This window comes from Adlercreutzia sp. ZJ138, from assembly GCF_011038935.1.
Classification (GTDB): Bacteria; Actinomycetota; Coriobacteriia; order Coriobacteriales; family Eggerthellaceae; genus ZJ141.
In genome coordinates, this window is record NZ_JAAKEA010000016.1 from 1 (window position 1) to 57,671 (window position 57,671).

At 55.6% G+C, this 57,671-nt stretch carries 46 protein-coding genes, 1 tRNA gene, 1 rRNA gene and 1 riboswitch (1 of these 49 running past the window's edge); of the genes, 28 read left to right on the plus strand and 20 right to left on the minus strand.

The features are described from left to right. A 5S ribosomal RNA gene (gene rrf / locus G7Y43_RS07385) occupies positions 1-110 on the plus strand; the annotation flags it as partial. A gap of 464 nt (positions 111-574) precedes the next feature. Then, positions 575-2,644, plus strand: a complete 2,070-nt coding sequence (locus tag G7Y43_RS07390) for a translation factor GTPase family protein (protein WP_165045703.1) — start codon at positions 575-577, stop codon at positions 2,642-2,644. Between the two features lie 101 nt (positions 2,645-2,745). On the opposite strand, the gene G7Y43_RS07395 is transcribed toward G7Y43_RS07390, so the two are convergent. The 4 genes from G7Y43_RS07395 to G7Y43_RS07410 form a co-directional block, all read right to left on the minus strand. After that, the gene (locus tag G7Y43_RS07395; RefSeq protein ID WP_165045610.1) at positions 2,746-3,792 is read right to left on the minus strand and encodes a leucine-rich repeat domain-containing protein; all 1,047 of its coding nucleotides are present in this window, start codon (positions 3,790-3,792) and stop codon (positions 2,746-2,748) included. A gap of 31 nt (positions 3,793-3,823) precedes the next feature. Further along, entirely contained in the window at positions 3,824-5,308 is a 1,485-nt protein-coding gene (locus G7Y43_RS07400; protein WP_165045612.1) for a VWA-like domain-containing protein, read from the minus strand. A gap of 13 nt (positions 5,309-5,321) precedes the next feature. After that, entirely contained in the window at positions 5,322-6,824 is a 1,503-nt protein-coding gene (locus G7Y43_RS07405; protein WP_165045614.1) for an ATP-binding protein, read from the minus strand. Between the two features lie 186 nt (positions 6,825-7,010). Continuing rightward, entirely contained in the window at positions 7,011-9,395 is a 2,385-nt protein-coding gene (locus G7Y43_RS07410; RefSeq protein WP_165045616.1) for a VaFE repeat-containing surface-anchored protein, read from the minus strand. A 486-nt stretch (positions 9,396-9,881) separates the two neighbouring features. Here G7Y43_RS07410 and glmS point away from each other — a divergent pair, with 486 nt between their 5' ends. The 12 genes from glmS (at position 9,882) to G7Y43_RS07470 (ending at position 27,227) form a co-directional block, all read left to right on the plus strand. Then, positions 9,882-11,705, plus strand: coding sequence for a glutamine--fructose-6-phosphate transaminase (isomerizing) (gene glmS / locus G7Y43_RS07415; protein WP_165045618.1), 1,824 nt, complete (start codon positions 9,882-9,884; stop codon positions 11,703-11,705). 10 nt (positions 11,706-11,715) lie between these two features. Next, positions 11,716-12,318 (plus strand): holo-ACP synthase, encoded by a 603-nt coding sequence (gene acpS, locus G7Y43_RS07420; RefSeq protein WP_165045620.1) that lies wholly within the window; start codon positions 11,716-11,718, stop codon positions 12,316-12,318. 12 nt (positions 12,319-12,330) lie between these two features. Continuing rightward, a complete protein-coding gene (locus G7Y43_RS07425; RefSeq protein WP_165045622.1) occupies positions 12,331-13,314 on the plus strand; it encodes an ADP/ATP-dependent (S)-NAD(P)H-hydrate dehydratase in 984 nt (327 codons plus the stop codon). A 90-nt stretch (positions 13,315-13,404) separates the two neighbouring features. Then, positions 13,405-15,540: an NAD-dependent DNA ligase LigA gene (ligA, locus tag G7Y43_RS07430; protein WP_165045624.1), complete on the plus strand. Its 2,136-nt coding sequence runs from the start codon at positions 13,405-13,407 to the stop codon at positions 15,538-15,540. Between the two features lie 228 nt (positions 15,541-15,768). Continuing rightward, the gene (locus G7Y43_RS07435; protein ID WP_165045626.1) at positions 15,769-17,424 is read left to right on the plus strand and encodes an ABC transporter substrate-binding protein; all 1,656 of its coding nucleotides are present in this window, start codon (positions 15,769-15,771) and stop codon (positions 17,422-17,424) included. A gap of 8 nt (positions 17,425-17,432) precedes the next feature. After that, entirely contained in the window at positions 17,433-18,413 is a 981-nt protein-coding gene (locus G7Y43_RS07440; protein ID WP_165045628.1) for an ABC transporter permease, read from the plus strand. Continuing rightward, a complete protein-coding gene (locus tag G7Y43_RS07445) occupies positions 18,410-19,354 on the plus strand; it encodes an ABC transporter permease (RefSeq protein WP_165045630.1) in 945 nt (314 codons plus the stop codon). Before G7Y43_RS07440 ends, G7Y43_RS07445 begins: the two co-directional genes overlap by 4 nt. 12 nt (positions 19,355-19,366) lie before the next feature. Next, the gene (locus G7Y43_RS07450; protein WP_241158195.1) at positions 19,367-20,509 is read left to right on the plus strand and encodes an ABC transporter ATP-binding protein; all 1,143 of its coding nucleotides are present in this window, start codon (positions 19,367-19,369) and stop codon (positions 20,507-20,509) included. Next, on the plus strand, positions 20,502-21,095 hold the full coding sequence (locus G7Y43_RS07455) for an ABC transporter ATP-binding protein (RefSeq protein WP_165045632.1): 594 nt from the start codon (positions 20,502-20,504) through the stop codon (positions 21,093-21,095). Before G7Y43_RS07450 ends, G7Y43_RS07455 begins: the two co-directional genes overlap by 8 nt. Positions 21,096-21,649: 554 nt before the next feature. After that, complete coding sequence (locus G7Y43_RS07460; RefSeq protein WP_165045634.1) at positions 21,650-23,806, plus strand: diguanylate cyclase; 2,157 nt, start codon at positions 21,650-21,652, stop codon at positions 23,804-23,806. Between the two features lie 35 nt (positions 23,807-23,841). Beyond that, positions 23,842-24,210 (plus strand): Hpt domain-containing protein, encoded by a 369-nt coding sequence (locus G7Y43_RS07465; protein WP_165045636.1) that lies wholly within the window; start codon positions 23,842-23,844, stop codon positions 24,208-24,210. A gap of 56 nt (positions 24,211-24,266) precedes the next feature. After that, positions 24,267-27,227 carry a hybrid sensor histidine kinase/response regulator gene (locus G7Y43_RS07470; protein ID WP_165045638.1) on the plus strand — a complete coding sequence of 987 codons (2,961 nt, stop codon included), beginning with the start codon at positions 24,267-24,269 and terminating at the stop codon, positions 27,225-27,227. Between the two features lie 117 nt (positions 27,228-27,344). Here G7Y43_RS07470 and G7Y43_RS07475 read toward each other — a convergent pair whose 3' ends face one another. The 8 genes from G7Y43_RS07475 to G7Y43_RS07510 all read right to left on the minus strand — a co-directional run bounded on the left by G7Y43_RS07475 (position 27,345) and on the right by G7Y43_RS07510 (position 33,587). Continuing rightward, the gene (locus G7Y43_RS07475) at positions 27,345-28,418 is read right to left on the minus strand and encodes a type IV pilus twitching motility protein PilT (protein WP_165045640.1); all 1,074 of its coding nucleotides are present in this window, start codon (positions 28,416-28,418) and stop codon (positions 27,345-27,347) included. An 8-nt stretch (positions 28,419-28,426) separates the two neighbouring features. Next, on the minus strand, positions 28,427-28,945 hold the full coding sequence (locus G7Y43_RS07480; RefSeq protein ID WP_241158196.1) for a S4A5 electrogenic sodium bicarbonate cotransporter 4: 519 nt from the start codon (positions 28,943-28,945) through the stop codon (positions 28,427-28,429). Next, positions 28,945-29,454 (minus strand): hypothetical protein, encoded by a 510-nt coding sequence (locus G7Y43_RS07485; RefSeq protein WP_165045642.1) that lies wholly within the window; start codon positions 29,452-29,454, stop codon positions 28,945-28,947. Before G7Y43_RS07485 ends, G7Y43_RS07480 begins: the two co-directional genes overlap by 1 nt. Position 29,455: 1 nt before the next feature. After that, positions 29,456-29,953 carry a DUF4860 domain-containing protein gene (locus tag G7Y43_RS07490; protein WP_165045644.1) on the minus strand — a complete coding sequence of 166 codons (498 nt, stop codon included), beginning with the start codon at positions 29,951-29,953 and terminating at the stop codon, positions 29,456-29,458. Next, complete coding sequence (locus G7Y43_RS07495; RefSeq protein ID WP_165045646.1) at positions 29,950-30,276, minus strand: hypothetical protein; 327 nt, start codon at positions 30,274-30,276, stop codon at positions 29,950-29,952. The genes G7Y43_RS07490 and G7Y43_RS07495 overlap by 4 nt, the downstream gene beginning before the upstream one ends. Before the next feature lie 3 nt (positions 30,277-30,279). Beyond that, entirely contained in the window at positions 30,280-31,368 is a 1,089-nt protein-coding gene (locus G7Y43_RS07500) for a type II secretion system F family protein (protein ID WP_165045648.1), read from the minus strand. 65 nt (positions 31,369-31,433) lie between these two features. Next, positions 31,434-32,360, minus strand: a complete 927-nt coding sequence (locus G7Y43_RS07505) for a transglutaminase-like domain-containing protein (protein ID WP_241158197.1) — start codon at positions 32,358-32,360, stop codon at positions 31,434-31,436. A 471-nt stretch (positions 32,361-32,831) separates the two neighbouring features. After that, the gene (locus tag G7Y43_RS07510) at positions 32,832-33,587 is read right to left on the minus strand and encodes an SDR family NAD(P)-dependent oxidoreductase (RefSeq protein WP_165045650.1); all 756 of its coding nucleotides are present in this window, start codon (positions 33,585-33,587) and stop codon (positions 32,832-32,834) included. 344 nt (positions 33,588-33,931) lie between these two features. On the opposite strand from G7Y43_RS07510, the gene G7Y43_RS07515 reads away from it, so the two are divergent. From G7Y43_RS07515 to G7Y43_RS07535, 5 genes are all read left to right on the plus strand, one after another. After that, a tRNA-Pro gene (locus tag G7Y43_RS07515) sits at positions 33,932-34,008 on the plus strand. Positions 34,009-34,124: 116 nt separating this feature from the next. Continuing rightward, complete coding sequence (gene tatA, locus G7Y43_RS07520; RefSeq protein ID WP_165045651.1) at positions 34,125-34,376, plus strand: twin-arginine translocase TatA/TatE family subunit; 252 nt, start codon at positions 34,125-34,127, stop codon at positions 34,374-34,376. A gap of 198 nt (positions 34,377-34,574) precedes the next feature. Next, positions 34,575-35,045, plus strand: coding sequence for a transcription elongation factor GreA (gene greA, locus G7Y43_RS07525; RefSeq protein ID WP_165045711.1), 471 nt, complete (start codon positions 34,575-34,577; stop codon positions 35,043-35,045). 214 nt (positions 35,046-35,259) lie between these two features. Beyond that, positions 35,260-36,777 (plus strand): lysine--tRNA ligase, encoded by a 1,518-nt coding sequence (gene lysS, locus G7Y43_RS07530; protein WP_165045653.1) that lies wholly within the window; start codon positions 35,260-35,262, stop codon positions 36,775-36,777. Positions 36,778-37,020: 243 nt separating this feature from the next. After that, positions 37,021-37,572, plus strand: a complete 552-nt coding sequence (locus tag G7Y43_RS07535; protein WP_165045655.1) for an HdeD family acid-resistance protein — start codon at positions 37,021-37,023, stop codon at positions 37,570-37,572. A gap of 48 nt (positions 37,573-37,620) precedes the next feature. On the opposite strand, the gene G7Y43_RS07540 is transcribed toward G7Y43_RS07535, so the two are convergent. Together G7Y43_RS07540 and G7Y43_RS07545 are read right to left on the minus strand one after the other, a co-directional pair. Next, positions 37,621-38,847 carry a cation:proton antiporter gene (locus G7Y43_RS07540; protein WP_165045657.1) on the minus strand — a complete coding sequence of 409 codons (1,227 nt, stop codon included), beginning with the start codon at positions 38,845-38,847 and terminating at the stop codon, positions 37,621-37,623. Between the two features lie 229 nt (positions 38,848-39,076). After that, entirely contained in the window at positions 39,077-40,621 is a 1,545-nt protein-coding gene (locus G7Y43_RS07545; RefSeq protein ID WP_165045659.1) for a Na+/H+ antiporter NhaC family protein, read from the minus strand. A gap of 60 nt (positions 40,622-40,681) precedes the next feature. Further along, positions 40,682-40,857, minus strand: a riboswitch (Lysine riboswitch). An 11-nt stretch (positions 40,858-40,868) separates the two neighbouring features. On the opposite strand from G7Y43_RS07545, the gene G7Y43_RS10730 reads away from it, so the two are divergent. The 6 genes from G7Y43_RS10730 to cysS all read left to right on the plus strand — a co-directional run bounded on the left by G7Y43_RS10730 (position 40,869) and on the right by cysS (position 47,588). Further along, positions 40,869-40,997, plus strand: a complete 129-nt coding sequence (locus tag G7Y43_RS10730; protein WP_255464354.1) for a hypothetical protein — start codon at positions 40,869-40,871, stop codon at positions 40,995-40,997. 173 nt (positions 40,998-41,170) lie between these two features. Continuing rightward, positions 41,171-43,738: an ATP-dependent Clp protease ATP-binding subunit gene (locus G7Y43_RS07550; protein WP_165045661.1), complete on the plus strand. Its 2,568-nt coding sequence runs from the start codon at positions 41,171-41,173 to the stop codon at positions 43,736-43,738. Between the two features lie 87 nt (positions 43,739-43,825). Further along, on the plus strand, positions 43,826-44,674 hold the full coding sequence (ispD, locus tag G7Y43_RS07555; RefSeq protein WP_165045663.1) for a 2-C-methyl-D-erythritol 4-phosphate cytidylyltransferase: 849 nt from the start codon (positions 43,826-43,828) through the stop codon (positions 44,672-44,674). Between the two features lie 58 nt (positions 44,675-44,732). Then, positions 44,733-45,245 (plus strand): 2-C-methyl-D-erythritol 2,4-cyclodiphosphate synthase, encoded by a 513-nt coding sequence (ispF, locus tag G7Y43_RS07560; protein WP_165045665.1) that lies wholly within the window; start codon positions 44,733-44,735, stop codon positions 45,243-45,245. Positions 45,246-45,340: 95 nt separating this feature from the next. Further along, complete coding sequence (gene cysE / locus G7Y43_RS07565; protein WP_165045667.1) at positions 45,341-46,054, plus strand: serine O-acetyltransferase; 714 nt, start codon at positions 45,341-45,343, stop codon at positions 46,052-46,054. A 4-nt stretch (positions 46,055-46,058) separates the two neighbouring features. Further along, complete coding sequence (gene cysS / locus G7Y43_RS07570) at positions 46,059-47,588, plus strand: cysteine--tRNA ligase (protein ID WP_165045669.1); 1,530 nt, start codon at positions 46,059-46,061, stop codon at positions 47,586-47,588. 166 nt (positions 47,589-47,754) lie between these two features. Here the strand turns inward: cysS and G7Y43_RS07575 are convergent, their stop codons facing one another. Both G7Y43_RS07575 and G7Y43_RS07580 read right to left on the minus strand, forming a co-directional pair. Further along, complete coding sequence (locus G7Y43_RS07575; protein ID WP_165045671.1) at positions 47,755-51,318, minus strand: PAS domain-containing hybrid sensor histidine kinase/response regulator; 3,564 nt, start codon at positions 51,316-51,318, stop codon at positions 47,755-47,757. A gap of 61 nt (positions 51,319-51,379) precedes the next feature. Continuing rightward, entirely contained in the window at positions 51,380-51,760 is a 381-nt protein-coding gene (locus tag G7Y43_RS07580) for a hypothetical protein (RefSeq protein WP_165045673.1), read from the minus strand. 65 nt (positions 51,761-51,825) lie between these two features. Between G7Y43_RS07580 and G7Y43_RS07585 the strand changes: the two genes are divergently transcribed. Continuing rightward, a complete protein-coding gene (locus G7Y43_RS07585; RefSeq protein WP_165045675.1) occupies positions 51,826-52,119 on the plus strand; it encodes a type II toxin-antitoxin system RelB/DinJ family antitoxin in 294 nt (97 codons plus the stop codon). Between the two features lie 167 nt (positions 52,120-52,286). On the opposite strand, the gene G7Y43_RS07590 is transcribed toward G7Y43_RS07585, so the two are convergent. The 3 genes from G7Y43_RS07590 to G7Y43_RS07600 all read right to left on the minus strand — a co-directional run bounded on the left by G7Y43_RS07590 (position 52,287) and on the right by G7Y43_RS07600 (position 53,265). After that, complete coding sequence (locus G7Y43_RS07590; RefSeq protein WP_165045677.1) at positions 52,287-52,580, minus strand: Txe/YoeB family addiction module toxin; 294 nt, start codon at positions 52,578-52,580, stop codon at positions 52,287-52,289. Between the two features lie 2 nt (positions 52,581-52,582). After that, positions 52,583-52,834: a type II toxin-antitoxin system Phd/YefM family antitoxin gene (locus G7Y43_RS07595; protein ID WP_165045679.1), complete on the minus strand. Its 252-nt coding sequence runs from the start codon at positions 52,832-52,834 to the stop codon at positions 52,583-52,585. Between the two features lie 155 nt (positions 52,835-52,989). Continuing rightward, entirely contained in the window at positions 52,990-53,265 is a 276-nt protein-coding gene (locus tag G7Y43_RS07600) for a hypothetical protein (RefSeq protein WP_165045681.1), read from the minus strand. Between the two features lie 217 nt (positions 53,266-53,482). On the opposite strand from G7Y43_RS07600, the gene G7Y43_RS07605 reads away from it, so the two are divergent. Together G7Y43_RS07605 and G7Y43_RS07610 are read left to right on the plus strand one after the other, a co-directional pair. After that, positions 53,483-56,314 (plus strand): EAL domain-containing protein, encoded by a 2,832-nt coding sequence (locus tag G7Y43_RS07605; protein WP_165045683.1) that lies wholly within the window; start codon positions 53,483-53,485, stop codon positions 56,312-56,314. Beyond that, entirely contained in the window at positions 56,295-57,602 is a 1,308-nt protein-coding gene (locus G7Y43_RS07610; RefSeq protein WP_241158198.1) for a U32 family peptidase, read from the plus strand. Before G7Y43_RS07605 ends, G7Y43_RS07610 begins: the two co-directional genes overlap by 20 nt. 12 nt (positions 57,603-57,614) lie before the next feature. Here G7Y43_RS07610 and mobB read toward each other — a convergent pair whose 3' ends face one another. Then, positions 57,615-57,671: the end of a molybdopterin-guanine dinucleotide biosynthesis protein B gene (gene mobB / locus G7Y43_RS07615; RefSeq protein ID WP_165045685.1), read on the minus strand. Its footprint extends 1,251 nt past the window's final position; the window shows 57 of its 1,308 coding nt (coding positions 1,252-1,308); its start codon lies beyond the right edge, outside the window; it ends in the stop codon at positions 57,615-57,617.

The following is a 57,671-nucleotide window of genomic DNA, read 5'->3' on the forward strand; positions in this document are numbered from 1 at the left end:
GGCCATGGAGGCGGGGACACACCCGATACCGTTCCGAACTCGGTAGTTAAGCCCGCCATCGCCGAAAGTACTGCGGGGCAAGCCCGTGGGAGGATAGGGTGCCGCGCTCGCGGGGGGCACATGTGTGTTTAGTGTCACATGTGTGTTTGGCCCCTTTATCCCACAACAACAAACAAGGCCCCGTATCGTGCGGGGCCTTTTGCTTGCTTGGATGTGCGTGGCGGGGCTTGGATGGAGACTCTCTTGCTTTCAAGTGCTGCTTTTGATCATGTTGTCGACCATGAAAAGCTCAAGGTGCGGTAGACTAAGAAAATACTGAATAATTCCGCTTGTCCTGCGTTTGCAATGGGGTGCTTGAAGGTGTTAAACCTCGTTTGCGCACGTCAGTGTGCGCATTCGGTTTTGGCCCTTAGCCTTCCGCCCTGCAAACGCAGATGAAACGTGATTAGTCAGTGTTTCACTAGAAGACACGCTGCGATTTTTGCTTGCGTGTGTCTGAAAGCTTGACTTGATGGTCTGCGCTGTCGCACGTGGTGCGCGCGTAGATCGCCTAACAGGAAGGTTGGTGGTCAACATGGCAGCTCCCGCTACCGAGCATGTACGTAACATCGTGCTGGTTGGACAGGATGGGTCTGGTAAGACATCACTTGCAGAGGCTATGCTGCACGTATCCGGGCGTACGCCGCGTATGGGAACCACGCACGATGGGAAATCCTTCCTTGATTACGACGATGAAGAGATTCGCCGCAAGTTCACTATAGGCACTTCGATTGCGCCTATTCCGTATAAGGATTTCAAAATCAATGTGCTCGATACGTCGGGGCACCCCGATTTTATCGGTGACACTATGGCTTGCATGCAGGCGGCGGAAATGGCTCTGTTTGTGGTTGACGCCGTTGCTGGTCCGCAGGTGATGACCACGAAGCTATGGCGTGAAGCCGAGGATATGCGCCTTTCTCGTGCGGTATTTATCAACCACATCGACCGTGAACATGCCGATTTCGACACCGCCATGGCGCTGCTGCATGCTCGCTTTGGCTCGCGCTTGGGTTCGGTAACTATTCCTATTGGTCAGGATGCCGATTTCAAGGGCGTCATTGACGTCATTCGCATGACGGCGCGTTACTTCGACCAAGATGGCACGACAGAACGTATCGAGGATATTCCTGAGAAGTATCTCGATGAGGCTCGTGTTGCGCGTGAGAAGCTGTGTGATTTGGTTGCTGAGGCCGACGACGATCTGATGATGAAATACCTTGATGGCGAAGAACAGCTCACACAGGAAGAGCTTGAGAACTTGCTTGACAAGGCTATTGCGCAAGAGCTGTTCATTCCGGTGTTCGTAGGTTCGACCATTATCGAGCAGGGTATCCAGGGTTTGATGGAAGATATTGCCACGTACTTCCCGCATCCACGTCATCATGGTCGCTTCCGCCTGGCGAATGGTGAGGAGACCTTTGTCGATGAGAACGGCGAGCCTGCTGCGTTCGTGTTCAAAACCATCGCTGACCCGTACGTTGGCCGCTTGAGCTTCCTGAAGGTGTTCTCGGGCGTGCTTGAACCTGGCATGGAGATCATCAATTCGCGCACGGGCAAAAAGGATCGCATCGGCCATTTGTATGTGATGATGGGTAAGGAAGCCACTGACGTGAAAAGCGCGAAGGCGGGTGACATCATCGTCGTGCCGAAGCTTTCCGACACGCGCACGGGTGACACGCTGTCGAAGTCGGGCGATATTGCGATCGATCCGCTGCCGTTGCCAGTGCCCCAGTATCCGGTGGTTATTGAGGCGTGCAACAAGAATGACGAGGATAAACTCGGTACGTTCTTAGCGCGCACGGCTGAAAACGACCCGACGGTTATCATTACCCGCAACGAGGAAACGCGTCAAACTGTGGTCACCACGATGGGTGATACTCAGGTGGAAACCATTTTGAAGCGTTGCAAGGATCAAACAGGCGTTGATGTTCGCCTTGGTAAGCTGCGGATTCCGTATCGTGAGACGATTCGTAAAACCGCCGAGGCGCAGGGCCGTCACAAGAAGCAGACGGGTGGATCGGGTCAGTTTGGCGATTGCTGGCTACGCTTGGAACCGAATCCGGGAGCGGGCTATGAGTTCTTGGACGAGATCAAGGGTGGCGCTATCCCCAATGGTCTCATTCCGGCTGTCGACAAGGGAGTGCAGGATGCCATGGCTGAAGGCTTCCTTGCTGGTTACCCCATAGTTGATATCAAATGCGTGGTGTATGACGGCAGCTATCATTCGGTTGACTCTAACGAGATGGCGTTCAAGACGGCTGCTCGTATTGGCTTCCGCGCTGCATGCGAAAAGGCCGATCCGGTATTGCTTGAGCCGATGGCCGAGATTGATGTTACGGTAAGTGAAGAATACGCTGGCACGGTTATGGGTGATGTATCCATGCGCCGTGGTCGCATTCTTGGCACCGACTCAAACGATGCGGGCGACACGATCATCATGGTGCGCATTCCCTATGCTGAGGTGGTCACCTATACCAAGGATCTGCGCTCTATTACGCGCGGTAACGGTTCTTACACGCTGAAGCTCGAAGGTTACGAGCCAGCACCTGCTGATGTTACCAAGAAGCTGGTGGAAGCATATCAGGCGTCTCGTTCCAGTAACTAGGAGCCGTAGAGTAGGGTACTTCGTCTACGGGTGAAGCTGTTGAGAGTAAGCGGGGTTCGGCTATGTGACCGAGCCCCGCTTGCATGAAAAGACCGTTTACTCTATAACTCAAGGCCGCAGGATATCGAACGGCTGGTGTTTGTTTCGGGGTCTACATCCGCAATGGTGGGCGCATCAAGTGCGGCTTTTCGATCCATTAGATACGCTACGGCTTCGGTTTGTCCGCAGCGCGAGGCTGCATCGATGCCGCGCAGAAGGTTTGCACGCGTAAAGAAGCCGGGCTGGTTTTCGAGTGAGCGCAGATCAACGACACGTCCTGCTTCCGCGAGTGCTCGCATGAGAGGAAACTTGCTGGGGATCTCATCTAAGCGGTCTGGGTAAGAAGCTGCCACGCGCGCGCCGAGCAGCTTCTCTTGCGGAACGGTTGACAATAACAAGCGCTTCGCGTCGTCAAACGGCATAAGGTTTCGAGAAACCACATAGTCGGCGACCAGATAAACAGTTTGTGTGTTAAGGAAAGCTGAAGCGGTTGCGTCGGGATTCTCTCCGATGATTGTTATCGCGCCGAGCTTTGGACAATCTTGAAACGCACGTGGTCCAACGTAGGTTACTGAGTTCGCCAAGTTCACTGTTGAAAGTGAGCTGCAGTCGCGAAACGCGCTGCGACTGACCGTGGTGACCGAATGAGGGATGTGGATTGTGGGAAGGGCTGTGCATCCCCGAAACGCACTATCACCGATCGTTTCGATGCTGCTGGGTATCGTCATAGATACCAGCGAAGTGCAATTGCGAAACGCTCCGTCGCCAATGATGGTTACCGAAGAAGGGATGTCGATTTCCGCAAGAGACACACAGCCCCAAAATACACCGAGGTTGAGCGACTTTATGGCGGAGGGGAGACACACCGACGAAAGTGCACCGCATCTCTGGAAGGCGAAGTTTCCGATGAACGTTATCGAGTCGGGCAGGACTACCGATTCTAAGCTTCGATGGTCTTCGAATGCTTTCGACCCGATGAACGTGACGGCTGTGCCTTCAACCTCGCTGGGTATGGTGACATGTGTGACACCGTCATCGCATGCGATGACGTGCCAGCCTTCATCGAAGAGTTCAAGGGTGAGCTCGCCGACGGTGCGAATGTTACTCATGCGGTGCTCCTTTTTGTTGTGCGCTTCTAGTCTAAGCTGAAGGCGGAGTTAAGTGGTTGATATCCTCGTTACCGAGCACGATCTGCACCGCCCATGGTGGAACGTCCTCTGGACGGTGGTCATCATCGTAGAATACAAACGCCGTCCGGTATGCGGGCATGTGTTCGGGGTAGATGCCCCATCCGTCGGTGAAGTAGATGAGGCCGCCCAGGTTTTCAAATGCCCCGTCCTCCAGCAGCGTGTCAACATATTCAAATGCCGGGCGGAAGTCGGTACCTCCGCCGCCGCGCACTGTTGCAGCATATTCCCATTTCGTAAGGTCATCAAGGGTTATCACGACGTCGTCGCTGACCACGTCTGCATCGCACTGGATGATATGGATGTTCACCTGATCGAAGAATAATTCGGTTGATTGTAAGATGTCGACGGTCGTTCCCATGAAGCGACGTACTGCCTCGCCGTATACGCTGCCCGAGGTGTCGATGACGATCACAAATTCACGAATACGTTTTTCTTCGCGGCTTTCCAGTGGTTCGATGAGTGGCAAATCGCCGTAGAGCTTAAGACCGAACGTATAGAAGATGTAATCGAACTCGTCATCTGAGAGACGCATCACTTCGCCGGGTGTAGCGAATTGCCGTAGGAACGCTGCGTAATCAATCTTTTCGCGTGAGATAGTCATGAGTTCTTCTGAAAAACCCGAAAGCTGTTCGCCGCGGGTGCGTGACATGGTTTGCAGGTTAACCGAGAGACTGGCTGCAACGTGGCGCCACTCTTGCTTCTGACGTTCGGTAAGTGGACGAGCAAGGGTGTGCCCACTTGCTGAGCCGTCGTCGTGAGATGGGTTGTTCTCAGTATTGGTATTGCTGCACCCCGGGGCATTTGCCCCGTCGCTATCCGAGTCGTTTGTATGCTGTCCGTCTCCGTCAGATGGGTTGCTGTCGGCAGAATCATTTCCGTCAACGTCGCCTGCCCCGAGCGGTACGTACCAGATACCGTGGGCATCGGAGTGAAACAGGCTCGCCCATTTTTCCACATAAGAGTACCATTGTCCCGCTCGCAAGCGTCCATATGCTTTTTCCGCAGTCACATGACCGCCTAATTCGCGCTCGATACGCTCAAGAGCATCTGCGATTTCAACCCCTCGCATTCCGGGCCGTGGTCCGCAGAGCTTTGCCGCAGCGCGCTCTGCGGCAATGTCGCTAGCGAGATCCCAGAGGGGCTGATCGACTGACGGACCTACGTACGGATGCAAAAAAACGCAATGCATGACGCTGTGCAGCAGGTCGTGCTTGGGGGCTGCGCGTAAGCTGCGAAACGCTCGTAGTACTCGCTCGGCATCGAATGCGAGGGAGAACCCATCGGTTGCAAAGGGGTCGTCAAGAAACGAGGGCGTTACGTGCAAGCGCCCGACGGCGGCTGAGAGGAAATGGTTGTCAGCGAGCACGAGGGCTTTCGCCAAGTTGATGACGCGCAGCGCGAGCTCATCTTTTTCCGTCAGGTTGATTTGCGGCATAGTCGCGTGCCACCTAGGCGAGGTTGTCCGCCTGTTTGAGCAGGTCAAGACCCCGCTCGGTGAACAGCAAACTCTTGTTGTGTCGCAGGTAGCTCTCGCATCCGTGCTCGCTCACCATGCGTACAAGCAGCGGGTCAGCGGAAAGCTTCGCGACCATCATCAGCGATTCTTGCGAGTCTTCTCCAAATGTGGTATCAAGGAAGGAAAAGACGCTGTCCACCGACGAGATGGCGCGTTGCAGCAGTGAATCGCAGCGCTTTACCTGGGAATTGAACACCTCTTTTGCTGCATCGAATCGCGCGCTACCGGTTCGCGTAGCTTCGTCGGCTGCATCTGCTGCCATGTTCAGTACGCTCACGCGCAGCGCCTTTACCACGCGGCGGTCGCCGGGTTCGCTGTTGGCACGGTTGCCCGTTTCGCATTCCCCGCGCACGGAACTTGCACGCTTGCGTAAGGCGAGTGCCGCTTCGTCGCCGACAAGCGTCCCTTTAAGCTCCATGAGGTCGGCGCGGACGAGGCGCAGGGCGCTTTCCAGTTCCATAGCGCCGTGAACTCGTGTTGACAAAGCGTCGGTGAGTAAGCCAACAAGGGTGATTCGCTCATCAAACCGGGCGGCGCGTGCTCGATCACGTATGGTGTCATCGAAAGCGCCACTCAGGATGTCTGGAATACGGTAGTCATCTCGGTAGGCGCGGAAGAGCTCATAATATGCGAAGAACTCGTGGGCAGTGTCGTCGTCTTGTAGGTATTGGCGAATCAGTTCCGCGTTTACTATGAGGCTTTCCGCTTCATAGGCTTGCAGCATGCGGGAGAGGTCTTCCCATCCGCGTGCAGTCACCAGCTTTGCACCTTTTGCTCCAGCGCGCACTTTGTAAAACGAACCCGGCTTGGCATCAAGGAAAGTGGTTATCGCCGGGTGAACACCGTGAGCTGCAGCATAGTCTTGCCACACGGTTACGTCGGGTTCAATATCGATCCGCTTCAAGCGGTCGAGCGTGGCGGGGTCGAATTCGCGTGCTGCCCGGTTGTACTCGGGCGGGTTTCCGGCGGTGACGATGATCCACCCTTCGGGCAGGCGGTGCATGCCGAACGTTTTGTATTGCAGGAACTGAAGCATTGCTGGAGCAAGCGTTTCGCTGACGCAGTTAACCTCATCGAGGAACAGAATACCTTCGTCTACGCCGCTTGTGCGGCGCGCCTGATGAACAGCAGCGATGATTTCCGACATCGTGTACTGAGACACGCGGCAGTTTTCTCCATCGAATTCTTCGGAAGAAATGAACGGCAGGCCCAGTGCACTTTGTCGCGTGTGGTGCGTGATGGAATAGCTGACGAAGTTGATGTCGAGTTCTTGCGCGACTTGCGAGACAATTGCGGTTTTCCCCACACCCGGAGGTCCGAACATGATGATGGGCCGCTGCATGTGGAAGGGAATGCGGTACAGGCCATGCTCGTCTTTCGACAGGTACGCCGTGATGGCGCTGCGTATCTGCTCGGTCGCTTGCTCGATGTTCATAGATCAGCCTTTCCGCCTGCGTGGTTTGCATCGCATAACAATAGCAGCCTTCTGGCGAAAATGGCAGGGGCTTCGTGGTTCTTGTTATCCAATTTGAGGCAGATGCGTCGCATGCCCGCCCGTTTGATGTTGGGCGAGCATGCGAGTTCGTGCGACTGAGCTGCACTAAGTTGCGTTCGGGGTGTGTTAGCGGCGTCGGCGCGCGAACGCGATGGTTGCAGCAATGATTCCTATCATTACCAATGCGGTGGCCAGTGCGAAGGATGCACCACGCATGGCAGCGTCGCCGGTTGCGGGTAGCGTCGATGCGGGAGTGCTTGGAACGGTTGGCTTCTCAGGTGTTTGAGGCTCTTCGGGTGTTGTGGGTTCTTCGGGGGCTTCGACAGTTACGGTTTGGTCGGTGTTGGTAAGATCGGCATGGCTTGCAACCATACGGTCGTCGCGGTAGAGTTCTTCGAAAACAACAACGCTCGCACCGGCAAGTTCATCGGTGGAAAGGGAGAATGGGACCTCGATTGCACCCGTTGGGTTGGTGGGCGTAAACGATGCCTCTGCGGTGATGGGTTCGTCGGGTAACTCGGTTTCCGCGCTGCTATCTTCTGTGCGGGTTGCTGTGATGGGTTCTCCCGTGTCGGCGTTCATAAGGGTTCCGCGAACGGTGTATTCCTTGCCGGGAATAAGGCCACTGTAGGCAACTCGGTCTACTATGGAGACGTCACTTTCGGGTGCGAGTACTTTGTCGCCGTCACGTGCGTCGGTTGCCGTGGTGCCTATCTCGGGCCAGCTGTCGGTTACGGTTCCGAGTTGTACGGTTACGGAATCACGAGCGATGGCGATGTTGTCAATGCGCACGAGTTCAAGTCCTTCGTTTGCCGGGCAGGGTAGCTCTTCGAGTGAGTACACATCGTAAGGCAGCGCGCCGCGTTCGTTGGTGGGGGTTCTCTGCTTGTCGTCGGCTGTTCCGAACCATACACTACAGGAGTCATCAAGAGGGTAGGTGGCATCGAGTTCAAACGGGTCGTTTCCATTGGCAATGACCGTGCCGGTGTCGTCGACGCGTGGTGTATGGGCTGCTGCGGTTGAGGCGTATCCGTTTGCGTCGGTTATGATGATGTGAGCTTCCCCGGTAGTTGCGCTCGTCAGCTTGAAGGGGACGTTCACGAGGCGTTCCATCGTCGAAGCACGGACTTTCGTGAATTCGAGATCACCACGTTTTACCTGGTTTTCTATTTTGGGAATCGCGAAGGTGACATCGGTTTGGCTATCTCCTACTTCGGTGATGTTCGTGATTTGTACGTTGTCATCAACGGGTGGCAGGTAGCCGCTCGGGGCAGTTTCTTCACGAATGACGCAGGTGCCAAGCGGTAGTGCTGGCTTACCATTGGCGAAGAATAGATCGTCACCGTCCACCAGGTACGGCAGGGTTTCGCCGTCGGCGGTTTCAAACGTTGCATCTGGTGTGCCGAGCAACACGCGACCCTGCTCGTCGGTTTGTACCGTCCAGCTGCGCAGTGGCGCGCCGGATGCTTGCGCTTCTTGCGCACTGCTGTATTGCCCGCCGTAGAAGTCGATGGCGAAGCGCGCTTGGGCCAGGCTTGCTGCTCCAAGCGGACTGTTGCCCGCATCGTCACACGGAAGTTCGCCGTCGTGCTTGAGCAGCAGCAGATCGAGACTTCCGTAGCGCGGGGCGTCCTGTACGGTGCCGTCGTTAACGCGTGTAGCCTTTCCTGCTTGCACCGTCACCTGGTAAACGGTCGAATCGAGTATGTAGCCTGCAGGCGCCTTCGTTTCTCGAACCCAATATGTCCCTTGTCCGAGCTTTTCGGAGGCGGCGGTGCCATCGGCTTTCGTCGTCATGGCGCACAGCTCTGTCGTGCAAGCCTCATCCTTGTACACGCCGTAACGTGCTCCTTCGAGCCGATAGCATGCGTTGCCATTTGTTAGTGTGTCATCGGCGCTTGTTTTGGCAAGTTCGATCCAGCCGGGGCTGGCGGTGGTCACGAGTACCTGTAGCTTGTCATCTGCTGGTTTCCACAGTGTCGACCATCCATCTTCAACGCCACCACCCCGATATGCGAGTGCTTCGTCGGCCAGTCGTTCAGCGGCGGCGAGCACGTCGGTGCCCGCGTAGTCGATCATGTGGTAGGAACGGTCGGTGATAAGCCATGCCGCAATCTGTGTAATGTCGGAGGCATGCAGCGCCGACCAGCTCTTGCCTCCAATCGTGGTGGTGTTCGGATAGCCATGGTACATCAGGTAATCCCAGCAAGCCGCGCTGGTTGTCTCACTGAATGCCGACCCGCCCGCCGATTCCGGCAGTGGTCCTTCCTTGTACTGGTTCGTACAGAACGCGACTGCCCCCTCCGTCGAGCGATACATGGTGCCCGAATTGGTTCCCGATCCTCCCTGATAGCAGTAAAACGTTGTGCTTGCCGCATAGGCCTCATCTGGTGCTACTACGTCAGGACGAGCGGTGGTGGCGTACAGTATACCTATACCGCATGCCACCGCTAGTGCCAAGGTTAAGCAAGCAGTTTTGATACGACGTGCTTTCGCGGTGCGCATAGTCATGGAATGCCTCCTTTCGAAAAGCGCCGTATGAGGGCTTGTGCGACGCGTGTGCGTCGCCAGGCAACCAAGGTTGCGGCGCATGGGTCAATACCTTCGATCATAGAGGCAGGGTACCTGCGCACAGTCGCACGTTTCCAACGGAACAGGAATGCTTTTCTACTCGCGATCAAGTGGGTTTTAGGTTGCGTTCCTGCGGGTTCCTTCGATGTTTTGCCAGAAACCGTGTGAAACCTCGCAAAAACCTTGCAGGAATCTTGCAGGGGCTCTCATCTCTCACGTGGGCTTTGCCGCTGTGTGCTTGTCTCAGGTTCTCGAATATCGGTTACACGGCGTTGGGGCGCAGTGTTAAGTAAGGCGTTATGTGAGGTTTCCGACTTCTTACGTCGGCAACCGGGCTTCTCTGATGCTTGTCGTACAATGACCGAATGCGAAACCAATGCGCCGCGTTGGCGCATGTTCACGATGTGGAAAAGGGAGGACATGCCTATGTGCGGCATCGTCGGATACACAGGAGCTAAGCCCGTTTCAGGCATTCTGATCGAGGGTTTGCGGCGGCTCGAATATCGCGGATACGATTCTGCTGGTATTGCTGTCGAACGTGATGGGCACGTGTCAGTTTGCCATCGTAAAGGTAAGGTTGCCGCGCTTGCTGAGGCCGTTGAGCAGCTTGACATGGGCGGGCAGTGCGGCATTGGGCATACTCGCTGGGCAACTCATGGGCGTCCGAGTGAGGCGAACGCTCATCCGCACACCTCATGCGGCGGGCACATTGCTGTGGTACATAACGGCATTATCGAAAACTTCGCCGAACTGCGCGAAGCGCTTGAGGCGCGCGGACACACATTCACGAGCGACACCGACACCGAAACGGTGGCGCATCTGATCGAGGAGGCCTACGAGGGTGATCTGATGGCTGCGGTGCGCACGGCGTGCGACCAGGTGGTGGGTGCGTACGGCTTGGCCGTTGTCTGCGATATGGAGCCGGGCGTTATTGTGGTTACCCGCAAAGATTCCCCTATCGTCATTGGGCGCGGCGAGCATGGCAGCTACGTCGCCTCCGACATCATCGCCATGATCGACGCAACGCGTGACGTGGTGGTGCTCGGCGACGGCGAGTTTGCGAAGCTCACACCGCTTGGCATCGACTACTTCGACGGACGGGGTATGCCCATTACGCCCGCTGTTACCCATGTTGACTGGGATGTTGACATGGCGGAGAAAGGCGGCTATCCCGACTTTATGATGAAAGAGATTCACGAGCAGCCGCGTGTTATCCGCGACACGTTGGCGGGGCGTTTGGTGAATGGGTCGCTTTCTATTGACGAGCTTGATATGAGCCCTGAAGAACTGAGTCTTATCGACCGCGTGTACGTGATCGCGTGCGGTACGAGCTACCATGCGGGTCTTATCGCGAAGAATCTCATCGAAGGTTGGGCGCGCATTCCCTGTGAGGTTGAGGTAGCAAGCGAATTTCGCTATCGCAACCCCATTATCACGCCCACTACGTTGGTGGTGGCGGTCAGTCAGTCGGGTGAGACAGCGGACACCCTTGCCGCCATCCGCGATGCGCGCGTGAAGGGTGCGAAGGTGTTCGGCATTACGAACGTCATCGGCAGTCCTGTTGCGCGGGAAAGTGACGGAGTTATTTACACGAAGGCGAACAAGGAAATAGCCGTCGCCTCCACAAAGAGCTTCCTTGGTCAGGTAGTGAGTTTGACGCTTTTGGCCATGTTGCTTGCGCAGGTACAGGGCGAGCTGAAGACAAATCAGTTGCGCATGCTATTCCGCGAGCTCGCTGATACCGCCGCTCAGGTCGAGCGCATCCTTTCCGATACGGCAGCTGTAGACGGGGCGGCTCTGGCCTGCAAGGACGCGACAAGTGCGCTGTTCATTGGGCGAGGTATGGGTGCGGCTATATCGTCGGAAGGGGCACTCAAGCTCAAAGAGATCAGTTACTTGCATGCGGAGGCGTATGCGGCGGGCGAGATGAAACACGGCCCCATTGCGCTCATTGACGAGGGATTCCCTATTATTGCGGTTGCTACCAAGAGCCCGGTGTACGACAAAGTTATATCAAACTTGCAGGAAAGTCGTGCTCGTGGCGCCATGATCGTGGCCATTGCTACCGAGGGCGACGAGGAAATTCGCAAGCACGCCGACCATGTAATCTACATTCCGAAGGTGCGCGATTGTTTCAGCCCTATTACCGCGAGTGTGCCGTTGCAGTTGCTGGCGCGCAGCATCGCTGTGGCGCGTGGCTGTGATGTCGATCAGCCGCGTAACCTTGCGAAGAGCGTGACCGTTGAATAGGTCGCGCGACATGCGTGAGGTGGTCGACGTGGGTGAAGTGGGTGGCTCGAGCGAAATGCTTGGTGGCCAGGTTGGTCTTGGTGTCGACATTGTGGAAATCGCCCGCATGAAGGCTATTCTGGCGCGCACATCGAGCTTTGCGAAAAAGGTGTTCTCCGAGGCCGAGCGCGCATACTGCGAAGGCACGGCGTCACCCGAAGCTCATTTTGCCACACGCTTCGCCGCGAAAGAGGCGGTGCTGAAGGCGCTGGGAACGGGCTTTTCGGGTGGCATTGGCCCATGCGATGTGGAAGTTCGCCGCACTGCAAAAGGTCGTCCGTATGTGGTGCTTCATGGTGAGGCGAAGCGTGTTGCTTCCCAGTTGGGTGTACGTGAACTTCCCTTATCGCTGTCGTACACGCACGACGAGGCCGTCGCCTGCGCCATGGCTATCACCGATAGTTCGGTTCGTGCTTCCGAGGAACGCAAGGATCCGATGGAGGAATTGGCCCGCCGTTTCAAGGAAGCACGCGGCATGCTTGATAACCTTGAGGCACCAGTTGTTTCAAGAATTGCCGATGATTCCGCCGAGGTTGCAGCTGATAAAGCCACGTTTTCTGCCGCCCGCGTGTGATAGAGGGCTTACATGTCTGAGAGTTTTGAATTTGTTCCCACCCTGCCGCTTATCCCCTGGCCGGAGGCCGATGCGAACAAGTACACGCGCGGCAAGCTAACCGTGGTGGGTGGTTCGGCTGCTTATCCGGGAGCTGCGGGCTTGGCCGCGCTTGCCGCACAGCGCTTAGGAGCGGGCTACGTTGAGGTTGTGTGCGCGCCAGAATCGGTCGACATCGTTCGATCATGTGGGTTGTCGCTGGTAGTCAGGTCGTGGGAGCATTGGCCGTGTGCACGCATCACGCCGAGCTCGGCGGGCAAACCGGTTGCCTACGTGGTTGGTCCGGGATTCGATACCGACGATGCTGCATCTGCGCGCTTGCTGGCGTTCGTGCTCTCTATGGCGCAGGCGCCTGTGCTTATTGACGGCGGTGCTATTGGGTGCTTGGCGTCACAGGATTGCCGTGGGCTTTTGCAGCGACGTGCTGAAGCGGGGCTTGATACGGTGATCACGCCGCATGGGGGCGAAGCTGCTCGCTTAGCGGTATGCGTGGGCGTTGCTCAGCCACCGCGTGTTTTCTCACGTGCTGAAGCATCGTCGCTGCAGACAGGCGCATGCACGAAGCTGGTGGCGTCCGCAAAGCCCGCAAAGCCCGCAGAACCGAGGCGCTCTTATCGAGCCGATCTGGCGGCATATGCGTGCGATCTGGCTGTAGCCTCGCGTGCGGTAGTGGTTTTAAAAGGCCCCGACACGTACGTGTCGGATGGTGCCTCTACCCAGTGCGTGTCGGACGGAACGAGCGCGCTTGCCAAGGCTGGCACGGGCGATGTGCTGGCGGGCATCATCGGTGCCTACTTGGCGCAGGGTGGCCCTGTGTTCGAGTCAGCGGTATCGGGGGTAATGATGCATGCCCGTGCAGGACGCATCGCCGAGCAACGACTCACATCGGTGTGCGTTGTTCCCGAAGATGTTATCGCTTCGATTCCGGATGCGGTGCGCTCCTTCGATCAGTGCTAGAATTGCCCAAATATCGCTCCCAGCTCACCTTGGGATTATGATGCGGCTGGAATGCAATGTGAAGAAAACTACATTTGCGAGGATATCCGTATGAGTGCTCATCAGCAGACCTTACTCGACGGCCGTGATCTAGCGGCTTGTGTCACCGATCCGGCGGCGCGTGCGGAAGCGCTGCGTCGTGAAATCGAGCATCACACCTACCTGTACTACGCCATGGACGCACCTGAAATCTCCGACGCGGCGTTCGATTCGCTTATGCGCGAGCTGCGAGAGCTTGAAGCAGCACATCCCGAACTCGTTGACTCGGCAAGTCCCACGCAGCGTGTGGGAGGTTATGTGGGCGAACAGTTCACTCCTGTTCGTCATGAACAGCGCATGTATTCGCTCGACAATGCCATGGACCTTGGCGAGCTCGATGCGTGGATGGATCGCGTCGAAGAGACGTTTGGATCGTTTGTTCCAGTGGTGTGTGAGCTGAAGATCGACGGTTCGTCTATTGCGCTGACCTATGAGGCCGGTAGGCTCGTGCGTGCTGCCACGCGTGGGGACGGAACCACCGGCGAGGACGTGACGGTGAACATGCGCACGGTGCATGACGTGCCGCTGCGTTTGCGCGAAGGGTTTGAACGTGGCATTGCTTCAAGGAGACAAGACGCCGCCATCGAGCTTCGTGGTGAGGTGTACATGCCTAAGGCAAGCTTTGCAGGGCTTAACCGAGCCGCTGAGGCGAACGGACGCACGCCGTTTGCTAATCCCCGCAATGCTGCAGCGGGAAGCTTACGGCAAAAAGATGCGAAAGTGACTGCCGGACGCGATCTGTCAACATTTCTGTACGCAGTTGCCGACTCGAACGCGCTTTCCGCTGAAACCCAATGGGAACTGCTCCAGTGGCTGCGCGCTGCGGGTTTCCACGTAAACCCCGACGTTGCCCGTTGTGTTACGCGCGATGAGGTGCGGGCGTTCTGCGAGCGCGCGGTCGAGCGCCGCGAGCAGCTTCCCTACGAGATTGATGGCGTGGTGGTAAAGGTCGATTCCTTTACTCAGCAGCGCGCCATGGGATACACTGCCCGCGCGCCACGCTGGGCTATCGCGTTCAAGTTTCCCCCCGAAGAAAAAACGACCCTTCTTCGCGATATTACCGTGCAGGTGGGTCGCACCGGAGCGCTTACGCCGGTGGCCGAGCTTGATCCGGTGGTGGTGGCGGGTTCTACGGTGTCGCGTGCCACGCTGCACAACCTCGATGAGGTGCGTCGCAAGGATGTGCGCATTGGTGACACGGTTATCGTGCGTAAAGCAGGAGATGTAATTCCCGAGGTGTTAGGGCCAGTGCTCTCGCTGCGCGATGTGAATGCTCAACCGTGGAGTATGCCTGAGGTGTGCCCGAGCTGCTCAAGCCCTGTCATCCGTGAGGAAGGAGAAGTGGCGCATCGCTGCATTTCTATCGACTGTCCTGCTCAAGCGCTTGAACGCCTGCTGCATTGGGCGAGCCGTGGTGCTATGGATATCGATGGCATGGGTGAGGAAATCGTGAGCCGCTTGGTGGAGGCTGGCCGTCTTTCCGACGTTGCCGATTACTACTCGCTTACCGAAACCGAGCTCGCGTTGCTTAACATGGGACGGCAGAACAAGGAGGGCGAGCCTATCCGCTTGGGGCATACCGTGGCGAAAAAGCTGGTGAGCGCTATTGACGCAAGCCGCGACCGCGCGTTTTCTCGTGCGCTGTTCGGATTGGGAATTCGTCATGTCGGTAAGGCCACAGCCGAATGCCTGGCTGCGGCGTATCCTTCCATCGATGAACTTATGGCTGCTGACGAGGCGGGTTTGGCCGCCGTTGATGGTGTGGGCCCAAAGATCGCGCGCAGTATTTTCGTGTTCCTGCGCACCCCTGGCAACATAGGTGTTATCGACCGCTTGCGCACGGCAGGTGTGTGTCTGAAGGATGAGATGTCGGCCGTGCATGATGCGCACGAACAGACGTTGACAGGGCTTACGTTTGTGCTCACGGGCAGCTTGGTACAAAGCGGCATGACCCGTGACGAGGCGGGAAGTGCTCTGAAGGCGTTGGGGGCGAAGGTGTCGGGCAGTGTGTCGAAGAAGACGAACTTCGTGATTGCTGGCGAGGCGGCTGGTAGCAAGTACGACAAAGCGGTGAGCTTAGGTGTGCCCGTGCTTGACGAGCAGGCGCTGCTGCGGATTCTGGAAACGGGAGAGCCGCCTCAGGTCTAAACGACGGCCGTCGTATAAGATTACGAACCTGAGTCTTCGTTGATGAGAGTGATTGCATGTCTGTGGGCTCACGTTCTTGTTTCAAGTAACACAGTTCCATAATTCGTAGCACTATTCGCTGATTCGCGGGCAAAAAGCATCGCTGCTCTGCTATTGTATGTTACGGAATAAAAAATCGTAACATATTACAGTATGGCTGCGTGCCGCTTATGACCCTTAGGAGGGCGTATGGTTTCCTTATCACGGAGGCGTTTTGCGAAGTTGGCTGGTGTTGGTATGGCGTCGCTTACCCTCGGCGGCGTGCTTGGTGCATGCACGGGAAACGGGGAAGGCGAAGCTGGTGGTGCGTCGGCGAATTCCAGCGAGGGTGTACGTCAGGTGATTGTGTCCATGACGCCGGGATCTGAGCCGGCGGCGGGTTTCGACCCGTTGGTTGCATGGGGCTGCGGCGAGCATGTGCACGAGCCGCTCATCCAATCGACGCTTATCACCACTGATGTGAATCTCGGGTTCAAAAACGACCTAGCCACGTCGTATGAGTGTTCCGAAGATGGCTTGACGTGGACCTTCCATATTCGCGATGACGTGCGTTTTACCGACGGCGAGCCGCTTACTGCTACCGATGTCGCCTTCACTATAAATAGCATTGCCACAGGAGAAGCGTCGGAGTGTGATTTGTCCATGGTTGATGAGACGGTGGTTGTCGATAACACAACGGTTGAAATCCGTTTGAAAAAGCCGTTTAATGCGCTGCTGTACACGCTGGCAGTGGTGGGTATCGTACCGGAGCACGCTTATGGTAACGATTACGGAAAGAACCCCATTGGTAGCGGCCGCTACGTACTTGAGCAGTGGGATCAGGGGCAGCAGGTTATCCTGCGCGCGAACCCCGACTACTATGGCGACGCTGTTCAGATGGAGCGCGTCGTGGTGGTGTTCATGGAAGAAGACGCCTCGCTTGCCGGTGCGCAGGCGGGTCAGATTGACGTCGCGTACACCTCAGCCACGCTCGCCGATGCATTGCCAAGTGGCTACGAGTTGCTGAACTGCGCTTCAGTAGACTCGCGTGGCATATCGCTGCCAAGTGTGCCGGTGGATAGCCCTGCGAAAGAGGAAGACGGCGGCGTGTCGTATGAGGTGGGTAACGCTGCCACCTGCGATGTGTCTCTGCGACAGGTGATGAACTGCGGTGTTGACCGCAACCGCATGATCGATCACGTGCTGAACGGTTATGGCACGGTTGCGTGGAGTGTTGGTGACGGCATGCCCTGGTCGTCTGCCGATATGACTGTCGAGTACGACGTCGATCGAGCGCGGGAGCTTCTTGCTGAAGGCGGCTGGTCGGTCGCATCTGACGGCGTGCTGGTGAAGGATGGCGTTCGTGCGTCGTTCAATTTGTACTATTCGGCAGGCGACTCGGTTCGTCAGGCACTCGCATCCGATTTCGCCGAGCAGATGGCCGAACTCGGCATCGAGGTAAACGTGAAAGGCGCCAGCTGGGACGACATTTATCCACATCAGTACTCAGAGCCGGTTTTGTGGGGTTGGGGATCGAACTCGCCAGTTGAGCTCTACGAGCTCACCCATTCGAATGGCTGGGGAAACTATGCAAGCTACGAGAACGCCCAGGTTGATGCGAATTTGGAGGCTGCGATTGCGCAGCGCAACGTGGAGGATTCCTATGAATTCTATCAGCGTGCGCAGTGGGACGAGGAAACGCATACGGGTGTGGCACCGCGCGGGGCTTCCACGTGGATTTGGCTGGCCAACGTCGATCATTTGTACTTCCAACGCGCTGGGTTAAGCGTTGCTGAGCAGAAGCCGCATCCGCATGGGCATGGGTGGTCGCTTGTGAACAACGTTGATAAGTGGAGTTGGGCTTAAAGGTAGTTATGGCGCGGTTTCTCATTCGAAATGCTGTAAAGATGTTGCTGCTGCTTTTAGCAGTGAGCTTGGTGGTGTTCGCGTTGGTGAGCGTATCGCCTATTGATCCTGTTCAAGCGAACGTGGGTCAGGCGGCGTATCTTGGTATGAGCGAGGAAAAGCGAGCCCAGCTCAGTGAGTACTGGGGGGTGGAAACGCCGTTTTGGGAGCGCTACGTTTCGTGGCTTACCAGCGCCGTACAGGGCGACTTGGGTACATCGTTGCGGTTTAATGCGCCGGTTTCTGAGGTTATCGCCACACGTGCGCTTAATTCGTTGGCGCTCATGGCAGTGGCGTGGGTGATAAGCGGTGCGTTAGGCTTCGTGCTTGGTGTTGCAGCAGGTGCAAACCGAGGGCGTCTTCTTGATCGTATTGTCAAGGGGTACTGCTTCCTGTTGGCGTCGGTTCCCACGTTTTGGCTGGGCCTGGTGTTCCTGATTGTGTTTTCGGTGCAGCTGGGGTGGTTTCCCTTTGGTTTTTCGGTACCCATTGGCGTTTCGGCCGACGACGTGACCCTTACTGACACGCTGCGTCATTTGATATTGCCTGCACTCACGTTGTCGGTGGTGGGCGTGGCGAACATCGCTTTGCACACGCGCGAGAAAACCATCGATGTGCTTGAGAGTGACTACGTGCGCTTTGCTCGCGCGCGGGGCCTAACCCTGTGGGAGGCGCTTCGCGCGCATGGGTTGCGCAATATCGCGCTGCCTGCCATCACGCTGCAGTTCGCATCTGTATCCGAGATTTTAGGCGGATCAGTGTTGGTTGAACAGGTGTTTTCGTATCCGGGGTTGGGGCAGGCTGCGGTTGTGGCCGGTCTTGGTGGCGACGCAGCGCTGCTTGCCGGTATTGCAGTGTTGTCGGCAGCCATTGTGTTTTTTGGAAACTTGGTTGCGAACGTGCTGTACGGGGTGGTCGACCCACGTATCCGGAAAGGGGCCGTATTATGAGCCGTCCCTTTGTCCAAGCGACTTCATCTGGAGAACTTGTTCATTCCGACGACGTTTTCGTCCCCACACCGTCTGAACCATCTACACCATCTGTGCCGCTGCTGCATGCGCCGCGCCGCGCGTGTGTAGCTAACCGGAAAGCGACACTTGCGGCATTCATTGCCGCTGTCTGCGCGCTGGTTGCGGTGGTGGTTTTTGGCATTCTTGTTTCCGACGCTGCCACAGCTACCGATTTCATGGCGAAAAACTTAGCTCCAAGTGCACAGCATCCCTTCGGCACCGATTGGATGGGACGCGATATGCTACTGCGCACCGTGGCTGGCTTGTCAACGAGTGTGCTCGTGGGGTTGTTGGCCGCCACAGTGTCATCGATCATCGCGCTTGTTTTAGGCGCTGCTGCGGCACTGGGGGGCAAACGGGTCGATGCAGCGGTCACGTGGCTTATCGATCTGGTTATGGGCGTGCCCCATATTGTATTGCTCGTACTGATATCGTTTGCGCTTGGTAAGGGGTTTTGGGGTGTAACTGTTGGCGTAGCGGTGACGCATTGGCCAAGTTTGGCACGTGTGGTGCGCGCCGAAGTGCTGCAATGCAAGCAGGCGGGTTATGTTGAGGTAGCGCGGCGGCTCGGGCAAAGCCGAGTACGCATCGCGCTTACGCATGTGTTCCCGTTCGTGTTTCCACAGTTTTTGGTTGGGCTTATCCTGCTGTTTCCCCATGCCATCCTGCATGAGGCAGCTATTACGTTTTTGGGGTTCGGTCTGTCGCCCGAACAGCCAGCGATTGGTGTTATCTTGAGTGAATCAATGGCGTATCTGTCCGCTGGCATGTGGTGGCTGGCAGTGTTTCCTGGATGTGCGCTCGTTGGGGTGGTGCTGCTGTTCGACGTGGCGGGGTCGTGTTTGCGTAAGCTTGTCGATCCGCACAGTTCGCAGGAATAGGAGGTCGCCGGTTTGCACGAGTTGCATCATCATGCGAACGATTCGCACCATCATCACACGCATGCGCCTGACTCTTATCATGGTGGGGGGCATCATTTACTGCAGGTAGAGGGGCTTTCCGTTGGCTTTCGTATGTATGACACCGACGCTTCGTTCTTTTTGGCGAAGCAGCGCTTTGTTAAAGCTGTGCACGATCTGAGCATTTCGGTTCATAGTGGCGAGATCGTTGCCGTCGTGGGTGCATCAGGTTCGGGAAAGTCGCTTCTGGCCGATACTATCATGGGTATTTTCGAACCGAATGCCACAGTGCGAGGTCGGGTGTGGTTTGACGGCGAGCCGTGCGATGCGGAACAGCTCTCCCGCCTTCGTGGTAACGGAATATCGCTCGTTCCTCAAAGTATTGCCAGCTTAGACCCGCTGATGAAGGTGGGCCGCCAGGTTCGAGGGTTCGGCCGCGCGGCGCGAGGTGTGCAACGTGGCGGTCGTGCAGCGCGTCAGCGTGAGCTGTTTGAGCGTTACGGACTTGCATCTTCTGTGGAAGAACTCTATCCGCATGAGCTTTCCGGTGGCATGGCTCGTCGCGTGCTGCTCGCTTGTGCGCTTATGGACAACCCACGTGTGATTATTGCCGATGAGCCGACGCCTGGGCTCGACCTTGAACTGGCTGTTCGTGCACTCGATGACTTCCGCGCGTTCGCCGACGGCGGGGGTGGGGTTATGCTTATCACGCACGACATTGAGCTTGCGCTCCGTGTAGCTGATCGTGTGGCTGTATTCCAAGACGGTACCATCGTTGAGGAAACCGCCGTGGAGAACTTTGCCAGTCCCGACACGCTGCAGCATCCCTTCACAAAGGAACTCTGGCACGCGCTTTTTGGTTCCGTCCATTCTAACGAACGGCCGGAACTCGCCGACGCTGCGGTCGCCCCCTTTGGTTCCGTCCGTTCTAACGAACGGCCGGAACTCGCCGACGCTGCGGTCGCACAGTGCACGCCATCTTGCGGTTCCTACCCCTCGTCGCGGCCCGAAGGCCGCTTCCTCGGGCTCTCACCGCAATCTGGCGCACCCTGCGCACCCTCGCTGACTGATGTGGACCGAGGAGATGCTGCTCAGCTTGAGGAGGTTTGTTCTGAGAAAGGGATAACGCATGCTTGAGGTTCGGGGTGTTACGTTTGCGTATCCGGGGTGTGCGCCGCTCTACCGCGATTTCAATCTGGCGGTTGAGCCGGGCGAGCGTGTGGCGCTTGTTGCGCGTTCGGGTTTCGGCAAAACGACATTGTGTCGCCTGCTTGCAGGTTATGAGTTGCCGCAGAAGGGGAGCGTGCTGGTTGACGGCGCACCGCTGCCGAGGCGTGGCGTGTGTCCGGTGCAGCTGGTGTCGCAGCATCCCGAACGAACGGTCGACCCCCGTATGCGCATGCGTAATGTGCTCGCCGAGGCGGGAGAAGCCCCAACTGAACTGCTTTGCACACTTGGTATTCAGAGCCACTGGATGTCGCGCTATCCCCATGAGTTATCCGGCGGTGAATTGCAGCGTTTCTGCATTGCGCGGGCGCTTATCGCGCGCCCACGCTATCTCGTCGCCGACGAAGTGTCTACCATGCTTGACGCTGTTACGCAGGCCCGAATTTGGCGCGTGTTACTCGAAGAAGTGGCGCGCGCGAACGCCGGACTCGTATTTGTGTCGCATTCGCCGGCGCTTACCGAGCGTATTGCCACGAGAGTCGTACGTCTTGATTAGCGCGTTGCGGCCATGGCGCCGCACCGCTGAACTGCTCCACACTGCTGCACTACCGCACTGCTCCGGCTCTTCTGCATCCATCGCTGCGCCGTCGTAGACGATATGAAGGAAACACTGATTGAATTCGTCTTACCCTGTGCCGAGTCGTCAACGAAGGGCAAGACGGATTAATCAGTGTTTCCTTAACTTCTTGTGGTCTTTGACGGGCATTTCGCTCTGGTCTGGCGCTTTCGTTTCGCATGTCATCAGAACTCTATCGCATTCTTACTCGTGCTCTTTAGTGTTGTGGTTCCCATAGTATGGTGTCACTCATATGTAATCATGGTTACGATCAGCACAATCGTATGCCATACGTGATAAGATTCTGCGGGAACGCATTTTTGCGGGGGAGGGGATACAAGTTAATGGGAAGAACTATCGGATGTTTGGCACTATGGTGTTAGGCATAAACGCGAAGCTCTTCGTTGCGCGTTCAGGTGCGGGCGCGCGCGAGATGGAAAGGGACTGTTGGTGCATGCTGGCTCGCAACCAAAACGATCATCGGGGGGGGGTATATGGTAGCCACCTCTCTGAGTAAAAAGAAGACCGTTCTCGTGGTGGATGACTCGATGTTTAACCGCGCGTTGCTGGCTGACATGATGGCGGATGAGTTCAATGTTATCGAAGCAGAGAACGGCAAGCAGGCTATTGCCGCCATTAGCAAGTTGGGGCTGGGTATTTCACTTGTGCTGCTCGACTACGTGATGCCTGAGATGGACGGCTTCGCAGTGCTTTCCGTCATGCAGCGACGCGGCTGGATCAAAGACATACCTGTGGTTATGGTGTCGGCCGAAAGCGATCCGGCATACATTGAGCGCGCCTACGAGCTGGGTGCCACTGATTTTCTTACCCGGCCCTTCGATATTAACATCGTGCGTCACCGCGTGCGCAACACTATCATGCTGTACAGCAAGCAGCGAGTACTAGCTGGTATGGTGGCCGATGAGATCAACGAGCGCGAGCGCGACGTTAACCTTATGGTTTCCATATTGAGCCACATCGTGGAGTTCCGCAACGGCGAAAGCGGCATGCACGTATTGCGTGTGCGTGCCTTAACTGAGATTTTGCTCACCTGTCTGGCGGAAAAAACCGATGCATATGATCTCGCCTCTGCAGACATCTCGACGATCTCCATGGCGTCGAGCTTGCATGATATTGGCAAGATTGCTATCGCCGAGGAAATCCTAAACAAGCCAGGGCGCTTGACCGACGAGGAATTCCGTATCATGAAGACACATTCGGCTGTGGGAGCCGAAATGCTGGAAAAACTACCCACCGGTCAAAACGAGCCGCTGGTGAAGACCGCGTACGCCATTTGCCGTTGGCACCACGAACGCTACGATGGGCGCGGATACCCCGATGGCTTGGTGGGTGATGATATTCCTATTTCCGCTCAGGTGGTTGCTTTGGCTGACGTGTATGACGCTCTCACCAGCGAACGCGTGTATAAGCCGGCCTTCTCACACGAGAAGGCCATGAGTATGATCATTGGTGGTGAATGCGGCGCGTTCAACCCGCTGCTTATTGACGTTTTGCGCGATAACGCTGACTCCATCCACGGACAGATGGAAAGCCTCTCATCCGACGGACGCGGCAATTACGGAACGAAACGCGTTATGGAGGCGTTGGCGGACGTTGACGAAAAGGGAACGACGAGCCGCACGATTAGCTTGTTGGATTACGAGCGTATGAAGTATAACTTCTATGCCGAGATGTCCAACGAGGTTCAGTATGAGCTGTCGCAAGATCCTCCTATGTTGGTGATGTCTGACTACGGGCGCATCAATTTGGGGCTGCCTGAGGTTATTCCCGATCCAGAGAACAGCGAGACGCTTATCCGTGTGTTTGGGCGCGAAGGGGTTACCGAGTTTCTTCATCGCATGATGGATACCTCGCCTGACGATCCCATCGTTCGTTTCGACATGTGCGGTGTGGCGAACGGCGAGACACGCTGGTACAACGTGGTGTCGCGCGCGCTGTGGTCCGATGATGACAAACCGGTGTACATGGGCGCACTCGGCAAGCTCACTGACGTGCACGACCAGCGCTCACTTCTGATGGATTTGCAGTTTCGGGCATGGCACGACTCGCTCACGGCACTGGCGAACCATGCCTACGCACGCAAGGTGGCAACCGAGCGTATGGAGGCGAATCCCGACTGCTTATTTATTATGCTGATTGTTGATTTGGATCATTTCAAGGAGGCTAACGATACGTACGGCCACGAATTCGGTGACCGCGTGCTGCGCTACTTTGCCGATCGTCTCAGCGCTAGCGTGCGCGAGGATGATTTGGTGGCGCGTATTGGGGGCGATGAATTCCTTGTGTTCATGATGTGCGACCAGGAAACCGACCGGCGACATCTGGCGCGGCGTATCCATTCTGCCATTCGCAGCGAATTCGAGGGTTTCCCCGTGTCGTCGAGTATGGGTGTTGCTTGCGCCGACGTGGTGGGAAAAGATTACGATGAAATGTTTCGCTGCGCCGACCGGGCGCTTTACCGCGTGAAACGGTTGGGTGGCGGTTCATGCTCGTTCTGCGAAGATGAGACAGGGCCCGTTTGCGAGGTATCGAGCCTGTCTCCCATCGATAAGCCAGAACGGAGCTATACCGGGCGTGAGCGACGCCAATCGGCAGGTGTCGCAAAACGGCGAGGAAACGATAAATCATAGTTGAGATAAACGAAGAAACAAGGAGAGAGATAACCATGACGTTGGAATCGTGCTATGCCATGATGGGTGGAGACTTAGAAGGGGTGCGCGGGCGCTTGCTCACCGACGAGCGTGTGGCGAAGTTTGTGGGGATGTTTCCTCACGACGATACGTTTGCCAACCTTGAGCGCGCCATGGAAGCGCATGCGCTGGAAGACGCCTTCCGCGCAGCTCACACACTGAAAGGTGTGAGCCACGACTTAGGCTTCATGCCGCTGCACGTGGCAGCCGACGAACTCACGCAAGCGTTGCGTCCCGTTAAAGAGGGCGGCGCTGTTGATGAGGCGGCGCTTGTACCGCTCATGGAAGCCGTGCAAGACGCCTACCGAACGACGATCGACGCATTGGCGACCGTTAACGAGTAACGTGCCCGACTCACAATTTCATCAGGATAGTAGGACGGGAGAGAAGGTATCTCACCATGCAAAGCGAGGATAAGAAAGAGCTTCGCTGGCGCATTGTCGTCGCGACGATCGTAGCGGCATGTATCGTGGCAATCATCGCCGCGTTTCTTTCGATGAATTATCAGCGCACCGTTTCTCAAAATGCGCTGTACCTCGAAGCAAGCACGAACCAGGCGCTCGAACGTCTTGATAGCGTGTTCGAAAACTCTCAACAGAGCTTATTCATGGCGAGTACTCTCTTCGAAGAGGTTCATCCGACCGACGACGAGATCTGCAACGAGCTGGAGTTTCTTGAGGAAGGTACACCTTTCGACTATCTAGCGTTCGAAACGGTTGATGGAACTACGTACAATTCGCGCGGCAAGGTCAGCCAGGTACAGCCTCGGGAAAACCCCATCAAGGAAGCAGGCGTTGCCACGGTGAACGACGAGCGTATCGGTGAGGGTTTGTCCATCGTATTCTTCGAACCTGTGTATGACGGGGATACCTATGTCGGTGTGATGTCGGGCGTATGGAGCAACGAGCTGCTCGAGAGGACCATATCGACAACGTATTACAACGAGTACGCGTCGACCTACCTGTGCAACGACGAGGGTGTTGTTATTGCATACTCGAGCACGTTTGTAAAGGTTGAGTCTGATCAGCTTGACATCAGCGCGGTTGACAGTACTGATGGAACTTCAGTTGGAGAACTCTTGCCATCGCTTGAGCGAGGCGAGTCCATGACGTTTACGTACGAATCTCCGCGTGGTTTGGGACTTGCGTACATGGTGAAGCTCTCCGATCACGACTGGACGTTGTTGCGCACCTATCCGGCAACCATCAATACATCCATTGTAGAGCGTACCAACATTATCGGCATTGCGCTGATCGCGGCCATCATCGTGGTGTTTATTTGTGCCCTCGCGGTTGTTATCGTGCGTGCGTCACGGAAGAATAAAGAGATCACAATTAAAAAAGACCAGTTCGAACGTGTTGCCGATGCATCTTCTCAGTTGTTTAAGCGCTTTGCTGTTCTCGATTTGCAAAACAACATATACGAGTATATCAAAGGGGAGGATCTCGACGATCGTCTTCCGAAGCGCGGCAAGTTTACGGATTTCGCTAACTTCTGGGTCAGTCAGGCCGTCTACGATGATGAGCGCGAGAAAGTGCGCGACATGATTATGCTTGATAGCATCATGCGCAACTTCACGCCTGACGTGCAAATTATGCGTTTCGAATACCGCGTGAACTATCAGGGTGAGGTGCGGTGGCTGCAGCCGTCCATGGTGTGCCTGCGTCGCGATAATGAAGGCCACCCTGCTAGCCTGCTGTACGCCGTGCAGGACGTGACCACGGTGAAGGTGGAGGAAGCGCGCGCCCGTGAGGCGCTCGAGGACGCCTACCGTGCCGCCGAGCAGGCATCGCGTGCGAAGAGCGACTTCTTAGGTAGCATGAGCCACGATATTCGTACGCCCATGAACTCCATCATGGGACTTACCGCCATCGCGACTATGCATATCAACGATTCCGAGCGTGTGAAGGACTGCCTGCAGAAGATCACCGTGTCAAGCCGGCATTTGCTGGGGCTTATTAACGAGGTGCTCGACATGGCACGGATCGAGAGTGGCAATATCGGGCTGGCAGAGGACGACTTTGACTTGCCTGAAGCCATTGAGAATTTGCTTACCATCATCCATCCGCAGGTGGCGGCAAAGCAACAGCACCTAAAGGTTGATACTGCAGGTGTTATCCACGAGCATGTGGTGGGTGACTTCATGCGCCTGCAGCAGGTGTTCGTTAACATTATGGGTAATTCGGTAAAGTTCACGCCTGAAGGCGGCACCATTGGGCTTACCATCGCCGAAATTCCCACGCGCATCAGCGGGTGTGCGTGCTACCAGTTCACGTTCACCGACACGGGTTGCGGCATGAGTGAGGAATTCGTTGAGCGCGTGTTCGAGCCGTTCGCGCGCGCGAACGACAACCGCATGACCAACGTTGAGGGTACGGGTTTGGGTATGTCCATCGTGAAGAGCGTGGTCAGCCTGATGAACGGCTCTATCGACGTGCAGAGCAAACTGGGCGAAGGTACCACGTTTGTGGTGACGGTGCATTTGAAGCTGCGCGAGGCTGATCTTGAAGACACCTCGGCGCTGTGTGATTTGTACGTTTTGGTGGCTGATAACGACCAGGTGGCGTGCGAGGGTGCCTGCGAGATGCTGGACGAGATTGGCATGGTACCCGATTACGTGCTTTCCGGCGATGCTGCCATTGCTCGTGTGCGGGAGCGGGTTGAGACACCCGAAGAATACTCAGCGGTTATTCTGGACTGGAAGATGCCAGGTAAAAGTGGCATTGAGACGGCTCGTGAGCTGCGTGAGATTCTACCCGACCATGTGCCTATCATCATTTTGTCGGCCTATGATTGGATGGCGATCGAGCAAGAGGCACGTATGGCGGGCATTGATGCGTTTGTGTCAAAGCCGATGTTTAAGTCTCGCTTGGTTCATGTGATGAATAGCCTGCTGGTGGGTGGCAAGGACGATGAAGCTGAGCGTGATGATGCAGCGAAAGAAGCCGACTTGCTTCGCCAAGCCGACTTCTCGGATAAGCGTATTCTGCTGGTTGAGGATAACGAGCTTGCAGCGTCCATTGGATTGGATATCTTATCGTTTACGGGAGCTGCTACAGCGCATGCTATCAATGGTAGGGTTGCGCTGGAAATGTTGCGCGACAACCCGCCGGGAACCTTCGACTTGGTTCTCATGGATGGTCAGATGCCGGTAATGAATGGTTACGAGGCTGCGCGAGCCATCCGTTCGTTAGGATTGGCTGGTCGCCCCGACTTGGCAACTATTCCTATTGTTGCACTCACAGCCGATGCATTCGCTGACGATATGAAGCGAGCGTTGAATGCGGGTATGAACGCGCACATGTCAAAGCCGCTCGAGATCAACACATTGGTGAGGGTATTGAGGGAGTTCTTGCAGTAATCTTGCAGTAAGAACGTACGAAAAGAGAGGGTACCGATGTTTATGTCGGTACCCTCTCTTTTTTCGGTGCGGTTGGTGTGGCTATTCTTGTTTGCTTGCTGCTACTCGTCGAATCGCTTACAATCCTTCAACCTCGAAACGCTTCTCCAAAGCTTCCTGATGGTGTGCGTAATGCAGTGCCACGTCTCGAGCTACATGCCCTTCTTTCACCAGTGTAAACAGACTCTGGTCCATGGTACGCATACCTTCGGCGCCTCCTGCGGCGATAGCACTGTCGATTTGGTGCGTCTTCGACTCGCGAATGAGGTTACGGATGGCGGTGTTCGTTACCATAATCTCGAAGGCCGGCATCACGCCGCCGTCGATGGTGGGCACGAGCTGCTGGCTGACAATAGCGCGAAGCACCATGGATAACTGAATGCGAATTTGACGCTGCTGCGAAGCAGGGAATGCATCAACGATGCGGTCGACCGTGTTCGCAGCACCCGAGGTATGCAGTGTGGAGAACAGCAGCTGCGCCATCTCGGCAGCGGTGACGGCGGTTCCAATGGTGTCCTGATCTCGCATTTCACCCAGCAAGATGATGTCGGGGCTTTCGCGCATGGCCGAGCGCAGTGCCTCGCTATACGTGGCCACATCGGTGGGAATTTCGCGCTGCGTTACAATGCAGGTTCCATGACGATGTATGTACTCGATGGGATCTTCCATGGTAACAATGTGCCCGGTGCGTTCATGGTTCAGCTTGTCGATGATGCATGCGAGTGTGGTTGACTTACCCACACCAGCAGGTCCTGTCACCAGCACGAGGCCTTTTTGGAATCGCGTCAGGTCGAGTACTTCGTCGGGAATATGGAAGTCGGCGGGGTTGGGTAAGCCAAAGGGGATCACGCGGATAACCGCGCTGTACGAGCCACGCTGTCGGAAAATGTTCACGCGGAAGCGACCGATGCCGGCGATGGCGAAGGAGAAGTCGTCGTCATGGTTGAGACTGCTCTCGAACGCGTTCATGTTTCGCCCAGACATCTCGTAGATGCTGCGAACGAAGCGCTCGGTGTCGGCGGGTGTAAACGGCGCGACGTCAAGGCGCACCTGCCTGCCACCCATCTCGTAGGAAAGCGGCAGGCCAGCGATGACGAAGATGTCGGACGCGTTCGCGTCAACCATTTCCTTGAGTAGCTGTTTCAGTTCCATGTTATCTCCTATCGTGATTGAGCGGAACCCGACCACAGCACCTCGCCAGAGCCGGCTTCATTCCATTGAGTGGTGGCACGCCACTGAGATATTTCGTAGGTGGCATCGTCTCGAATGGTGAGTACCACCGAAAGCGTGCGTCCGCTGTCGCTTGAGAACTCGGCTCCCACCTGGTTGCCGTCTATGTAGGCACCCTCGTATGCACTGATGACGTCTGCTACGGCGACAAGCGCATCTGCTACGACATCGGCGTTTGCCTCTTCAGCGTTGGCAGCTGATCTGTCCGTGCGCACACCAGCAAGTGCGCCGTCGATTTCAGCAACGAAGCTTTGTGCCGCTTGCTCGTTGTTGTAGGTGGCGGATGTGAACCATGCTTGCTTTTCTGCGGCGGTGTAGGCTGCTTGCGCTGTTGATACGGCAAGCACAGCCATAACCGCCAAGCAGAGCACGATCACGAGCGAGAACACGCTCACCGGGCCGATGCGTACCGACCCGCTTCCGCGTGTCATTCTTATGTTGCTGCTCATCAACCCACCTCCCCGTTTGAGACGTAGCGTGACGTGTAGAGTGTATAGATTATTCTCTCGTCATCAGAAACTGTTATATGAGCCACATAGAGCGTGCCTGCTTCTTGTGGATGCTGTTCGACAATGCGCTCAAGCTTAAAGTCCCTTTCACTGTCGGTAGCGCCGATACCATCAGTAGCTTGAAGGCTTTCGCCTTCGGGGTTAGCTGCGAAAGCTTCAGCGTCGTTGGCAGCAAGTACCACGGCGCGTGACAAGTCATCGGAGGCAGCGCCCCGTTCGTACGATGACACCATAAGTCCTGTGAGCACTGCGAGTGATCCCATCATGAACACGAGCAAGAACAGTGCCTCGATCACAAACGCCCGGCCGTGGCGCGATCTGTGCTCTGCGGGGTGCGCTCGCCGACGCATGCGCTCCATATTGATAGCTGTTGCGTCGCAACCTTCCAGTACGGCACTTTTTTCACTCGCGATAGATTCTGCGAACGATGCGCTTAATGTTTCAGACATATCAAGCACCTCCTCGCACGCTTCGCAGGGCGATGCACGTGGATCCCTGATCGGTGTAAATGGTAAGGAGTCCGTTCTCGTACGTAAAATCAAAGCTCTCAGATGCAACCATTTCGCGAGCTCGTTCGGGCGTAAATGCCGAACCTGCGCGAGCGTATTCTTCCACAACGTTGCCTTGATACAGGTACAGCCGCGTCTCGTAATCACCTGCGTCCACGTGCTCGCTTAACACGAGTGCCGGCCCTTCGGGGCCTTGTGCAACACCCACGGCGTCAGTTACGTCATTGGTACGTACGGAATTAGACAGAAGCGAGAGCCCTAATCGCATTTCGTCGGCATTGGCGCGCATGCTGTTTGCTGATTGATATGCGTTCACGCCAACGAGAAACGCTGCCAGCAAAAACAGAGTTATGACCGCGAACAGCAGCGTGGTAAACATTCGTCCGCCACGCTCGCGGTCGTGTGATCTTATGCCGAAGTCTTTATCGCGGCCGGTCATTTCGCCAACACCACCACATTAGGCATTACGTTACCCGCAAACACGCTGTACGTGATTACGTAGTCATCATGGTTGACCACAAGCCCGTAATTGTCTTCAAGATACTGAAGCGAGGAAGGGTAGGAACCCTCGATCGCGCAGCACTGTTTCGCGCTGCCAAGAATAGCGTTGCGTACTGACAGCTCACCTTGCTCTCGCAGCGAAGCATCGATGCGTTCGAAGGTAAACCAGCCAACGATCACAATCAGTACCACTGCCAGCAGTGCGCCTACGCGCCGTCTGGCGCGGTGTCTCAGTTGATCCTGTGTAAGTTCGTGATGCATAGGTTATCCTATCGAGCTCATGATGCCGATCAGCGGAAGCATTACGGCGATCAGTGTCGCGCCGATACTCACGGTCAAAAACGCCGCCAGCGTTGGCTCTACGCTGTCGATTACGTTGTCGATGCGGGTGATGGCGTCGTCGAAGAACGTGTCGGACAAGCTTCCCAGTACCGTTTCCAAGCTGCCTGTGCGCGATCCTACCATGAGCATGCGTGCGTATACAGGCTCGATGACATCGCTTTCCGATATCGCCTGCGGCAAGCTCTTGCCCTGCGCGGGGTCGACCATGGTTTCATGCGCTGCTGCAAGGCGGCTTTTGAGCTCGGCGTGTTCCACCATGTCTACCGCGCGTTGCATGGAGGTGTCGGTGTCCACGCCAGCTGACACGAAGGTGGCGAGCGCCGCAGTGAAGCGAGCCACGGCAATTTGGCGCATGGGTTCGCGCGTGATCGGAAGCTTTTCGAACAAGCGCACCAGCTTTGCTCGCCCGTCCGGGGTCGAGCCGATGGCCATTCCCACCAACACCAGTACCGTGCACAAAAACGTGATAATAAGCGCCGCCCAGCCAATGCCGATAGACACATTCACGTAGGCAAACGAGCTTGCGGTCAGGTTACCTGTGAGCCCCTCGTACACGTCGACGAACACCGGAAGGATCACCGCAGCGGAAAACAGCAAGATCACCGTCATCACACACAGAAGCGCTGCTGGATACGCGACAGCACTGCGCATTTTTGCGTATAGGCGATCTTCCTCGTCATAGTGCTTCGCTAAGCTCCACAGTACGCTTTCCAAACGACCTGAGGTTTCTCCTGCGCCCACCATGTTTACCAGGTGAGTGGGAAACGCCCCGCTTTCTTCGAGCGCCGCCGCTAGCGACTTGCCAGCCACGAGCGCTGCGTACACGTCGCTGCATGCGCTTTTGAAGCTCCCCGTGCTTGCCCGCCCCTTGTTTGCGAGTGCGCCTGCACTCTGCTGTTCCTCGCCAAGTAGGTACAGCGCCTCATCCGTTTGGATGCCGGCGGAGTACATGATGGCCAGGCTTTCGCAGAAGGCGGAAAGCGCGCCGCTTTCGAGCATCTTCGTTGCCATGTCCGTGTTCGCTCCTTGTCTTTCAGTAACGAATGAATTGCTGCGTGCTCAAGCGTTCTCTAACGCTAGTAAACGTATCGGTCGGTGTACGAACTACCGTCACCCACGAAGTTTGTCGATCCTCCGGCAGTAAACGTTAGATCGACGCGTGTCCACGTGTTTTCCTGTACGCTGAAACTTGCAGCAATCCAGCTCCCATCAATATACACCATGTTCCATGCATGGTAGATGCCATCAGGCGCAACATCTCCGGTAATTATCTTGCAGGGGATGCCCTGACTGCGCAGCATTGCTGCGGTGAGCGATGCGTAGTCAAAGCAAATGCCACTTTTCGAAGAAAGTGTGCTGTCGGGGTCTGGCACGTAGCTGGTGGCGTCGGCGAGTGTTGCTGCCTTCTGTTCGTCATAAGCTACGTTTTCAACTACCCACTCGCAAATGGCACGCAGTGCGTCACCCTCGTTTTGTGCGACTTCGCACAGCTGGTTGGCTAGGCTTGTACTTTCGCTCGTTTCGTCGAATTGGCAGAATTGGTTGGGTCGGATGAAGGGCTGGAATTCGTCAGCCAGTGCTACGTCGGCCGAAATCGGGTCAGATAGCGCTGCATAGCGCGTGCCCGAGGTGTTCTCCCACACGCAGAATGTGTAGCTTCCGTCACCCATGTTTAAGGGGCACGAAATAGGCGTGCCGTCGTTGGGTAGGTCGTAGTAGTAGCTCATATCGCCCTGTGTCACCTCGAATTTCAGCCGCACGGGCGAGGTTGCCGCTGCGGCCACGTATCCTTCGCTCACGTGAGAGGCGTCAATGAGCGCTCCGTTGCTGTTTGTGGCGGCCGCTTCGTCAAAGGGAGACGATGCCAGTTCGGAGCGTTCGAACGCAGGCCCCGAGGTTTCACCGCTGGCTGCTGTGTTTGCTTCGCCGGTAACGTTGCCATTTTGCGAACCGCCCCCGCAGGCGACAAGGCCAAAGGTGGCCGCCATTGCCAGCGTGATCACGAGTGCACGTTGCGCCGCGCGTAAAGCCAAGCGTTTTGTGAAGTGTCGCGCTCGGTCTTGCATGGAGCCCTCCGATGTATCTTCTATGCAACCCGGCATAATGCACGTGCCTGTACGCGTTTCGCACGCGGCGCGATGGCGGCGTGCGAAAGCGACGACGTGTTGACGGGGGGCTGACATGATGCATGCCTTTCCTGCAGTTTTCGAACGTTCGACTACAGGGGAAATGGTAACAGAGGGCAGGCGTTTTTAAAACTCAAACGAGGCGTTGTACCAGACAAAGCCCAAATCTTTGCATAGAGATTCTGCCTTAAGTCCACCTTGTCTTCTACGATGCGATTCAAAAAAGCTCAAGGCGGTTGATTCGTGTTGCATACCAAAAACGTCGAGCGTCGCACAGATGGCGGCGCTCGACGTATGCGAGGGCTGTTCTCCACTCTCACACAAGAGGAAGGTAGCTGAACTCGTGCTTTACGAACGGGACAGTCCGTCGACGGGGATCACTGCTCCAGAAATGTAACTTGCCTTGTCTGACGCGAGGAACACGAACGCATTGGCTATGTCTTCGGGCTCTCCCATGCGGCCAAGCGGGATGCTTGCGATCAGCGGCTGAATGATGCTCTCGGGTAGGGCATCGACCATGTCTGTGTGCGTAATGCCCGGAGCAACCGCATTGACGCGAATGCCCTCCGAGGCCAGCTCGCGCGCTATGGAAAGCGTGAACCCATTCACAGCGAATTTCGTTGTGGGGTAGGCGCTTCCAGAGGGCTGGCCGTGCTTGCCCACCATGGAAGACGTGTTTACGATAGCGCCGCCTTCTCCTTGCTCTATCATGATGCGAGCCGCCGCCTGCGTACAAACGAACACGGCGTTTAAGTTAAGGTCGACCACTTTTTTAAACTCGTCGAGCGTGTAGTCAACTAAGGGCGTGCGAGAACTCACTCCTGCATTGTTGCAGAGAACGTCGAGTTTTCCGAACGTGCGCGTTACTTCTGCGAATTCGGCAGCGACGGATTCCGGGTCGGTCAGTGCGGGGGAAATCCCTATAACGCGCCCCTCTGCTTCGGGCATCTCTTGCACCAGTTTCTCCACAGCGGCGTTTGCTGTTTCCGGGCGCGATCCACAAAGGGCTACGTTAGCTCCTTCGGCGAGGAATTTCTTGACGATGGTGAATCCAATTCCGCGGGTTCCGCCAGTGACAATTGCCGTTTTTCCTTCGAGCAGCATTTAAAACCTCCTCATCCGTGTGTTTGCCAGCTGTACACACTATCTCATTTCCTCAGCGCAAGAACGCGCATAACCCTCTATCGCGTTGCCAAACGGATGACGATCGATGAACTTCGGTTGTGTGTGAGATTACGGGGATTGACTTGAAGCAGGTCTGAGTCAGGGCGTAGGTTGATCGCAGGTTGATTGCAGGAATGTTGCAAGGTGGTCTGGGTAAGCACCATCTGTTTCACCTATATCGTTCGCTTCGTTTTGCATTGCTCGTGGAGAATGCGCGAGTTGCGAAGATTTCGGTTGTAAGCGTGTGCGTTGTGGTAATATACCGTCTGCTGTGAGAGCGGCATCGGGATGTGGCTCAGCTTGGTAGAGCGCTGCGTTCGGGACGCAGAGGCCGCAGGTTCAAATCCTGTCATCCCGACCATGAGCTTTAAGGGATGTGCTTTTCAGAACATCCCTTTTTGCATACGTAGGCCGCCTTACGGGAAAGGCGGGCGGGTTACGCCGATAGGGCGTCTCGTGTGGCAAATGGAGGTTGACATGAAATTTCTGGGAATGGGCGTGCCCGAGCTTCTCATCATCCTCGTGGTGATTCTGCTCATCTTCGGGCCAAAAAACCTTCCAAAGCTCGGCAGTGCGCTTGGCAAAACCGTGAAGAATCTGCGTGAGGGCATCGGTGGCGACAAGGACGACGAGGAAGAAGTTGAAGAGGAAGTCGTCGAGGTTGTCGAAGAAGAGGAAGAAGCTCCCAAGAAGACAGTCAAGAAGACGGTTAAGAAGAAGTCTGAATAACCTCAGTTACTGCAGGCGGTGCGCGGGCGCAACGGCCGCGCACCGCCTTTCTTGTTATTGGAGGCATGTGCGCTTCCGCACAAGGGCGCTTGATGTTGGACGATATTCCACATGGTGCCGCACATTTCGATTCGCATGAAGGCTGTGCACGCTGGGCAAACGGCGTGCCTGTTTTACGTTAAGGCAGGTGTGATTGGTATGGCCGAGGGAAACTACGTTCTTACCCAAGAGGGTAAGGGCAAGCTTGAAGAAGAGCTCCATTACCTGGAAACCGAGAAGCGCGACGAGGTTGGCGAACGTATTAGGGTCGCCCGTGAGTTCGGCGATATCTCCGAGAACTCCGAGTATGACGACGCGAAGAACGAGCAGGGCATGATGGAGGCGCGCATCGCTGAGATTTCGCGTATTTTGTCTGAGGCGACGGTGGTCAACACTCCGAAGCGCTCGAGCCGCGTAAACATCGGTTCCACGGTGACTGTCGACATGGGCGGCAGGGAGCGTGTGTTTACGATCGTAGGTGCCGCCGAGAGTGACGTCGCGTCGGGTAAGATCTCCAACGAGTCGCCGGTAGGCGCGGCGCTTTTGGGCTGCAAGAAGGGCGACGAGGTAAGCGCAACCGGCCCGACTGGCCGTGAGATTACCATGACCATCCTCAAAATCGAGCACTAATTTTTGTTTCCGCCGTGCTGATGCGACGGCGGAACTGTACGTTCGCTGTGAAGGCTTGGGGCACCCCACATTGTTGCTCTAAGTTTTCATCGCGTACGACGTGCGCTTCATCAAGCTTTCACGGCAATTCGGGGCACCCTTACCCTTCTCGCTGACGTATGCGTTTGACCCATAACATTGTATGAACCATTTGCACCATGAGATAAGGATTCACATGACCGAGAACAACAAGACAGAGGTTATTGAGGACGACCCGATTGCGGTGCGCCGCGCCAAGCGCGAAGCGCTCATAGCTGCTGGTCAAAACCCTTACGGCCATGCTTTCAGCTACACGCACCACCTCGCTGACCTAACTGAGTTGTATGCCAACCTTGAAGACGGTCAGAGTACCGAGGATGAAGTGGTGGTGGCTGGTCGCATCATTGCCAAGCGCGATCAGGGTAAAATCATCTTCATGAATCTGCGCGACTCATCGGGTGACATGCAGCTGTTCTGTCGCGTTAATGCGCTGGGTGATGAAGCGTTCGCGGACATGAAAGACCTTGACATGGGCGACTGGATCGGCGTTGCGGGCACCATGATGCGCACGCGACGCGGTCAGCTTTCCATTGCGGTTGAGCGCTATGAACTGCTGAGTAAGTCGCTGCGTCCGCTGCCTGAGAAGTTTCACGGGTTAGCCGACAAAGAACTCCGTTATCGTCAGCGCTATGTGGATCTGATCATCAACCCCGAGGTGCGAGAAACTTTCGAGAAGCGCTTCAAGGTGGTTTCGGCCATTCGCCGTTACATGGAAGACCAGGGCTTTTACGAGGTTGAGACGCCGTTTCTTCATCCCATTCTGGGTGGTGCGAACGCGAAGCCCTTCGTTACACATTTCAATGCGCTTGATCGCGACTACTTTCTACGTATTGCCACCGAGCTGCCGCTGAAGCGCCTGTTGGTGGGTGGGTTCGAGAAGGTGTTCGAAATCGGCCGTCAGTTCCGAAATGAGGGCATGGATCCCTTCCATAACCCTGAGTTTACCACGATGGAGGCTTACCAGGCGTTCTCCGACCTCGATGGCATGATGGAACTCACCCAAGGTTACATTCAGGCGGCCGCCATGGCAGCCTGCGGTACGCTGCAGATTACCTATCAAGGACGAGATATCGACTTGTCGGGCAAGTGGCGTCGAGCAACTATGATCGAGCTGGCAAGCGAAGGTGCAGGAGACACGGTTGACTTCAGCCGTTCGCGTGACGAGTTGGTGGCTATTCTCGAACGCAACGGCGGGCACGCAGACAGCGCGTGGGGTAAGGGTAAGCTTATCGCTGAGATCTTCGAAGCGGTTGCCGAAGATAAGTTGGTGCAGCCGACGTTTGTGGTCGACCACCCGCTTGAAGTGAGTCCGCTCGCGAAGAAGAAGCCGGGTGCACCTGAGCTTACCGATCGTTTTGAGCTGTTTATCTGTGGGCATGAGTATGCCAACGCCTTCACTGAGCTGAATGATCCGGTCGATCAGGCCGAACGCTTCCGTGCACAGGTTGAGGCGAAGGATATGGGCGACGATGAAGCCATGGGCTACGATGAAGACTACATTCGTGCGCTCGAATATGGCATGCCTCCTGCGGGTGGTGTGGGTGTAGGCATTGATCGCTTGGTCATGTTGCTCTCCGATGCACCGAGTATTCGCGATGTGTTGCTGTTCCCTCATATGCGCGATGAAGCTCCTGCGGGTGTCAAGCTGCACTAACCACTCTGCGTCCATCAATCTTTCAATCGGCCTGCGCCTGCTTGGCGTGGGCCGATTCTTTTCGCGGGGTGTGTTGACAATGGATTGAGGATTTAACTCGCTTAGGATTCTTAACGACAATATTACCTTGGGTCAACATTGTAGAGCTCAAGGCGCATGGTATCATCGAGTTCAATCACAATGCCATTGGGGCTTTGTGTATGGGAAACAGGGATACTGGTATGCGGGGAGGAGTGTGGTCGTATGAGTCCGAAAGCTCATAAGAAGGAGAAATCGGCACCACGTCATGATTGGGGTATGGTCTTTGGCGGAGTGATGGTATTCATCGCAGGGTTTGTGCTTATGCTTTGGCCAGGGTTGACGCTGGTTTCTATTGCCACGGCGGCGGGACTTTTGCTTCTTGCTGTGGGTATTTACGATGTGATTGCGTATTTCCGTACGCGTAAGAGCGCAGGTGTATCGGGCTGGGTGATGGTTAATGCGGTGTGTGATATTATCTTAGGCCTTCTTTTCGTCACCCATCCTCTGATTACCGCTGAGGTCATACCCATGTTTATGGGAGTGTTCGTGTGTGTTTACGGTGTCTTCGCCATCGTGGCGGCGATTCGGTTGCGTAAGGTGGGCTTCGGCTGGGGGTTCATGCTGGCCAATGGTATTGTCGCCCTACTGTGTGGGCTGTCGTTTATACTGGTGCCGGAGTCGTTCGTGATTTTCCTCGGGCTGTTCTTGGCCATGCGCGGTGTAACCATGGCGGTGTTTGGCTTCATGGAGCCGCGCGCGGTGCCTTTCATTTAGGGGATCTGTGAATGCTGCGGCCCGCGCTGTGTTAAGCGGGCCGCTTGTCTAATACTTGCTATCGGGTTCGTCGGTGTGGTTGCGCTGATCGCTGGGCGGATTTGTGCCGACCATGCGATAGGTGATCGACGCGAGGAGCGGCATGAGAAACACCGTCACGGCTCCTGCTGCCACCAGTACGCCGGCCGTGCTCTGCGTCATGACTTCGGCGTTAACTGCAACCGAGGTGACGGCGACGATGAGGGGCAGAGCGGTGGTGCAGTACAGTGCCACCGTCGCGCGGTTGTGTTGCGACATGTCGCGAGTGTCCTTTCCCGTTGAAAGGGCTATGTATACTGGCAGGCAGCGGATGATTAACAACGAGACAATAAATGAAACCAGCAAAACCGGCCGTTGCGCCACCGACGTCAGGTCGATCTTCGCCCCAGATACCACGAAGAATAATGGGATCAGGAAGCCGTACGCGATACCGTCGAGCTTCGTTTCTAGGTTGTGATTTCCTTCAGGGATTACGTAGCGCAAGATAAAGCCCGCTGCGAAGGATCCCAGTACAATGTCGAGGTCGAACAGTGCTGAGAAAGCTACAAGCATCATCAGCATCAGTACAGTAAGGCGCATCATTGTTTGTGATGTGGTGTCAGCTCGTTCGGTAAGGAAGTGGTACAGCCTTGTGCCCGCGCGTTTCGATCGTGTGGGCACGATGGCCACGATCAAGCACAGTATGGCGAAGATCAGCAGGATGACGATCGTCTTCCATCCAGCGCGCGTCGACAGCAGTAACGCCATGGCGAGCACCGGACCGAGCTCGCCCCAGGTTCCGTATGCCAGCACCGATTCTCCCAATCGAGTTCCCATAAGTCCGCGTTCTTTTAAAATAGGCAACAGCGTTCCAAGCGCCGTGGTGGTGAGCGCAACGGTGAGTGCCACTACTTCCAGGTCGCTGGGGAATTCAAAGGCAAGGCTTAGTATCACGTAAGCTACAACAAAAGAGATTGCCCAGGTAGCGAGTCCGCGCTTGCCTTGGGAACCCATGAGGCTCTTCGGGTTTATTTCATAACCTGCCAACAGGAACAGAAATGCGAGGCCTAATTCGGACAGCAATGACACGGAATCGGTGAGCCAGATGACGTTTGCACCGTGTGGTCCCAGTAAGGCTCCGGCGAGCAGCAGCATTACCGTTTCGGGAACGAGCTTTCGAGGTATCACGTTCGCCACGATGGGGCAGAGGGCCGATACAAGCGCGATAATGGTAAGCGAAATGAGGTCGGCAGTCATGGTCGCGATCTCCGTTCGGTTGAGGCTGGTCAGGGTGGTTTACCAGGTTTAGCCGGTAACGTAGCACTATACCGTAACGCACGATACGAACGTGGCTCGGTATCGTCTTTCAAGAAAAAGAGGAAGGCGCGATCGAACTCGTATTCGGTCGCGCCTTCGATAAATCGTTACAACCAAGCATCAACGACATGACACCTTGACGCCACGACGTCGGTTTTCGTTGCGTGCCTTACGCCTTTGCGGTGCTTGCGTCGGTATCGTCCAGCTTGATGTCCTTTACGCTCACACCAACGAACTTCTTCATCACTACGAGCGTGCCCAGTGTGAGAACCACACCCAATGGCAGGCAGATAAAGGCATTCTGTACGAAACCGGCAATGACGAACATCACAAACGACACTACCGCCATGGTGATGACGTAGGGCAACTGCGTTGAAACGTGATCAACATGCAGCATGTTTGCGCCCGCCGATGCCATGACCGTGGTGTCAGAAATAGGCGAGCAGTGGTCGCCTGCAACTGCGCCAGCCAGGCAAGCGGAGATGCCGATGATGAGCAGCGTGGGATCGCTTGCAAAGATGGGCATGACGATAGGAATCAGGATACCGAAGGTTCCCCAGCTCGTGCCCGTGGAGAAGCCAAGGAACACGGCGACCAGGAAGATCACGGCGGGTAGCAGGTTGAATAGGCCCGGAGCCGCGCCTTCCATGAGTCCGGCCACGAACACGTCGGCACCCAGAAGGCCCGTCATGTTCTTCAGTGACACGGCAAAGGTAAGCACCAAGATGGCGGGCACCATGGCATTAAAGCCCGAGACGAACGACTCAGATGACTCGCGCAGTGTGAGCAAGCGGCGTGCCAGGAAATACAGGAAAGTGAACACGACAGCAATGAGCGAACCCCACGGAAGTGCCACGAAGGCGTCGGTGTTGCCGAAGGCTCCGATCACATCACCCGCAGCATCGCCGCCGAAGAAGCCGCCTACATACAGCATACCGCCGACGCAGCAGATAATGAGCACGAGGATGGGTACGAGCATGTCCCACAGGCTTGCCTTGCTGTTCTCGACGGCCGGCTCATCATCAAGTGCACCCAGGTTACCATTCTTGTACGCTTCAAGTTCGGCCTTCGCCATAGGGCCGTAGTCGAAGTTCAGGAAGATAAGCCCGACAACAAATACGATCATCAGCAACGAGTAGAAGTTGAAGGGGATGGCGTTAATGAACAGCTCGATGCCGTTTACGTTCAGGTCGGATGCCACGCCAGAGACAGCGGCGGCCCACGATGACACCGGAGCAATCATGCAGATGGGAGCAGCAGTGGCATCGATGATGAAGGCCAGCTTTGCGCGCGAAACATTCTTAGAGTCCGTGAGCGGGCGCATGACCGAACCAACGGTGAGGCAGTTGAAGTAGTCGTCCACGAAGATGAGCACGCCCAGTACGAACGAGGCGAACTGCGTTCCCACACGCGAGGTTACGTGCGCGGCGGCCCACTTGCCGAACGCTGCGGCGCCGCCCGCTTTGTTTACAAGGGCGACCATCATGCCAAGCATTACCAGGAAGATGAAGATGCCGGCGTTGTCGGCGACGGCGGGTATCATGCCGTCGTTGATGATGGCATCAAGGGTGGCAACTGGATTGAATCCGGCTACTAACAGCGCGCCCATGAGAATGCCGACGAACAGCGACACGTACACTTCTTTGGTTGCCAAGGCCAAAACGATGGCAACCAGCGCCGGAACCAATGCCCAGGCAGTGTTGACGAATTCCACGTCAATTCCTTTCCGCGGCGAGCCTGGACATGGCAGGGCGCGGTTGGAAAAACGGCGCGCAGCCATGGCAGCTCTCCGCATTTCGCGACAGTGCGCAGCATGTTCTGCTGCGCCCCAGGATTCGGTTGGCTCGGGGGCCTTTTGTCCGATCCTTCGGCGATGCTCCCTTTCGCCCCCGCGCCACCCGAGCGCTCAAGGTGGGGGTTACTGATGGACACCGCGCCTCTACCATGATTACAACGGACATATGGTAGCAGATTATTCGGCGGATGTGTATGGTTTGGTGGATAGGTACGGCGTTTTGACCGGTTGCACGGTGTGTACAGTGCACATCCGGCCATTTGGTGCGTTTCCGCTTGACGTTGCCGAATTGTAATGCCGTTGCTGCATTCTCTTTCAAAGGATATGACCAACCTGTCGCCGTGCAAAACAAGCGAAGTGGTACGATATGCGCGATGTGCACAAGCGGTCAAACAAGGGTGTACCATGTCGTGCGAAGCCAAGGCAAACACGTCGGTACCCGCAATCGCGTGAGAAAGAAGAGGTAGCATGTCATTCGAGAAATTCACGGATAAGGCACGCAAGGTACTCGTGCTTGCTCAGGATGAGGCGCGTAGCCTTCATCAGCCATATGTGGGAACCGAGCATTTGCTGCTTGGCCTTATTCAGGAAAAAGACGGGCTTGCCGCCCAGGCGCTCGACCGTTTAGGCGTCAAGCGTGACGCAGTGGTGCAAGCCATCCGTCAGGTGGTGACCATTGATGAAGAGACCGATGTGTCGGGGCACTTGTCGTTCACCCCACGTGTGAAGCGCGTCATGGAAAACTCGCTGCGCGAGGCCATGCAAATGGGACAATCCTACATATCCACCGAGCATCTGCTGCTGGGTATTGTGCGTGAAGGTGAAGGCACGGCGCTTGACGTGCTCGGCCGATTGGGCGTGTCGGGCACTGATATTCGTGGTGCGCTGAACGACCTGGTAGGACAAAGCCCGGTGTATGCCGGACGCAATCCCTTCGACGGTGCTGCCTCATCTGACAGTATGCTGAAGGAGTTCGGCACCGACTTAACGGCGAAGGCGCGTGAGGGTAAGCTTGACCCCGTTATCGGGCGCGCCGGCGAGATTGAGCGCGTTATGCAGGTGCTCTCCCGTCGTCAGAAGAACAATCCGCTACTCATCGGCGAGCCCGGTGTGGGCAAGACTGCCGTGGCCGAGGGCTTAGCGCAACTGATCGTGTCGAATCAGGTGCCCGACATTCTGCGCGGCAAACGCCTGTTTACGCTGGACGTGAGTGCTCTTGTTGCGGGAAGTAAATATCGTGGCGAATTCGAAGAGCGCCTGAAGAAGTGCATTAAAGAAGTCATGGATGCGGGCGACATTATCCTGTTTATCGATGAGATGCATACGCTCATCGGTGCGGGTTCGGCCGAGGGTTCCATTGATGCCGCCGCTATTTTAAAGCCGCCACTTTCGCGCGGTGACATTCAGGTAATTGGTGCCACCACGATAGAAGAGTACCGAAAACACCTTGAGAAAGACTCTGCGCTCGAACGACGCTTCCAGCCTATTACTGTTGGTGAGCCCAACGAAGAGCAAGCACTGCGCATCATGGAGGGTCTGCGCGATCGCTACGAGGCGCATCATCAGGTGCACTTCACTGACGAGGCTCTGCAGGCGGCGGTGCAGCTGTCGAGCCGCTATATTCAGGATCGCTTTTTGCCCGACAAAGCTATCGATGTGCTTGACGAGGCGGGCGCGCGCATGCGCATTCGCAACATGACACTTCCGCCCGAGCTGCGCGAACTCGATGAGAGTTTGCGCACGTGCCGCGCCGCCAAGGATGAAGCCATTGCCTCGCAGGATTTTGAGCGAGCCGCCCAGCTGCGCGACGAGGAATCCGATCTTAAAGCACGTCGCGAAGAGGCAGAGAAGCGCTGGGAGGAAGATTCCGCGAAATCGGTGCATCAGGTGACAGTTGAAGACATCGCCGATGTGGTGTCTATGACTACAGGTGTGCCGGTGAGTAATCTCACCGAAGCCGAAACCGAAAAGCTGCTGCGCATGGAAGGCGTGCTGCATGAACGCGTGATCGGCCAGGACGAAGCTGTTACGGCGCTGTCGAAAGCCATTCGTCGTTCGCGCAGCGGGCTCAAAGATCCGAAACGCCCCGCAGGTTCGTTTATCTTCTTGGGGCCGTCGGGCGTGGGTAAAACCGAGCTTTCTAAGGCGCTTGCCGAGTTCCTCTTCAATTCAGAAGATGCGCTTCTATCGTTTGATATGTCCGAGTACATGGAGAAGCATAGTGTGAGCCGTCTGGTAGGCAGTCCTCCGGGCTACGTGGGCTTTGACGAAGGTGGTCAGCTGACCAAGGCGGTGCGGCAGCGCCCGTATTCGGTAGTACTGTTCGATGAGATCGAAAAGGCGCATCCCGACGTATTCAACATCCTGTTGCAGATTCTAGAAGAAGGGCGGCTCACCGATTCCCAGGGCCGCAGCGTCGACTTCCGCAACACGGTTATCATCATGACGTCGAATGTGGGCGCGCGCGAGATCGCGCAACCGTCGACCCTGGGCTTTTCTGCCGACGGCGATACGGGGCTTTCCGATAAGGAAATTAAGAGTCGCGTGATGACCGAGGTAAAGAAGCTCTTCCGGCCTGAGTTCTTAAACCGCATTGATGAGATTATCGTGTTCAAGAGTTTGACGGCCGAAGAAATCGGTCAGATCGTAAACCTGATGGTGGGCGATCTACGTGAACGTCTGATCGCGCAGAACATGACCATCAACCTGACCGATGCCGCCTGTCATTTGGTTGCCAAGGAAGGCACCGACACTGCTTATGGTGCTCGTCCTCTGCGTCGCGCTATTCAGCGTCTTATCGAGGATCCTCTGTCGGAAGAAATTCTCGAGGGCAGATGGTCAAGCGGTTCGGTTATCGTTGCCGATGTAGACGAGTCGGGCGAGAAACTCGCGTTTTCAGCGGGCGAGGGGAGTATTCCCGCGCCGCGCAAGCATGACAGCATTGCTCGCGAAGCCGAGCTGTTGCTGACCGGGTATGATTTAGGACATGCGTCGTCGTCGGGTGGCGGTGCAGCCAGCGGTGGGGCCGCAGATTAACGAACGAAACGGTGCGCCGCGCATAGGGGGTGTCTCCCGTGTGCGGCGTGCTTGTGAGATAAGGGGAAATAACGGAAGGTGGGCGCCATGGAAAAGACGATGGATCCTGTGTACTCATCGGAGGTGCTGTCGGCGCCTGAGCTTTTGCTGAGCGATTTGAACTTCGATTTGCTTGCGCAATCGCTTCATGGCGTGTGTGGCGAGGTTGATAAGAATCCGAAAACCGCTGCTGTTATTCTTGCGGGTGGTACCGGCGAGCGCTTTGGCCGCGAGGGCGGAAAGCAGCTTGTTGAAATTGCGGGCAAGCCTATTCTTACCTGGTCGGCTGAAGCGTTTGATGCCGTGGGTGACGTGGGTCTTATCGTTATCGTGTGCCCCGAAGAGCGCCAGTCCGAGTATTTGGCGCGTGCTGTTGACCCCTTCCCGTTCGTTACGCCTATTGTTATGGCTCCATCGGGTCCGAGCAGGCAGGAATCGGCATTTTCGGGGCTTGAATACGTGCCCGAGGAATACGAGTACGTGGTCATGCACGATGGTGCTCGGCCGCTTATATCGCCTGACCGCATTAAGCACACCATCAACACGCTTAAGGGAAACATCGACGCCGACGGCGTTATTGTTGCGCATCCTTCCATCGATACGCTTAAAGTGGTGGAAAACGGCGTGATTATGGGAACGCCTGATAGGCGTGTGTTTTGGAATGCGCAGACGCCGCAGGTATTTCGAGCCAGCATTTACCGAAGGGCTCATGCATCGGCGTTGTCTGACGGATTTGTGGGAACCGATGATTCGTCGCTCATTGAGCGGCTTGGCGGGCGCGTTCTTGTGGTGGAGGGCAAGCGTGACAATATTAAGCTTACGGTGCCGGAAGACTACCTCATGTTGGCCGCTGCGGTCCGCACGGCGATTCTGAAGAGCAACGAGCAGATGAAATGATATCCTGTACGACAATGCCTTCGTTAGGTGAGGGCAAACGTAGGATGAAACGGATGGGATGATGGAAGATTTCTCCAGATTGCGCATAGGTCAGGGCATGGATGTGCATGCCTTCGCCGAAGGGCGCCGTCTCGTCCTTGGCGGGGTTGATATCCCGCATAGCCGTGGGCTTATGGGACATTCCGACGCCGATGTGCTTACCCATGCTATAGCTGACGCACTGCTTGGTGGTGTGCGCGGCGGCGACATCGGCAAGCTCTTTCCTGACACCGATCCTGCTTATAAGGATGCTGATTCATGCAAGTTGCTCGCTTCTGTGGCGCAGTTCGTACGCGAGCAAGGCTACGAGATTTTAGACGTTGACAGCGTTATTGCTGCCCAAGCGCCGAAGTTGTCTCCGTATCGCGAGCAGATGCGGAAGAATTTGGCTGGCGCTTTAGGCATTTCGATCGACAATGTGGGCGTGAAAGCGACAACCACCGAACATCTGGGGTTCGAGGGCCGCGAAGAGGGCATCTCGGCCACCGCGGTGTGTATGTTGCTCCGCTGTCAGACAGGGCGGCGGAGCTAACCGGTGCCGCGGAAACCTGCGGCATTTTGGGTGTGCTGTCTGCGCGTTGCGCGTAGGTAGCAACAACGTTACGCACCGATGCAGATAGGATTCTCATGAACATATTTAAGATCATCCGCGAGGATGTGCAGGCGGTTAAAGACCGCGACCCCGCAGCTCAAAGCTCGTTTGTCATCTGGCTCACCTATCCGGGTTTGCACGCCCGCTGGTCACATGTGATTGAACACTGGTTGTGGAACAAGGGGCTCAAAAGCCTTGCGCGAATATCGTCACAGTTCACGCGTTTCATGACAGGTGTTGAAATTCATCCGGGCGCGGAAATTGGTCGACGCTTCTTCATCGACCATGCCATGGGTGTGATCATTGGCGAAACCACCATTATCGGCGATGATTGCACGCTGTACCAGGGTGTCACGCTTGGCGGCACGGGGAAGGAGTGCGGAAAGCGCCATCCGACATTGGGCAACAACGTGATGGTGGGCGTTGGTGCGGCGGTGTTGGGTAACATCCGCATCGGCGACAACTCGAAGGTGGGCGGCGGTGCTGTGGTGGTGCGCGATGTTCCGGAAAACTGCACGGTTGTGGGCATTCCGGGGCATATCGTTATGCGTGATGGCAAGCATGTTGCTGCAGAACAGGACGACGCGAAACTGCGCCACGAGAATCTGCCCGACCCCATGGAAGAACGATCTGATCGCAACCGTAAGGCTATTGCTGATCTTCAAGAGCGCGTAAGCCAGCTTGAAGCGCTGCTCGCGCGAACGGCGGCGGAGGGTACGGTGAAAGATACGAATGAGGCTGAAAGGTAGGGCCATGTTGAAGTTGTACAACACCCAGACGAGGACGAAAGTCGATTTCGAGCCACGTGAGGCGGGGAAGGTGCACATGTACGTGTGCGGCCCGACGGTGTATAACTATATTCATGTAGGCAACGCACGGACGTTTATCAGCTTCGATATCATTCGGCGCTATCTTATGTGGCGCGGGTTCGATGTGACGTTCGTGCAAAACGTCACCGATGTTGATGACAAGATCATTGCAAAGGCGAACCAAGAAGGGCGAAGCGCCGCTGAGGTGGCGCGTGAATACACTGACGCCTTTATCGCCGATATGCGGCGTGCTGGCGTGCTCGACCCTGACATTCGCCCACGAGCGACCGAAGAAATCCCCGAGATGATCAAGCTTGTGCAGCGTCTTATCGACAGTGGGCGCGCCTATGAGGTTGAGGGCGACGTGTACTTTAGCGTGCGGAGCTTCCCCGAATACGGCAAGCTTTCGGGACGCAATGTTGACGAAATGGAAGGGGGGCACCGCGACTTGCGCGCCGACGGCCAGGGTCTTGCCGACCGCAAGCGCGACCCGCTCGACTTCGCGTTATGGAAGGCTGCCAAACCAGGTGAGCCGTCGTGGGAAAGCCCGTGGGGGCAGGGGCGTCCGGGATGGCACATCGAGTGCTCGGCTATGTCGCATAAGTACTTGGGGCTTCCGCTTGACATTCATGGTGGTGGCGCCGATCTGGTGTTCCCGCATCACGAGAACGAGGTGGCCCAGAGCGAAGCTGCGTATAGTTGCACGTTTGCACGCTATTGGATGCATGCGGGCATGCTTCAAATAGCCAATGCGGAAACAGGCGAAGCCGAGAAGATGAGCAAGTCGCTGAATAACTTCCTGCTGCTGCGCGACGCACTGGACATTGTGCGGCCCGAGGCGCTGCGCATGCTTATGCTGCAAACTCACTACCGCAGCCCGCTGGTGTTCGGGGATGCGCGTCTGGCTGAAGCCGATGCGGCGCTTGCTCGCATCGAGAATGCGGTGCGCAATGTTGATTGGCAGCTCGATCACACTTCCGATGATTCCGATGTGTCATCTGTTATCGACGCTGAGGCGCTGGATGTGGCGTGCGTGCAGGCAAAGCGTGCGTTTACCGAGGCAATGGATGACGATTTCAATGCTCCTGAGGCGTTGGGTGCGGTGTTCACGTTGGTGAGCGACATGAATTCGGCTATTGCTGACAAGACCGTGTCGGCGTGCGATGTGGCTGTGGTGCGCTCTGTGCGCGATGTGGTGGTTGAGCTCATGGGTGTGTTCGGTATCGATGTGGCTGCTGCGCAAGACGCTGCGGCTGGCGATGGGTATCCCGCCGAGGTGATTGCGCTTGCCGCCGACCTTGCAGGGTATACGGGAGACAGCGCTTCTGAAGCGGTTCAAGCGTTGCTTGCCGCTCGAACCGAGGCGCGTGCGGCGAAGAATTGGGCTGTTGCTGATCAGGTACGTGATGGTATGAAGGCGCTGGGCCTCGTGATCGAAGACACGCCGCAGGGTCCACGGGTGTCGATGGCGTAAAAGATACGCTATCTTCGAATAGCACCAGCACCGTCTGGGAAGATGACACCATTCGAACAGGTTCGTGTTTCCCTAGGTCGGATGAGGTTAAGGAAACAGTGCCTCATCCGACCTTTTACTTCACGCTCTTTCCACTGATCGGACGTGTTCGTAACGTTAGCGCTCATTAATTTCCGCTAACCTTTTCGTCTCCCAGCCATGTCTCTATGCACCTCATCAGGTGGTCGATTTCCAACGGCTTGGTAAGGTGCTCATTCATACCGGCAGCCTTACTGCGCTGAATGTCCTCCGAAAAAGCATCCGCGGTCAAGGCAATGATCGGAATTTCGGTAGCATCCGTACGGGGTAGCTTTCTGATGGCCCGAGTGGCCTCATACCCGTTCATGATCGGCATCTGGATATCCATGAGGATCATGTCATAGTAGTTCTCGCCCGATACTTCGAACTTTTTCAGGGCCTCCTGTCCGTTTTTCGCGCTCTCAACCGTCACGCCTGTCTCACCGATGATATCTTCCGCGATTTCTCGGCTCAGCACATTATCCTCGACCAGGAGAATCCTCTTTCCTTCCAGCTTCATGTCCGCGAACGAGGACTCCTTCGTAAGCTCCTTAGCGCCATCGTCGTCCATGATCTGATTAAATAGATATACTAGACGGGACTTAAACAGCGGTTTGGAAATGAACCCGTTAACACCTGCACGGCGCGCTTCTTCCTCTACGGCACTCCAATCATAGGCCGAGAGAATAATGATCGGCACATCAGCTCCAACATCTTTGCGGATCGCCCGTGCTGTTTCGATGCCGTCCATTCCCGGCATCTGCCAGTCTAAAATCACGGCAAAATAATCCTGATTTCTTCGGTGACGCTCACCTACCCGCTGCACGGCCTCCCTTCCACTCAGAGCATATTCGCTCTTCATGCCGATGTTCTCAAGGATTAGGCAAGACGTCTCGACGGCGTTTTTATCATCATCCACCACCAGCACCGGCAAGTCCGCGAACTTCTCCGTGTCAGGCGCCTGCGTCTCCACAAGCTTAAGGATCAGCGTTACAACAAATGTCGTGCCTTTGCCCAGCTCGCTCTCCACCGCGATATCGCCGTTCATCCTGCGGGCAATATTCCTCGCGATGGCCATTCCAAGCCCCGTGCCCTCGACCTTGCTTACCCTGGAGTCTTCCGCGCGGCTGAAGGGTTCGAACAGCTTCTCTAGAAACTCCTTGCTCATACCGATTCCATTGTCACGGAAAACAAATTCATAGCAGCCGTAGCCATAGGTATTGAACGGCTTCTCATTGATTTCCATTTCAATAGTTCCGCCCGGATTCGTGTACTTCGCTGCGTTTCCCAATATATTCATGAAAATCTGCTGCAGTCTCATGGTGTCGCCGATTACGCGCTCGTGCTCCACGTTCGCAATATGCACGTCAAAGTGATGTTTTCTTTCCTGCATGGAGGGCCGAATCATGGTGACCAGGCTTCCAATCAGATCAGAGAGATTAACCTCCTCCTCCATCAGATCGATTTTCCCGGATTCAATCTTGCTCATATCAAGAACTTCATTGATCAGCGAGAGAAGGTGCCGGCTGGAGATTGTGATCTTTTTCAGACAATCTTCAACACGCTCAGTGTCTTCCAGATGCTTTCCCGCGATGGCCGTCATTCCGACAATAGCGTTCATGGGTGTTCTGATGTCATGGCTCATTCTCGACATGAAATCGCTTTTGGCCGCGTTGGCGTAGTTGGCGGCGTCGCAGGCTTCTCTCAGCGCCTGCTGCTCACGTTCCTCCCGCAGCTTGCTCTCCGTCACATCCTGCGCCGCATACAGCGCCCGCTTTGGCCTGCCATCGTCTGTGGTCTCAGCCAATACGATACTGGCGCGAATCCATGCCCTGCGGTTGTTTTGATCGGGCAGCATGCGGTATTCGAAGGCAACCACCGGATGCTCCACACTTAAGGTATTCAGCAGTCTGTAGTAACTGACATATTCCAGATATTCCTCCCTGTCATCGACAGAGACAAAGTTCTGGGCATAAAGATTGATCGCCTGGGTGTAGTTCCTCTCATCGCCTAAAACGCGGCTGACCACGTCCTTCTGTCTGACGGGTCTGAGGGTCTCATTTTCAAGGTTGATATAATAGGTGGCGAAGAACATGCTGCTCAGGCTGTTGATAATAGAGGCCTTTTCGATGGACTCCCGGTAGGTCTGCTCCTCTGCAAGCTTTTCCGCCGTAATATCCCGTCCCAATACGTTGACCAGGGTCTTCTCCCCTTGACGGATGTAGAGCACGTGTTCCTCGGTCCACAGCGGAGATTCCCCCCGGTGTCTGTACTGGCACACATCCTCCCGAAAATCCTGCACCGTTTCAGCGTTCTTTCGGATATTCTCAAGGAACAACGTCTTTTCGAACACTCTTCTGTCCGCCTCTACGACCGTTTCCTTATAGGCCTTTTTGACATAATAATCATAGTCGCCCTCTGCGCGCCTGCCAGCAACGCCCTGCCGCAGATAGAACCTCTCGCAGATTCCGGTTTCCAGATCGATGGTGCTCAATATGCTGTACCTGGATCGGATAATGGCTGCCATTCTTTGGTCGTTGCGCCTTTGCTCCATGTCTCTTTTCGTCTGCTCGTCCACATCCTGAAAAGTCAGAATAGCGTAGCCGCTTTGTTTTTTGTTTTCTTTCAGATAGGCCGATATGGAGATATATCGCCAGGTGCCATACAAAAACACCCGACACAGAATGGTCTTTTTCTTCTCTCCGTTCTCCCACGCCGTTCTCATGGACTCCAGGGAGAGCTGGGTATACACCCTCTCCCGATCCTCAGAGGCTATGTAGCCGGCGCCGATACCCTGAAACGTGTTGTCCCAGAGGGAGTTTTCCGTGTCCACGTTCTGTCTGATCTTTTCTGTGGCCTGCACAATGTTTACGCGGCCTGTTTGTAGGTCTACGACATAAATCGCAAAGTTCGTCTCTCCCAGCGCGTTGATGATCTCCTGGTTGCGGATATTGACCTCTTCTCTTGCAAGCCCTTCCCTGAAGGCGTCGTGGATATCCTTCAGGCAGATCATGACCTTCTGGTTGTCGTCGGTATAATCAAAATCCGGAACGACCTCCAGATGGTGCCATCGGTAGGTGTCTCCATATTTTCGGCGATAGATACAGCTCAGCTTTTTTACACCCTTTTTCAATTCGGCTTTCGCGTGGTCGAAGCGGACGAAGCTCTCGTATCGCTCGATATCCTCTTCATAGACATAGCCGCATTGGGAAACGCCCAGGAACCAGTCGGAGAGAGAGGTCATGTGTCCGCGCAGCTCCTGCATCTCTTCCTCGTCAGCTTTCACGATCATGTAGCTGTCCGTCGTCAAATTCCCCCGCAAGACCTTGTGATAAATGTGATTGGCCACCTCCGCGTAGGGCGTGACGGCAATCACAAACGCCGGAACCTCTTCTTCCCAGAGAATGCGGGTGGCCGCAATCTCTACAACCTCACCAAAGGGATCACCATAATTTACCGAGCGAGCTTCGTTTTTATCTCCCATATACAGCAGCGGGCAGTTGTCGCAGGCGCCCTCCCACAATTCATGGCAGACCATGCCATTCTCAATGGTCGGCGCAATCTCTCTGACCCGCTTGTTGTAGTATAAAATCTTATGATTATCCTCCCTGATGACATAAACCGCCGTCATCTGAAGTGAATCCAGGATCAGTTCGTATTCCCGTGTTGCCATGTAGGTGCCCCCGCATTTATCATAGGTTTAGAGCGTTGAAGCTTCTTCTGCAAAGCCTCCGTCATTGTATCAAACGCGTCTTTTTTTCGGTTTCGAATTCCGTTACTGCTGTATTTTTCAATTCAATTATCGACCCCCCCGACATGAACTCGACGGCGAACCCGAGCGCATTGCCAGCCGCACCGTCCACAAGACAGCCTTGGAACTTGCTGAGGGAGCGCTCCCTCTTCTTGCGCTCGCACATAACCTCCACCATCTCGGCGTCATCCTTCGCTTTATAGAAGTCCCCAAGCAGCGTTTGTTTCAAATTGGATAGAATGGCAAGTATTCGAGAATCTTCTCCGGTTTTACAGGGGAAGCTAAGAGGAAAGGCGGCCTTTGATGCCTGGTTCTTACGAATACGAGCTTGTTCGAATAGATGATTATTTGGCGGCGTGAGCACTCTTTGCTTGTCATTGACTGTACATACGTTATTATATACTTGTCAGTGCGCAGAAGGAGGACATTGTGGCTGCCGCAACGTTAACCATGAGAATAGACAGCGATCTGAAGCGTGACGCCTCGGCGGTTGCCGAATACTACGGCTTCGATCTTTCTGGAGTCACCAGGGCGTTTTACAAGCAGATGGTTCGCGATCACGCCATTCCGCTTGATCTTGGCTATTCGAATGAAATACCCAATGAGGAAACGCTCGCTGCCATGAAGGAGGCAGAAGAGATCATCGCAAAAGGGGGCACTGGTCATAGCTTCAATTCTGCGGAAGAAATGTTTGCGTTTCTCGAAAGCGAGATAGACGAGTGAGCACGCTTGAGATTGAACCTCTTCCGTCATTTGCTCGCGACATCAAGCGACTATTGAAAAGACATGCTGACATTGCGAAGCTGAATACAGTTATAAACCTGATAGCAAAGAATACTCCCAAAGCTCATGTCTGGAGAAATCGACGTGTCACAAGTCGAGGCGCAGTTCTAAAGCCCTTCGTAGTGTGACCACATACGAACGACCTTTATCGTGCCGTCGAACCGCTGCCCATCCTCTTCGATGGTTTCAGGAATCACCTGGTAGACAAATCGATGTTGTAAGTTGATACGCCGGGAGTATAGGCCACTAAGGTTGCCAACGAGAGCCTCGTATGAAGGCGGGTTTTGAAACGGATCACGCCGGACTATTTCAATGAGTTGCTTTGCTTTCTTGTCGAGACCGACCGCCTTCAGCCTTTTCGCATCTTTGGCCGCCTGCTTAGTGAACTTCACGTGGTACATAACTACCACTCAAGTTCATCTTCGGTCAGGCAATCGTCGAGACTGGTTACCAGTCCTTCCTGCAAAGACTCGCTCATTCCGGGAATGCTTGCAAGGTAGAGCGTTTCCTCGATAGCCGCCCAATCGTCCTCTCCAATGAGTACAGCGCCTTTCCCCTTGCTATTGGTGATGGTGATGGGCGCACAGTTGGCATTGACCTGGGCGATGGTCTGATACATGTTCTGCCGAAACGCCGTTGCCGTAATGGAGGTCATGGTGGGCTCCTTCCTGAATTCTTGATTCCCACCATAACGTACGCTATAACGTACGTCAAGAGCACTTGCTCAAGTAAGTGCTATCACGCCGCCAAATAATCATTTGTGCGATTGTTTCTGGATGCTGGAATTAAACTTGAGTGCGGCGAATCGATCTAAGCATGAAGATCCGCCATCAGATCCTCTATCGAGCTGAAGCTTTCACCCTCGCCCGTAAGTGCCTGCTGTCGAGCTTCCAGGTTAGCAAGCCTAACCTCGTTCTCTCGAAAAGCGCGGTAATCATGGGCATTTACGATGAAATAGGCAGGTTCGCTATTTCTGAGTACCGTTACGGGTACACCATCCGCCACCTTTGCGAACTCGCGACTTGCGCCTCCGCGGCCAAACTTGCTGATAGGGACCATGGTATCGAGAGGGATTGTTACGGTCATTAGTAAAGCACCACCTTAATAGCATGTATATTTACATGCTATTATAAGCAGCGTATTAACCAAGTCAAGTTGTGTGGCTGCTTGCTGCTGAGTGTCGTCCCCCGGTCTTTTCCTCGTTGCGTATCGCATGGCGAGCTTCGATCGGCTATCATATTTCACTGTGAGCATGAGCGAAAGCTCACAGCAGAGCAGGAGAGTGCTGGAGGTGTCGCATTCGATGCTGAGTTTCTACACAGTTATCGTTTCGGAAGTCGTGCTTCTCATGGCGCTGCTTGCGTTCATGGCGAACACGAACGACATGTTCTCTAAGGACAAGAAAGGTCAGTTCCTACTTCTTTTCTCCAGCGTTATCTTAGGTATTCTCGCGGAATGGTCGGGAAGTGTGGCTGGTACCTTCGGTGGGGAATACCGCGAAGTTATCGTATGGACGAAGATGGTTGAGCTCACGGTGACGCCCGTTGTCCCGTTCATGTGCGCTGCGGCTTTGCAACCAGCGGCTCACGCGCCTGCGCGAAACTGGTGGTTCCCTGGCATTCTTATTGTTCACACTGCCTTAGAGGTTTTATCTGCCTTCGGAGGCTTTATCTACTACGTGGACGCCGACGGTGTGTTTCGCCACGGCCCGCTTTATTGGATCTACCTAATAACCTATTTGGGCGGTGCTATTTACGTGCTGTGGATTGGGTATCGCGTCAGCCGTCAGTATCAGGGAAAGAACAAGGTGATGCTCATCCTGATGCTAGGCTTTTTGTTGTTTGGCGTTGCCGCGAATCAGGTGGACAAGAGTGTCAAGTCTGCGTGGCTTACGGTTGCGATCATCGTTACGCTGCTCTACATTTTTTACAACGATATGCTTCAGCGCGTCGACGTGAAAACAATGTTGCTCAACCGTACCAGCTGCGAGAACCTGTTGGCCCGGCTGCGTAAGCCCGCAACAATCCTGCTGCTCGATATCGACTCCTTCAGAGCCGTCAACGAAGAGCGCGGGCGTGCTTACGGAGATCAGTGTCTTCAGGTGGTTGGCAACACGATCCGAAAGGTCTACGGGCAACACGGTAAGTGTGGCCGCATTAACGATGATGAGTTCTGTGTGATCCTCGATGCAGATAAGGACGCTACGACTACGCTTAATGAACAATTCCTCGCAGCTCTGAACGCACGTCGTGAGGAAGATCCGCGACTTCCGCACGTTTCTTTAGGATACGCTCGCTTCGACCCCGCTCGTGAAAGCGTACACGATGCTGAGCAGGCAGCGGCCTCTACTTTGCATTACAATAAGGAGCGCAACAAGATTAAGCACGGCCCCATTCCGCATGCCGCATCGCAAGAGAGTACGGCATCTCCCGCTCTAGCGCTTGCGGCAAGCCAGGAGTCGGCTTTGGAGGTGTTGGATACAAGCGAGTTGGAAGACCGTGCTTTTATCGCTTACGCAAGCACCTCAAAGCGCAGCTACCTTTATCTTTTCAATATGAGCACGGGGGTGTCCCGCTGGTCGCCAACTGCGGTAAGTTACTTTGACTTGCCGGGTGAGTATATGTACCAAGCAAACGACATTTGGGAATCTCGCATTCATCCGCAAGATCGGCAAATGTTCCACGATGACATCGAGAAAATTATAACTGGGCGCAAGCAGGTACACGAGCTTGAGTACCGGGTGAAGAACCGCTTGGGGGAATACGTCGTCTGCACGTGCCGGGGTGTGGTGCTCAAAGGTGATGGCATAAAGCCCGACTTGTTTGCTGGTACGATCGTCAACCACGGCATCATTGATGAGGTAGATCCCGTCACTAGCTTGCATGTGAATGCGGAGTTCGCCAAAAGCATTCACCGGCTGATCGAAGAGCGAACCCGCGCTTGTGTGGTCAAAGTGGGAATCGAGCATTTCCGGCACATCAACGCCATGTACGGGCAAGAAGGTGGAAATCAGGTCCTGCGGCTCTTCGGCATTGAGCTTCGCGATCTTGTTGCGGGTAAGGGGCAGGTGTTTCGCCTAGAGGGCGCGAAGTTCGCTTTCTACTTATACGATGCCGACCAAGATGAAACGCGCAAGCTCTTCCACCAGCTTCGTCACGTGGCGGAAAGCGACATTCAAATCAACGACCTGCGGATTCCGTTGCGGATATATGGCGGTGCCGTGCGGTTAGACCCCCAGCATCCCCGCAATGAGCACGTTGTGCGGAGCAGCCTCATCTACGCCATGGAGCAGTCGCTGGAAAACTATCGCAATGAGCTGGTTTTTAGCGAAGACATCAAGCAGATTATCAATGCCGAGAACATTCAGCTGCATGCAGAAATACACCGGAGTGCTGTGGAGGGCTGTCGGAACTTCTTTGTGTGCTACCAGCCTATTGTGTCTTTTGCAACTGGGAAGGTGATTGGTGCGGAAGCGCTGCTGCGCTGGAAGCAGGAACCGTACGGCGTCGTGTCGCCGGACAGCTTCATCCCGTGGCTCGAGAACAACCCTGCCTTTATCCCGGTAGGGAACTGGATTCTCCGTCAGGCAATACGAGAAACCGAGCCTTTGCGCCAAGTTAATTCGGATTTTATTCTGAACGTGAACATCGCGGACACCCAACTAAAACATGATGGCTTCAGGGAAGACGTCCTTAATACCCTAGCGGACGAGGGATGTGCACCTGAACGCCTTTGCCTGGAACTCACGGAGCGATGCCGGCGTTTGGACCCGGCTTTCCTTGAAGACGAGCTACGATTCTTCCGTTCCCGTGGCGTTTCCATTGCTCTTGATGATTTTGGAACGGGTATGTCATCTTTGGCGCTGCTGCTTCAGCTTCCCGTTGATGAACTAAAGGTTGACCGGGTGTTTCTTTTAAGCGCGCTGACTGACGAGAGAAGTCTCACGCTTTTGGAAACTATCGTTCAGAGTGCTCGGAAAGCGGGCCTGCGCACCTGTGTGGAGGGTATTGAGACACAGGAGCAGCGCGATCTGGTGGCTTCATTGGGAGGCGACTGTTACCAAGGGTACTTCGCCACCAAACCTGTTTCGATCGAGGGGTTCGTGGAGTTCTGCCGTGCGAACTGGGAAGCATGAGGGTAAGAACGTGGTGCAGGCGAAAAACGTAGGGCTGAAGAGCGTGGAGCTACTCGCGCCGGCGGGTGGTATGGAGCAGTTACGTGCAGCGATACGCTTCGGCGCCGATGCGGTGTATTTAGCCGCCGACCGGTTTGGTATGCGCCAACGCGCCCAGAATTTCACGCTAGATGAGTTGCCGGACGCCATCGCCTACGCGCATGCACGAGGCGTTTCCGTGCACGTGACGCTGAACACACTCATGGATGCCGACGATATTGCGGCGCTGCCGAGCTATTGCGCTGCACTCGCTGAAGCGGGGGCTGATGCGTTCATTGTGAGCGATTTGGGGGCGCTCGCTGTTGCGCGCCGCAGTGCGCCAGGGGTTGACATCCACGTGAGTACGCAGGCGAGCGTGTGCAACGCCGAAGCGGCGCGCGTGTGGTATAGCTTGGGTGCGCGGCGCGTGGTGTGCGCTCGCGAGATGAGCGTAGCTGATATTGCTCGCATGCGCCACGACGTTCCCGATGACTTGCAGCTTGAGGCATTCGTGCACGGTGCCATGTGTGTGGCGTATTCAGGACGCTGTCTGCTATCGGCGGCGATGACGGGCAGAAGTGGCAACAAGGGGCACTGCTCTCAGTCGTGTAGGTGGAGTTACGAGCTGGTCGAAGAGAAGCGTCCAGGCGAGTACTACACGCTTGAACAGGATGCACGCGGTAGCTACGTGCTCAATGCTAAGGATTTGAACATGCTTTGCTACCTCGATGACTTGGCTTGTGCGGGCGTGTCGTCGTTTAAGATTGAAGGTCGCAACAAGAAAGCCGCCTACGTAGCCACGGTGGTGCATGCATACCGCCAGGTGATGGACGGTGCCGACCCTGCCGAGGCAGAAGCCGACTTGTATGCTATATCTCATCGGCCGTACGGCACGGGGTTTTACTTTGGCGAGCCCGACCAAACGCTTGAGCGCGACGGCTATGTGAAGGAATGCCTGCATGTGGCCACGGTGACATCGTGCGAACCGATGAGCGATTCCGCCACAGCCTATACGGTTACAACAACGTGTCATAACCGATTCTACGAAGGGCAAGTTGTTGAGTTGGTCACGCCGTCGCGACCGATCGAACGTTTCACTGTGAGCGGTCTGCACTGGTTGCCTACGCCTACCGACGACCATCCGAATCTGCGTGCTCAGGCGGTTGATGTAGCGAACCGAGCCATGGATTCCTACTCGTTTACTTCGCCTATTCCGTGTGAACCAGGTGATTTCCTGCGGGTGCGCATCGAGGATAGCCAGGCGGGCTAAGCTTTGTTCGCGCTATGCTTTCAAAAGCACCTTTTCTAGGAGGTGCAGTTCATCGGGGGTGTTCGCGTT

Coding starts and splice junctions, on each gene's coding strand:
- G7Y43_RS07500 (WP_165045648.1), bottom strand. CDS start 31,368: ATGGCAACGAAGATGCTCGAAAGCGGCGCGCTTTCCGCCTTCTGCGAA.
- tatA (WP_165045651.1), top strand. CDS start 34,125: ATGAAATTTCTGGGAATGGGCGTGCCCGAGCTTCTCATCATCCTCGTG.
- G7Y43_RS07460 (WP_165045634.1), top strand. CDS start 21,650: ATGGTAGCCACCTCTCTGAGTAAAAAGAAGACCGTTCTCGTGGTGGAT.
- G7Y43_RS07455 (WP_165045632.1), top strand. CDS start 20,502: ATGCTTGAGGTTCGGGGTGTTACGTTTGCGTATCCGGGGTGTGCGCCG.
- G7Y43_RS07480 (WP_241158196.1), bottom strand. CDS start 28,945: ATGAGCAGCAACATAAGAATGACACGCGGAAGCGGGTCGGTACGCATC.
- G7Y43_RS07485 (WP_165045642.1), bottom strand. CDS start 29,454: ATGTCTGAAACATTAAGCGCATCGTTCGCAGAATCTATCGCGAGTGAA.
- G7Y43_RS07605 (WP_165045683.1), top strand. CDS start 53,483: ATGCTGAGTTTCTACACAGTTATCGTTTCGGAAGTCGTGCTTCTCATG.
- G7Y43_RS10730 (WP_255464354.1), top strand. CDS start 40,869: ATGGTAGCAGATTATTCGGCGGATGTGTATGGTTTGGTGGATAGGTAC.
- G7Y43_RS07465 (WP_165045636.1), top strand. CDS start 23,842: ATGACGTTGGAATCGTGCTATGCCATGATGGGTGGAGACTTAGAAGGG.
- ispF (WP_165045665.1), top strand. CDS start 44,733: ATGATGGAAGATTTCTCCAGATTGCGCATAGGTCAGGGCATGGATGTG.
- G7Y43_RS07495 (WP_165045646.1), bottom strand. CDS start 30,276: ATGCATCACGAACTTACACAGGATCAACTGAGACACCGCGCCAGACGG.
- G7Y43_RS07575 (WP_165045671.1), bottom strand. CDS start 51,318: ATGGCAACACGGGAATACGAACTGATCCTGGATTCACTTCAGATGACG.
- G7Y43_RS07600 (WP_165045681.1), bottom strand. CDS start 53,265: ATGACCGTAACAATCCCTCTCGATACCATGGTCCCTATCAGCAAGTTT.
- G7Y43_RS07595 (WP_165045679.1), bottom strand. CDS start 52,834: ATGACCTCCATTACGGCAACGGCGTTTCGGCAGAACATGTATCAGACC.
- G7Y43_RS07550 (WP_165045661.1), top strand. CDS start 41,171: ATGTCATTCGAGAAATTCACGGATAAGGCACGCAAGGTACTCGTGCTT.
- G7Y43_RS07540 (WP_165045657.1), bottom strand. CDS start 38,847: ATGACTGCCGACCTCATTTCGCTTACCATTATCGCGCTTGTATCGGCC.
- G7Y43_RS07535 (WP_165045655.1), top strand. CDS start 37,021: ATGAGTCCGAAAGCTCATAAGAAGGAGAAATCGGCACCACGTCATGAT.
- greA (WP_165045711.1), top strand. CDS start 34,575: ATGGCCGAGGGAAACTACGTTCTTACCCAAGAGGGTAAGGGCAAGCTT.
- ligA (WP_165045624.1), top strand. CDS start 13,405: ATGAGTGCTCATCAGCAGACCTTACTCGACGGCCGTGATCTAGCGGCT.
- glmS (WP_165045618.1), top strand. CDS start 9,882: ATGTGCGGCATCGTCGGATACACAGGAGCTAAGCCCGTTTCAGGCATT.
- G7Y43_RS07590 (WP_165045677.1), bottom strand. CDS start 52,580: ATGTACCACGTGAAGTTCACTAAGCAGGCGGCCAAAGATGCGAAAAGG.
- ispD (WP_165045663.1), top strand. CDS start 43,826: ATGGAAAAGACGATGGATCCTGTGTACTCATCGGAGGTGCTGTCGGCG.
- acpS (WP_165045620.1), top strand. CDS start 11,716: ATGCGTGAGGTGGTCGACGTGGGTGAAGTGGGTGGCTCGAGCGAAATG.
- cysE (WP_165045667.1), top strand. CDS start 45,341: ATGAACATATTTAAGATCATCCGCGAGGATGTGCAGGCGGTTAAAGAC.
- G7Y43_RS07445 (WP_165045630.1), top strand. CDS start 18,410: ATGAGCCGTCCCTTTGTCCAAGCGACTTCATCTGGAGAACTTGTTCAT.
- G7Y43_RS07470 (WP_165045638.1), top strand. CDS start 24,267: ATGCAAAGCGAGGATAAGAAAGAGCTTCGCTGGCGCATTGTCGTCGCG.
- cysS (WP_165045669.1), top strand. CDS start 46,059: ATGTTGAAGTTGTACAACACCCAGACGAGGACGAAAGTCGATTTCGAG.
- G7Y43_RS07475 (WP_165045640.1), bottom strand. CDS start 28,418: ATGGAACTGAAACAGCTACTCAAGGAAATGGTTGACGCGAACGCGTCC.
- G7Y43_RS07440 (WP_165045628.1), top strand. CDS start 17,433: ATGGCGCGGTTTCTCATTCGAAATGCTGTAAAGATGTTGCTGCTGCTT.
- G7Y43_RS07410 (WP_165045616.1), bottom strand. CDS start 9,395: ATGACTATGCGCACCGCGAAAGCACGTCGTATCAAAACTGCTTGCTTA.
- G7Y43_RS07425 (WP_165045622.1), top strand. CDS start 12,331: ATGTCTGAGAGTTTTGAATTTGTTCCCACCCTGCCGCTTATCCCCTGG.
- G7Y43_RS07400 (WP_165045612.1), bottom strand. CDS start 5,308: ATGCCGCAAATCAACCTGACGGAAAAAGATGAGCTCGCGCTGCGCGTC.
- G7Y43_RS07395 (WP_165045610.1), bottom strand. CDS start 3,792: ATGAGTAACATTCGCACCGTCGGCGAGCTCACCCTTGAACTCTTCGAT.
- G7Y43_RS07435 (WP_165045626.1), top strand. CDS start 15,769: ATGGTTTCCTTATCACGGAGGCGTTTTGCGAAGTTGGCTGGTGTTGGT.
- lysS (WP_165045653.1), top strand. CDS start 35,260: ATGACCGAGAACAACAAGACAGAGGTTATTGAGGACGACCCGATTGCG.
- G7Y43_RS07390 (WP_165045703.1), top strand. CDS start 575: ATGGCAGCTCCCGCTACCGAGCATGTACGTAACATCGTGCTGGTTGGA.
- G7Y43_RS07490 (WP_165045644.1), bottom strand. CDS start 29,953: ATGACCGGCCGCGATAAAGACTTCGGCATAAGATCACACGACCGCGAG.
- G7Y43_RS07405 (WP_165045614.1), bottom strand. CDS start 6,824: ATGAACATCGAGCAAGCGACCGAGCAGATACGCAGCGCCATCACGGCG.
- G7Y43_RS07510 (WP_165045650.1), bottom strand. CDS start 33,587: ATGCTGCTCGAAGGAAAAACGGCAATTGTCACTGGCGGAACCCGCGGA.